General features: G+C 64.9%; 58 protein-coding genes, 1 tRNA gene, 2 pseudogenes and 1 riboswitch (2 of these 62 running past the window's edge). Of the genes and pseudogenes, 20 read left to right on the top strand and 41 right to left on the bottom strand.

The annotated features are described in order from the left end of the window. The 8 genes and pseudogenes from PNO31109_RS14065 to PNO31109_RS14030 form a co-directional block, all read left to right on the top strand. A protein-coding gene (locus PNO31109_RS14065; protein WP_174966390.1) for a SulP family inorganic anion transporter crosses the window boundary here: on the top strand, positions 1-919 show its 3' portion. Its footprint begins 878 nt before the window's first position; the window shows 919 of its 1,797 coding nt (coding positions 879-1,797); its start codon lies beyond the left edge, outside the window; the stop codon is at positions 917-919. A 34-nt stretch (positions 920-953) separates the two neighbouring features. Next, positions 954-2,441, top strand: a complete 1,488-nt coding sequence (locus PNO31109_RS14060) for a caspase family protein (protein WP_145864669.1) — start codon at positions 954-956, stop codon at positions 2,439-2,441. Positions 2,442-2,564: 123 nt separating this feature from the next. Beyond that, positions 2,565-2,681 (top strand): annotated as a pseudogene (locus PNO31109_RS22180) (arsenical resistance protein ArsH); the annotation flags it as partial. Then, complete coding sequence (locus PNO31109_RS22405; protein ID WP_145864670.1) at positions 2,677-2,982, top strand: LysR family transcriptional regulator; 306 nt, start codon at positions 2,677-2,679, stop codon at positions 2,980-2,982. The pseudogene PNO31109_RS22180 and the gene PNO31109_RS22405, both read left to right, overlap by 5 nt. Before the next feature lie 893 nt (positions 2,983-3,875). Then, a complete protein-coding gene (locus PNO31109_RS14045) occupies positions 3,876-4,652 on the top strand; it encodes a hypothetical protein (protein ID WP_150556100.1) in 777 nt (258 codons plus the stop codon). Between the two features lie 66 nt (positions 4,653-4,718). Then, a complete protein-coding gene (locus PNO31109_RS14040; protein WP_150556099.1) occupies positions 4,719-5,525 on the top strand; it encodes a DUF4942 domain-containing protein in 807 nt (268 codons plus the stop codon). A gap of 124 nt (positions 5,526-5,649) precedes the next feature. After that, a complete protein-coding gene (locus PNO31109_RS14035; RefSeq protein WP_150556098.1) occupies positions 5,650-5,946 on the top strand; it encodes a hypothetical protein in 297 nt (98 codons plus the stop codon). A 66-nt stretch (positions 5,947-6,012) separates the two neighbouring features. Continuing rightward, a complete protein-coding gene (locus tag PNO31109_RS14030) occupies positions 6,013-6,261 on the top strand; it encodes a DHCW motif cupin fold protein (protein WP_174966398.1) in 249 nt (82 codons plus the stop codon). 185 nt (positions 6,262-6,446) lie between these two features. On the opposite strand, the gene PNO31109_RS22175 is transcribed toward PNO31109_RS14030, so the two are convergent. The 4 genes from PNO31109_RS22175 to PNO31109_RS14010 all read right to left on the bottom strand — a co-directional run bounded on the left by PNO31109_RS22175 (position 6,447) and on the right by PNO31109_RS14010 (position 12,854). Next, complete coding sequence (locus tag PNO31109_RS22175) at positions 6,447-10,034, bottom strand: autotransporter outer membrane beta-barrel domain-containing protein (RefSeq protein ID WP_280525226.1); 3,588 nt, start codon at positions 10,032-10,034, stop codon at positions 6,447-6,449. A 358-nt stretch (positions 10,035-10,392) separates the two neighbouring features. Beyond that, positions 10,393-11,301 carry a LysR family transcriptional regulator gene (locus PNO31109_RS14020; protein WP_150556096.1) on the bottom strand — a complete coding sequence of 303 codons (909 nt, stop codon included), beginning with the start codon at positions 11,299-11,301 and terminating at the stop codon, positions 10,393-10,395. A 128-nt stretch (positions 11,302-11,429) separates the two neighbouring features. After that, positions 11,430-12,203 (bottom strand): SDR family oxidoreductase, encoded by a 774-nt coding sequence (locus PNO31109_RS14015; protein ID WP_150556095.1) that lies wholly within the window; start codon positions 12,201-12,203, stop codon positions 11,430-11,432. A 159-nt stretch (positions 12,204-12,362) separates the two neighbouring features. Beyond that, the gene (locus tag PNO31109_RS14010) at positions 12,363-12,854 is read right to left on the bottom strand and encodes an Lrp/AsnC family transcriptional regulator (protein ID WP_150556094.1); all 492 of its coding nucleotides are present in this window, start codon (positions 12,852-12,854) and stop codon (positions 12,363-12,365) included. Between the two features lie 123 nt (positions 12,855-12,977). Between PNO31109_RS14010 and PNO31109_RS14005 the strand changes: the two genes are divergently transcribed. The 8 genes and pseudogenes from PNO31109_RS14005 to PNO31109_RS13970 all read left to right on the top strand — a co-directional run bounded on the left by PNO31109_RS14005 (position 12,978) and on the right by PNO31109_RS13970 (position 22,410). Beyond that, the gene (locus PNO31109_RS14005; protein WP_217433185.1) at positions 12,978-14,108 is read left to right on the top strand and encodes a branched-chain amino acid ABC transporter substrate-binding protein; all 1,131 of its coding nucleotides are present in this window, start codon (positions 12,978-12,980) and stop codon (positions 14,106-14,108) included. Beyond that, positions 14,105-14,650 (top strand): peptide deformylase, encoded by a 546-nt coding sequence (locus tag PNO31109_RS22170; protein WP_028730914.1) that lies wholly within the window; start codon positions 14,105-14,107, stop codon positions 14,648-14,650. The genes PNO31109_RS14005 and PNO31109_RS22170 overlap by 4 nt, the downstream gene beginning before the upstream one ends. A gap of 8 nt (positions 14,651-14,658) precedes the next feature. Then, positions 14,659-15,606 carry an aminotransferase class IV gene (locus PNO31109_RS22165; protein WP_150556092.1) on the top strand — a complete coding sequence of 316 codons (948 nt, stop codon included), beginning with the start codon at positions 14,659-14,661 and terminating at the stop codon, positions 15,604-15,606. Then, complete coding sequence (locus tag PNO31109_RS13990; protein WP_174966389.1) at positions 15,596-16,786, top strand: glycine C-acetyltransferase; 1,191 nt, start codon at positions 15,596-15,598, stop codon at positions 16,784-16,786. The genes PNO31109_RS22165 and PNO31109_RS13990 overlap by 11 nt, the downstream gene beginning before the upstream one ends. Positions 16,787-16,925: 139 nt before the next feature. Next, on the top strand, positions 16,926-18,329 hold the full coding sequence (locus tag PNO31109_RS13985; RefSeq protein ID WP_150556090.1) for an MFS transporter: 1,404 nt from the start codon (positions 16,926-16,928) through the stop codon (positions 18,327-18,329). Positions 18,330-18,352: 23 nt separating this feature from the next. Beyond that, the gene (gene argE, locus PNO31109_RS13980) at positions 18,353-19,618 is read left to right on the top strand and encodes an acetylornithine deacetylase (protein ID WP_150556089.1); all 1,266 of its coding nucleotides are present in this window, start codon (positions 18,353-18,355) and stop codon (positions 19,616-19,618) included. Between the two features lie 119 nt (positions 19,619-19,737). Then, a pseudogene (locus PNO31109_RS13975) lies at positions 19,738-20,648 on the top strand (aconitate B); the annotation flags it as partial. Positions 20,649-20,664: 16 nt separating this feature from the next. Then, complete coding sequence (locus tag PNO31109_RS13970; protein WP_370750270.1) at positions 20,665-22,410, top strand: AAA family ATPase; 1,746 nt, start codon at positions 20,665-20,667, stop codon at positions 22,408-22,410. Between the two features lie 434 nt (positions 22,411-22,844). Here PNO31109_RS13970 and PNO31109_RS13960 read toward each other — a convergent pair. From PNO31109_RS13960 to petA, 6 genes are all read right to left on the bottom strand, one after another. Then, positions 22,845-22,920: transfer RNA gene (locus PNO31109_RS13960), tRNA-Thr, on the bottom strand. 120 nt (positions 22,921-23,040) lie between these two features. Continuing rightward, positions 23,041-23,496, bottom strand: a complete 456-nt coding sequence (locus PNO31109_RS13955) for a ClpXP protease specificity-enhancing factor (RefSeq protein WP_150556088.1) — start codon at positions 23,494-23,496, stop codon at positions 23,041-23,043. A 75-nt stretch (positions 23,497-23,571) separates the two neighbouring features. Next, positions 23,572-24,183, bottom strand: a complete 612-nt coding sequence (locus tag PNO31109_RS13950; RefSeq protein WP_039406214.1) for a glutathione S-transferase N-terminal domain-containing protein — start codon at positions 24,181-24,183, stop codon at positions 23,572-23,574. A gap of 83 nt (positions 24,184-24,266) precedes the next feature. Continuing rightward, on the bottom strand, positions 24,267-24,986 hold the full coding sequence (locus PNO31109_RS13945) for a cytochrome c1 (RefSeq protein WP_150556180.1): 720 nt from the start codon (positions 24,984-24,986) through the stop codon (positions 24,267-24,269). 31 nt (positions 24,987-25,017) lie between these two features. Beyond that, entirely contained in the window at positions 25,018-26,403 is a 1,386-nt protein-coding gene (locus PNO31109_RS13940; RefSeq protein WP_150556087.1) for a cytochrome b, read from the bottom strand. A 2-nt stretch (positions 26,404-26,405) separates the two neighbouring features. Next, the gene (gene petA, locus PNO31109_RS13935; RefSeq protein ID WP_150556086.1) at positions 26,406-27,020 is read right to left on the bottom strand and encodes a ubiquinol-cytochrome c reductase iron-sulfur subunit; all 615 of its coding nucleotides are present in this window, start codon (positions 27,018-27,020) and stop codon (positions 26,406-26,408) included. Between the two features lie 418 nt (positions 27,021-27,438). Here petA and mscL point away from each other — a divergent pair, with 418 nt between their 5' ends. After that, entirely contained in the window at positions 27,439-27,885 is a 447-nt protein-coding gene (gene mscL / locus PNO31109_RS13930; protein ID WP_150556179.1) for a large conductance mechanosensitive channel protein MscL, read from the top strand. A 124-nt stretch (positions 27,886-28,009) separates the two neighbouring features. Here the strand turns inward: mscL and PNO31109_RS13925 are convergent, their stop codons facing one another. Then, positions 28,010-28,759 (bottom strand): Nif3-like dinuclear metal center hexameric protein, encoded by a 750-nt coding sequence (locus PNO31109_RS13925; RefSeq protein ID WP_150556085.1) that lies wholly within the window; start codon positions 28,757-28,759, stop codon positions 28,010-28,012. 18 nt (positions 28,760-28,777) lie between these two features. Here PNO31109_RS13925 and PNO31109_RS13920 point away from each other — a divergent pair, with 18 nt between their 5' ends. Beyond that, the gene (locus PNO31109_RS13920; RefSeq protein ID WP_150556084.1) at positions 28,778-29,995 is read left to right on the top strand and encodes a Do family serine endopeptidase; all 1,218 of its coding nucleotides are present in this window, start codon (positions 28,778-28,780) and stop codon (positions 29,993-29,995) included. Positions 29,996-30,201: 206 nt separating this feature from the next. Here PNO31109_RS13920 and tatC read toward each other — a convergent pair whose 3' ends face one another. From tatC to PNO31109_RS13790, 26 genes are all read right to left on the bottom strand, one after another. Next, the gene (tatC, locus tag PNO31109_RS13915; protein ID WP_150556083.1) at positions 30,202-30,990 is read right to left on the bottom strand and encodes a twin-arginine translocase subunit TatC; all 789 of its coding nucleotides are present in this window, start codon (positions 30,988-30,990) and stop codon (positions 30,202-30,204) included. A gap of 78 nt (positions 30,991-31,068) precedes the next feature. Further along, positions 31,069-31,602, bottom strand: coding sequence for a Sec-independent protein translocase protein TatB (tatB, locus tag PNO31109_RS13910; protein ID WP_150556082.1), 534 nt, complete (start codon positions 31,600-31,602; stop codon positions 31,069-31,071). Positions 31,603-31,614: 12 nt separating this feature from the next. Continuing rightward, a complete protein-coding gene (gene tatA / locus PNO31109_RS13905; RefSeq protein ID WP_039406229.1) occupies positions 31,615-31,860 on the bottom strand; it encodes a Sec-independent protein translocase subunit TatA in 246 nt (81 codons plus the stop codon). Positions 31,861-32,246: 386 nt separating this feature from the next. Continuing rightward, positions 32,247-32,621, bottom strand: a complete 375-nt coding sequence (locus PNO31109_RS13900) for a histidine triad nucleotide-binding protein (RefSeq protein ID WP_150556081.1) — start codon at positions 32,619-32,621, stop codon at positions 32,247-32,249. Positions 32,622-32,674: 53 nt separating this feature from the next. Continuing rightward, the gene (locus PNO31109_RS13895; RefSeq protein WP_241014232.1) at positions 32,675-33,079 is read right to left on the bottom strand and encodes a DUF4870 family protein; all 405 of its coding nucleotides are present in this window, start codon (positions 33,077-33,079) and stop codon (positions 32,675-32,677) included. 50 nt (positions 33,080-33,129) lie between these two features. Then, positions 33,130-33,486, bottom strand: coding sequence for a phosphoribosyl-ATP diphosphatase (locus PNO31109_RS13890; RefSeq protein ID WP_150556080.1), 357 nt, complete (start codon positions 33,484-33,486; stop codon positions 33,130-33,132). 5 nt (positions 33,487-33,491) lie between these two features. Continuing rightward, complete coding sequence (gene hisI, locus PNO31109_RS13885) at positions 33,492-33,890, bottom strand: phosphoribosyl-AMP cyclohydrolase (RefSeq protein WP_150556079.1); 399 nt, start codon at positions 33,888-33,890, stop codon at positions 33,492-33,494. A gap of 17 nt (positions 33,891-33,907) precedes the next feature. After that, positions 33,908-34,681: an imidazole glycerol phosphate synthase subunit HisF gene (hisF, locus tag PNO31109_RS13880; protein WP_150556078.1), complete on the bottom strand. Its 774-nt coding sequence runs from the start codon at positions 34,679-34,681 to the stop codon at positions 33,908-33,910. Between the two features lie 38 nt (positions 34,682-34,719). Continuing rightward, positions 34,720-35,469, bottom strand: a complete 750-nt coding sequence (gene hisA / locus PNO31109_RS13875) for a 1-(5-phosphoribosyl)-5-[(5-phosphoribosylamino)methylideneamino]imidazole-4-carboxamide isomerase (RefSeq protein ID WP_150556077.1) — start codon at positions 35,467-35,469, stop codon at positions 34,720-34,722. Between the two features lie 194 nt (positions 35,470-35,663). Further along, positions 35,664-36,302 (bottom strand): imidazole glycerol phosphate synthase subunit HisH, encoded by a 639-nt coding sequence (hisH, locus tag PNO31109_RS13870; RefSeq protein WP_150556076.1) that lies wholly within the window; start codon positions 36,300-36,302, stop codon positions 35,664-35,666. After that, complete coding sequence (locus PNO31109_RS13865) at positions 36,299-36,925, bottom strand: MarC family protein (RefSeq protein WP_150556075.1); 627 nt, start codon at positions 36,923-36,925, stop codon at positions 36,299-36,301. Before PNO31109_RS13865 ends, hisH begins: the two co-directional genes overlap by 4 nt. 181 nt (positions 36,926-37,106) lie before the next feature. Further along, on the bottom strand, positions 37,107-37,694 hold the full coding sequence (hisB, locus tag PNO31109_RS13860) for an imidazoleglycerol-phosphate dehydratase HisB (protein WP_150556074.1): 588 nt from the start codon (positions 37,692-37,694) through the stop codon (positions 37,107-37,109). A 27-nt stretch (positions 37,695-37,721) separates the two neighbouring features. Then, positions 37,722-38,786 (bottom strand): histidinol-phosphate transaminase, encoded by a 1,065-nt coding sequence (hisC, locus tag PNO31109_RS13855; protein WP_150556073.1) that lies wholly within the window; start codon positions 38,784-38,786, stop codon positions 37,722-37,724. A gap of 38 nt (positions 38,787-38,824) precedes the next feature. Next, the gene (locus PNO31109_RS13850) at positions 38,825-39,424 is read right to left on the bottom strand and encodes a hypothetical protein (protein ID WP_150556072.1); all 600 of its coding nucleotides are present in this window, start codon (positions 39,422-39,424) and stop codon (positions 38,825-38,827) included. Position 39,425: 1 nt separating this feature from the next. Then, complete coding sequence (gene hisD / locus PNO31109_RS13845; protein ID WP_150556071.1) at positions 39,426-40,748, bottom strand: histidinol dehydrogenase; 1,323 nt, start codon at positions 40,746-40,748, stop codon at positions 39,426-39,428. Next, positions 40,745-41,449, bottom strand: coding sequence for an ATP phosphoribosyltransferase (hisG, locus tag PNO31109_RS13840; protein ID WP_150556070.1), 705 nt, complete (start codon positions 41,447-41,449; stop codon positions 40,745-40,747). The genes hisD and hisG overlap by 4 nt, the downstream gene beginning before the upstream one ends. Then, positions 41,446-42,786, bottom strand: a complete 1,341-nt coding sequence (gene murA, locus PNO31109_RS13835) for a UDP-N-acetylglucosamine 1-carboxyvinyltransferase (RefSeq protein ID WP_150556069.1) — start codon at positions 42,784-42,786, stop codon at positions 41,446-41,448. The genes hisG and murA overlap by 4 nt, the downstream gene beginning before the upstream one ends. Further along, positions 42,783-43,022, bottom strand: coding sequence for a BolA family protein (locus PNO31109_RS13830; RefSeq protein ID WP_039406252.1), 240 nt, complete (start codon positions 43,020-43,022; stop codon positions 42,783-42,785). The genes murA and PNO31109_RS13830 overlap by 4 nt, the downstream gene beginning before the upstream one ends. Before the next feature lie 19 nt (positions 43,023-43,041). Beyond that, positions 43,042-43,809, bottom strand: a complete 768-nt coding sequence (locus PNO31109_RS13825; RefSeq protein WP_150556068.1) for an ABC transporter permease — start codon at positions 43,807-43,809, stop codon at positions 43,042-43,044. Further along, positions 43,806-44,732, bottom strand: a complete 927-nt coding sequence (locus tag PNO31109_RS13820) for an ABC transporter ATP-binding protein (protein ID WP_150556177.1) — start codon at positions 44,730-44,732, stop codon at positions 43,806-43,808. The genes PNO31109_RS13825 and PNO31109_RS13820 overlap by 4 nt, the downstream gene beginning before the upstream one ends. Before the next feature lie 385 nt (positions 44,733-45,117). After that, on the bottom strand, positions 45,118-45,375 hold the full coding sequence (locus tag PNO31109_RS13815; RefSeq protein WP_150556067.1) for an STAS domain-containing protein: 258 nt from the start codon (positions 45,373-45,375) through the stop codon (positions 45,118-45,120). Between the two features lie 4 nt (positions 45,376-45,379). Beyond that, entirely contained in the window at positions 45,380-46,000 is a 621-nt protein-coding gene (locus tag PNO31109_RS13810; protein WP_150556066.1) for an MlaC/ttg2D family ABC transporter substrate-binding protein, read from the bottom strand. 198 nt (positions 46,001-46,198) lie between these two features. Further along, positions 46,199-47,092, bottom strand: a complete 894-nt coding sequence (locus PNO31109_RS13805) for an MlaA family lipoprotein (RefSeq protein ID WP_150556065.1) — start codon at positions 47,090-47,092, stop codon at positions 46,199-46,201. A gap of 5 nt (positions 47,093-47,097) precedes the next feature. Next, complete coding sequence (mlaD, locus tag PNO31109_RS13800) at positions 47,098-47,622, bottom strand: outer membrane lipid asymmetry maintenance protein MlaD (protein WP_150556064.1); 525 nt, start codon at positions 47,620-47,622, stop codon at positions 47,098-47,100. 54 nt (positions 47,623-47,676) lie between these two features. Beyond that, on the bottom strand, positions 47,677-48,444 hold the full coding sequence (gene mlaE / locus PNO31109_RS13795; RefSeq protein WP_150556063.1) for a lipid asymmetry maintenance ABC transporter permease subunit MlaE: 768 nt from the start codon (positions 48,442-48,444) through the stop codon (positions 47,677-47,679). Next, complete coding sequence (locus PNO31109_RS13790; protein ID WP_150556062.1) at positions 48,441-49,259, bottom strand: ABC transporter ATP-binding protein; 819 nt, start codon at positions 49,257-49,259, stop codon at positions 48,441-48,443. Before PNO31109_RS13790 ends, mlaE begins: the two co-directional genes overlap by 4 nt. A gap of 379 nt (positions 49,260-49,638) precedes the next feature. Between PNO31109_RS13790 and PNO31109_RS13785 the strand changes: the two genes are divergently transcribed. Then, the gene (locus tag PNO31109_RS13785; RefSeq protein WP_174966388.1) at positions 49,639-50,196 is read left to right on the top strand and encodes a GNAT family N-acetyltransferase; all 558 of its coding nucleotides are present in this window, start codon (positions 49,639-49,641) and stop codon (positions 50,194-50,196) included. A gap of 48 nt (positions 50,197-50,244) precedes the next feature. Here PNO31109_RS13785 and PNO31109_RS13780 read toward each other — a convergent pair whose 3' ends face one another. The 4 genes from PNO31109_RS13780 to PNO31109_RS13765 all read right to left on the bottom strand — a co-directional run bounded on the left by PNO31109_RS13780 (position 50,245) and on the right by PNO31109_RS13765 (position 53,691). Continuing rightward, a complete protein-coding gene (locus PNO31109_RS13780) occupies positions 50,245-51,441 on the bottom strand; it encodes a thiamine phosphate synthase (protein ID WP_150556060.1) in 1,197 nt (398 codons plus the stop codon). 64 nt (positions 51,442-51,505) lie between these two features. Next, a complete protein-coding gene (locus PNO31109_RS13775; protein ID WP_150556059.1) occupies positions 51,506-52,351 on the bottom strand; it encodes a thiazole synthase in 846 nt (281 codons plus the stop codon). A 1-nt stretch (position 52,352) separates the two neighbouring features. Then, positions 52,353-52,550, bottom strand: a complete 198-nt coding sequence (gene thiS, locus PNO31109_RS13770) for a sulfur carrier protein ThiS (RefSeq protein ID WP_150556058.1) — start codon at positions 52,548-52,550, stop codon at positions 52,353-52,355. Between the two features lie 16 nt (positions 52,551-52,566). Next, on the bottom strand, positions 52,567-53,691 hold the full coding sequence (locus PNO31109_RS13765) for an FAD-dependent oxidoreductase (RefSeq protein WP_150556057.1): 1,125 nt from the start codon (positions 53,689-53,691) through the stop codon (positions 52,567-52,569). Positions 53,692-53,836: 145 nt separating this feature from the next. Further along, positions 53,837-53,965, bottom strand: a riboswitch (TPP riboswitch). Between the two features lie 358 nt (positions 53,966-54,323). Here PNO31109_RS13765 and PNO31109_RS13760 point away from each other — a divergent pair. Then, positions 54,324-55,430, top strand: the 5' portion of a protein-coding gene (locus PNO31109_RS13760) for an ABC transporter ATP-binding protein/permease (protein WP_150556056.1). It continues 714 nt past the right edge of the window; the window shows 1,107 of its 1,821 coding nt (coding positions 1-1,107); its start codon is at positions 54,324-54,326; its stop codon lies off the right edge, out of view.

Here is a 55,430-nt window from a genome sequence, read left to right as displayed (position 1 = left end):
GTTGAGACGCGGGACCGTCGACCGCGACCTGCTCGCGTTCGGGGCGGTCAACACACTGCTCGGCGCGCTCGCCCTGCTGCCCAACGTCGGTTCGGTCACGCGCTCGAACATGGCGATTGCCAGCGGCGCGCAAACGCGCTGGACCGCCGTCATGCACGCGGTGCTCGTCTGTGTCGCGCTCACGGCCGGTGTGGGGCTCGTGGCCATGCTGCCGAAACTCGCGGTCGCCGTGGTCGTGATCGTGATGTCGCTCGACATGATCGACGAGGGTGCGCGCACCATCACGCGTCACGCATTCTCCGACGCGCGGCCTCGCCGGTTGTTCGGCGCCGCGATGTGGCTGTTCACGCTCGAACTCGTTGCCACACTCGCCTCGGGCCAGCCACTGGTCGGCTTTGGCGTGGGTGCCGTGTTCGGAGCCCTCGTCGCGTGGCCCACGCCGCGTCGCCTGACCATCACCGTCGCCACGAGCGACGAACGTGACAACAGCCTCATCGCCACGCTGAGCGGTGCCCTGCTCGCCTACAACGTCGACAGCGCCGTCGTCGAACCGCTGCTCGCTCAGGTGGACGACGCCAACGCGGCGCGCGAGCGCAATCACCCCGGGGTTGCGCTGAGCGCGCTGCCGCCGTTGCCTGTCGTACTCGATCTCTCGGGCATCGTCCGCACAGATCTCACAGCCTGCCGCTCACTCGCCCAATTCGCCCAGTTCTGCGCTGCGCGTCATGCGGATGTGCGATTCCGCGTCCCGGCCGAGCGCGACGCGACATCGCATCCCAAGCATCCATTTGCGTCGGCGCACCCGATGACGCAGGCACTCCCCCACTTCGTCGATCCCTCGCGCCTGATCGTCGTGCCGAGGCCCGACGCGCACGCGGTGGCCGACGGGGTTATCGCCCCGCAGCCGCTCACGCCCTGACGGCGTTGTCTCCATCGAACGCGTTCAAGTCACCATGCCCATGACCTCCTTGCTGCTGCGCGGCCTGACCCTCGTCCTGCTGTGCGCGTCGTGCCTGTCGCCTACCCTGAGCCAGGCCGCCCCGGCGCCACAGCCCGCGCGCAAGGTCGCGCTCGTCGTAGGCAACAGCAGCTACGATGGCGCCGACCGGCTCATCGCCCCGGCGAACGACGTCAAGCTCATTAGCGATACGCTGCGCCAGCTCGGCTTCGAAACACGCGTGGCGACCGATGTATCGCAGGAAGAATTCAGGACCGCAGTGGCGTGGCTGGCGCAGGCGTCCAAGGGGGCGCAAGTGTCGCTCTTCTACTTCGCGGGTCACGGTTTCGAGTCGGGGGGCGACAACTTCCTCGTGCCGGTGCATGCCGGGGTGCCCATTCGCGCGATGACGCGCCCCATTCTGCTCGAACGCGCCCTTCGGCTGGGCTATGTGCGCAGCAAGGTCATGCCGTCGGCCCCCACGTCGTTCATTGCGGTGATCGACGCCTGCCGCGTTCCCTCGCGCGGCAATGCCGGTCCGGGACTCAAGCCCGAAAAAGTGGGCCAAGGTGAATTGATCGCCTTCTCTACGGCAGATCAGGCGCCTGCTTACGATTCCATGCGTAACTTCGGAAGCTTCGGCAGCGCGGCCGACAACAGTCCATTCGCCTACTACCTGGCGATGAACATGAAGACGCCCGGCGCCACGATCAAGCACACGCTCGACCTCGTGCAGCAGCAGGTGGCGGAGCTCACGGGCGGACAGCAGCGCCCGTGGATTTCGAGCGGCCTGATCGGCGACGTGCCGCTTGGCGCACAGTACCTTGTCGCGTCCAACGTGCCTGCGGGCAAGCCGGCCGATGCGACACGCGGCGGTGCAACACGCGGCACCACCCCCGCCCCCGCCGCTCCGCCGGGCAGCACGGTCTCCGTCCCCCACGTGCCACCGTATCTGGTCGATCAGTTGGCGAAGGTTCGAGAGAACGCGAATGCGCAACCGGCGGCACCGCAGCAAACTCAGGAGACACCGCAGACACAGCGCGCCAACGCCTGGGACGACGCCGAATTACGTATCACGCAGGCCGCGCAGCGCGCCGACCGCAACGACATTGCCTCGCTGCGCAAGCGCGGCAATGACGCGGCAGCACTCACCACGCTCGGCATGATCTACGAGAACGGCTACGGCGTGCCGCGCGACGGCAAATCCGCCGTCAACTTCTACAAGCGCGCGGCGAGCACCGGCTATCCGATTGCGCAGACACTGCTCGGCGAGATCTACTTCGAAGGCAAGCTCGCACAACGTGACTATGCCGAGAGCGAGAAGTGGCTGGCGCGTGCGGCGTCGCAAGACTACACGCGCGCCCGTCTCGATCTTGCGCAAGTGCGTGCAACACGCGGTCAGGGTGGCGCAAACGGCATGCAAAACTGGGCCGATGCCGCATCGATCATGATCGACTCGCTTCGCCGCCAACAGCAACAGACACAGCGGCAATACGGCCATTGAAGCGTCCCATTAGAAACGAATTACAAATGCCATTCGCCATTCGTTTCTATGTTCAGCGTGTTAGCGCTGGGTGCAGGGGTGGTTGCTTGCCATTGAAACCTGCCACGCATCCTTATGTTCTAAGGCTCGTCGCGCGAGCGTTCGTTGAGCCACCTGATGAGCGAAGAAGCCACCCGGCTGCTCACCACGATGGGCGCCGAGGTGCCGTTCAACCCCAGCGGCCTGCCGCTGCCCGATGACGACACCCCCGGAGGCGGCCAAGCTGCGCGGGCGGGAAATGGTGCTAACGGAGAGAGCCGTCAAGCTGATGCCCTCAGTCGAACAACTCATCGAATATGTTAGCTTGTTGGTCAACGAAGAACAGTTCGATCCGAGCACATCGACACACCGCTTTCGCATAGTCACCGCCGACTACGTTTCGGCCCTCATGATCGGTGAGCTCGGCAGGGTTCTTGCAGAACTCGCTCCTGGCATCAGTCTGCATGTCTCACAAGGTACCGGCGCCACTGCTAGGGAAATTCAAATGGGGTTTGTCGACTAGCTAATCGCCCCCCAAGCATTGATCGCGACGGAATTTTCGAACTTGGTCGGTGCCGATTCCGACTTTCAGCAAGAAGTGTGTCTTGAAGATAGGTTGGTCGCCATCGAATCAGCACTCCGCCCGGAGAGTCCGACACCGATCACATTGGATGAGTATCTTGCCCGGCCGCATGCGACGTTCAATCTCTATCACACAAAACTCTGGATGAATTGGGACTCACGCAAAACGACAAATTCATCGTCCCCTATTTCACACTTCTCCCAGAACTAGTCGCCTCGATGAAAGACGCGGTAGCGATCGTTCGTCGTCCCTCGTATGTCAATGCAACAGAAATCTTCCCATCCGATCGTTCCCGCCTCCCATTGATTTTCCGCCGCATAATCTCATCATGCTCTGAGCCCGACACCGCGATCGAAGTCCGGAATTGAGCTGGTTGCGCAGCGTCATACAGCAGGCGGCGCAGCGCATTGTCACGCGGTAGGGTGTCGTCCGGCCTTGCTTCATTTATAGACCCAGAAATTATGGCAATTTCGAGTTGGACGTATCGATCTTTAGTGAGGAAACGCATTCGTTCGTATGTCTCGCGCCGTGCGTTAGCGCCAGCATCAACAGCACCAAATGTGTGCCAAGACAAATGACGATTCTCAGTCGCTCTTGAAAAGTCGACTGATGACAACCGATGGTGGCACGACAGCCTCTCCCGGGAAGATTCACACGTGTTTCAAAGCCTTCTTAAGTCGCGGCCATCCAACCTTGCCGCGAGGCTAAGTTATCCCTAGCCGAAGAACAGTGGATCTTCAATTCGCTCGCTCACACTTCCGAATGATGGTCTGGCAGCAAGACTGGAACGGTTCCAAGCTGGTGAGGTAGGCTACTGGCTGTGGGCCGCATGCATGCTCGCGACCATCAACAGTCACGCCTACTTCTTCCTGTTCGCTCAGCAGCACGCCTCGGAGCGCCGGGCCGAAGCTGCGCCTATCGTCCTGAGTGTGCCACCCCAACGCAGTCTTACCGTCGTTATGCAAGAAAGGGCGGAAGTCTCGGCGCGACTCGCGACGGCTAATGTTCAATCGTGTTCCGGCAAGTGCACTGGGCTGGAGGCACGACGCATTACGCTGGCTGCCAAGCTCGAGGCGTTGAACGCGGAGGCCAGCGACATTCGTCGCGCACAGGACTGGGACGACCGGGCCATGACTCAGCGTGACGTGCTGACGACTGATCCCGTGACTGCACGACTCGCCGCGGTATTTGGCACGACGGGAGCGCGTGTCGACCTGCTGACCGGACTGGCATTTGCCTCAGTCCTAGAAGGCGTCGCGTGCGTGCTCTGGAGCATCGCAATTCAGTGTCGAGTAGCACCGCCAGTCGCGGCAGCAGTCACGCCCTCGGTCATGGAAAGTCACGACTGCGACGACGGTGACTGTGACAGTCACGCCATACCAGACCAGCCCGTCGCGCCGTTGACGATACCGTCACCAACGCCGATGCAGACGCCTGAGGCCATCGATCACGACACAACGCAACTCGTTCGGGACATTGCTGCCGGACGACTACGCCCCACCGTCGCCGACATTCGCCGTCACCTCGGTTGCTCCCAAGCTCGTGCTACCACCCTGCGCCGACAACTGGCAGAAAGGTCCCGAGTCGCCGAACGCAACGTCTCGGCATAGAAGCCAGGGCTTCCCCCTGCGACTATGCCCTCTCTCTTCCCTTACTTTTATCCCCTGTCATGACACATGGACACCACCGATCTCGTCAAAAGCATCAGCATCGCCAACCTCGCCAATCAACGCACCGCCGTCGTCGAACGCATCCACGCCGCACTCGACCTGCTCGGCGAAGCTCAACAGCTCGCCACCGCAGCGCATCTACGATTTCCACGGCTTGTCCTCGACGAGAGTTATGGCTGCCGCGGCCGTCCCAGCGTCACCGGTGACTATGCCAAACGCGACGAAGCCCAAACCGCCATGGTGCGTCTCATCGATGCCCACGGCTGGAACTACCTGCTGACGGAATCCGGTATGCGTACGTTCATGGACGCAAAGGCGCGCGAGCAGTGGAACCGGCAGATCGCAGAGGGCGACGTACCAGAACTCACCGTCGCCAATATCGAATCCACGTTCGCCCAGCTCTACGGCGCACGCGGCGACATGTTCGAGCGCGGCGTGCTCCAGTGCTTTCGCCGACTGTCGTGGGACTATAAATCCAATTCGCCGTTCAGGTTCGGCAAGCGCATCATCGTGCGCTATCTCCTTTCGCAAGGGTGCTCTAGTTATCACGTCACCAACGAACTGGACGATCTAACGCGAGTGTTCAGCGTGCTCGATGGCAAGCCCGAGCCGGATCATCGGCATGGCATATCGTCGCTCATTTCGCACGCCCAGCGTCTACACAAGACGGAGGCTGAGAACGTTTATTTCCAGTTACGTTGGTTCAAGAATGGAAATGGTCATTTGACGTTCCTGCGCGCCGACCTCGTCGACCGAATGAACAAGATTCTCGCTAAGCACTACCCCAACGCGCTCGCCTCCGAAGTGCGCTAGTTACTGCAACAACCATCACATACGGACGCGTTCTGCGTCTGGCATTTCGCCCATTCGTTCCATGCAACGGCGCATCCGATTCGTTCGGAGGCCACCATTCGCCCCTATCTAGGAGGATATTTCGATGAATTCCACTTTACCCATCCGACGCGCACGTCTGCCACTCGGCCGCTTGTTGGCAACGCCTGCCGCGGTCGATGCCATCCAATCGGCCGGGGCCTCGATCTTTGCTTTGGTCAACCGACATGCTTGCGGTGACTGGGGAGAATTACCCGAAGCCGATCGGGAGCAAAACGACCTGTCGGTCGTGGCAGGGCGACGTGTGCTGTCCTGCTACCCGCTTGGCGGCGAACAGACGCTTTGGATCATCACCGAAGCTGATCGGTCGACCACCACCCTCCTGTTGCCCGATGAGTATTGATCATGGTGACTCACAAATTTCACGCGGCCATCCGGCTCGGTCAGCAACCGGTCGTCGCTCAAACCGATAATCCGTGTACCGCGCAGCATCCATCTACTCAGAAATGCCAGTGCTCTGTACTCGCCCGGCTATCTGGCGGATCATTGGTGCCACAAGGGTCACATTCTCTTTTGCCTCGAGGGCGAACTGGAAACCACACTCGAAGACGGACGCAAGTTCGTCCTGACGCCGGGCATGAGCTACCAGGTAGGAGACGAGGCGGAAGCGCATCAGTCGTATACGAAAACAGGCGCAAGGCTATTCATCGTCGATTGAACCTGCGCTTCCTGCGCTTCCTGCGATTCCGGCGATTCCTGCGATTCGCATGATTCGGGCGGTGCGCGTCGTGAGAACGACGTTGCCCGATCTTCCCGCCGACGCTGGAGAGTCTGTCGCTCCGGGCGGCGACAGCGTGGCGACACCGGCCGTGGGTTCGCCGCCCCCTGATCGACCGCCTGCAATCAGAACCGGTAGGTCACCTTCAGGCTTCCCGCCTGCGCTGACGCCCGTGCGGTGTTGACGAGGGCCTCGTACGCGAGCGAGACGTCCAGGTGCCTGGCGAGCGTTACACCGAAGCTGGCGCCGAGCGTCAGATAGCCGCGCGCCAGATGCGTGCCCGGTGCGACGAAGATCGTGCCGTCCTGCGACGCCACGGTAATCGCCCGACCGGCATCGAGCAACTCATGTGCATACGCCGCGCGAACCTGCACGTGCATCGGCCGCAGCGCATCTCCGAACGCCTTGTCGAGCGTCACGCCCACGAACGGCTGAAGGCTGCGGGTATTGTCCGTGCCCACGCGCAGATTCTGCCCGCCCGCATCGCTTTCGTCGAAACCGTTCGCATGAAAATAGGCGTAGCGCAGGCCGGCGCGCGGCGTGACGACCATCCCGGCAATCGACATCGGCGCGCTCACCTGCGCCGCCGCCGTGAACTCCTGTCCGACATGATCCCCTTGCGCGGTTCCAATGCCTGCGAAGGGGCGCTTTTGCGACAGGAAATCGAGCCCGTAGCCTACCGTTGCCGCAACGTCGATCGGCCCCATTTCGCGACTGGCGTACGCGGCCAGCCGTAGCGTGTCGATCGTGCCCGAGTTCGCCGTGCCGGTCTCCGAGAGATCGGCGTGAGAATAGCCGCCAGCCAGCCCGAACGTGTTGCGCTCCACGCGCTTGTGCGCGCCCGCAAGGAAGCCGTAACGGTTCTCCTGAAAACCGGGCTGACCGTCGGAACCCGACAGACGGCCGTGAAGTCCTGTCGCGTTCGCCCAGACCGAAGGGCCGCCAGAGGCTGCGTCGCCGGTAGCCAATCCCGTCTCCACAGTGCGTCGCGTGGCCTGGTCGAGGACCGCCGCCGTCGCCGACTGGGCGTTCATCAGCGAAGCAGTCCCCAAGGCCGTGAAAATGCTGGTGTTCTTCGGCGCGATGACAACGCCGCCGGACGGATCGATGGCCCCGGGGTCCGCTGTACCCGGCGCATTGAGCGCGAGCGTCACGTCGTTCGCGCCGTAGCTCAGGGCGGAACGCAGATTGCCGAGGTCGGCACCGGCGGACAACGCTTCGGTTACCGAAGAGAAGCGTCCGCTCACACCGTTCGCGGCGCTCAGCACGGTGTAGCGCGTCGACCGGTAGGTTCCCGGATCGTACGTGATGGCGAGCACGCCATTCAACGTCGCGCTGCCCGACACCTTGAGCAGCGACGCCGCCGTCGGACTGACCTCGATGGCCAGCGTCGCGCTCGACGCCTGCGTGTAGTTGCCGCCAACACTCAGCGTACCGATGGAACCGCCCGGCGCCACGATCCCGCCGTTGGTCACGCTGCCCAGAATCGTGCCGTGACCGCGCAGTGTGCCCTGCGAACCGACTGCCACGTTGCCGCCCAGTACCGCGCTCTCGTGAGCGGCATCACCGACCTCGAGCGTGCCCGCACCCACGGTGGTCGCCCCGGTGAATCCATTGCTCGCGCCATTGAGCACTAGCATGCCTGCGCCCTGTTTGACGAAGGCGCCGCTGCCGGTGAGTGCGCCGGCATACGTTGTGTTGGTGACCGTATCGAGCGTCAGGGTGCTCGTGCCAATGGCAATGCTTGTGCCTGCCCCTCCGGACAGGCCGGAGAGCGTCTGCGCGCCCGCGCCGGACGCGTCGAACGTCGCACCGCTGCCGACCAGGGAGAGGGTCGTGGCCGACGACAACTGTCCGCCCGCCGCCAGTGCCAGCGTGCCGCCGTTGATCGTGGTCGCGCCGGTGTAGCTGTTGACGCCGGCCAGCGTCTGCGTGCCGCCGTTCAGCGTCAATCCGCCCGTGCCGCCGATCGCGCCGGAGAATACACCCGACGCATTCGTGAGCGTCAGCGTGCGCGCCCCGAGCGCGACCGAGCCAGGCCCGGTCAGGGCCGTCAGCGTGGCGCCATTCGTCGTGGCGGAAATATCGAGCGTGCCATTGTTCGCCACACCGCTCGACGACGCGATGCTCGCGCCACCGCTCAGTGCCAGCACCGCCCCGTTGTTGATCGTGGTGGCACCCGAGTAGGTGTTCACGCCAGTGAGCGTCTGTGTGCCGCCGGCAAGACGTATGCCACCGGTGCCGCCGATGACACCGTCGAAGGTTCCAGCCGCGTTGGTAAGCGATAGCGTCTGGCTGCCGAGCTGCACGGCGCCACCCCCGGAAAGCGCCTGGATCGACGCACCGGCGCTCACGCCCGAAATATCGAACACGCCACCCACGCCGCCCACGCCGACGACGGTGACCCCGGACGAAGCGGCGACACTGCCGCCGCCCGACAGGGCCAGCGTGCCGCTGTTGATCGTGGTGGCGCCGGTGTAAGTGTTGGCCGACGTGAGCGTCAATGTCGTCGAGGCGATCCCCCCGAGCGTCAGCGCGCCCGCGCCGGAGACCACGCCCGACATCGTCAGGCTGTTCGTCGCGGTGGAGAAGATCACATTCGACGCCGCGTCGCTGAGCACGACGGCATTGTTCAACGTCAGCCCCGCGTTTCTGGCGCTGATGGTCGCGCTCGCACCCGCATCGAACAGCAGGTCGCCGAGAATCGCCGAGCCGGTAAGCAGATTCAGGCCGTTGTTCAGGCCGCCGAACTCGATCGCCGCGGCTCGCGGCGCGCCGCCGGTGGAGGCCCCACCGGTGATCAGGCCGGCGTTGGTGATGAAGTCCATGCCGCGCGTGCGCACGCCAACGCCGCCCACCAGACCCGCACCGCCCGAGATCGTCCCGACGTTGGCGACCGAGTTGTGTGTTCCTGCGAGATTGACGCCGATGCCACCGCCGCCAGCCGTGCCACCAGCGAGAGTCGCGCTACCGGCCGCACCTCCGGCACCGCCCGAGATCGTGCCGATGTTGACAATGTTGGCGTATCCCCCAAGCGACAATATCCCATCCCCGCCAGCGCCACCGCCGCCGCTGAAGCCGCCCGAGCCTCCGGTACCGCCATCGCCGCCCGAAATCGTCCCCGAATTGCTGATCGATGCCACGACGCCGGCAGAGATCAACCCGGCCCCGCCACCGCCGCCGCCGCCGCCGTTGCCGACGCCTGCCGAGGCGTTACCGCCCTGCCCACCCGCGCCTCCGGAGATCCCGCCGCCCGACGAGACGGTGATGTTATCGCCGGTGTAATAGAGTCCTGCGGTGCCGCCGTTCCCGCCAGACGCAAAATTGATGCCGTCCGCCCCGGCGCCGCCGGCAGGGCCGAGAAGCGGCACGTTGATCCCCAGGCCGCCGGCGGACTCGGTCTGCGCAGGTGCTCCGCCCGATGACGCGCCGCTGTCGCCGGCCGCCCCGGTGCCGCCGGTACCCTGTGTCGCCCACCCCCCGGGGACCTGCACCGTCACGCTGCTCGAATCAAGCGTACTTGAACCGCCTCCCTGGCCATTGCCGGCGCCGCCCGGGCCGCCGCGCCCCGAGGCACCGTCGCCGCCCGCCGCACCACAGCCGCTGATGTCGCTGACGGTACAAGTCCCGGCGGCCCATAGGGACGGCGCGGTGCCCGCGAGCGCCAGTGCGACCGCCGTACTGGTTGCAGTGCGAACAATTCGTGCCCCCATGGCATGCCGCGTCGGCCGCGACAATGGATGGCGAACGTCGTGCAGCGCGGGCGTCGCGGACGGAGGCTGGGCGGATTTGACACGGCGCGATACGCGCCTGGGTTTGCGTGAGACCACGGATATCCTCTCGTTTTGCGCCGTGCATGGCGACCGGCGACCGAGAAGATTTGGCCTTTCCCCCGCAGTACGGCAGTTCTCGAACACCAGTGCTCTGAGATGCCGTTCGAATTGAAATTGTCGAGCGCTGGGACGACGCGACCGCGTAGACAGGCGCATCGGACACCGAATGTAATACAAAGGAAGGTAATTCGCCACCCTCGCTCGCCCGGGTTCGCCGCCCCCTTGACGGGCGCGAAGGTCACGCCTCCAGATGCGGCTGCATCAGCGCCTCGAACCAGTCGAGAAAGACGGTCAGGCGCCGCGAGCGTTGGCGGCGGTGCGGGTAAAGCAACGAGACCGGCATGGGCGCCGCGCGAGCTTCGGGCATGACCTCGACAAGTTCGCCGGAATCAAGCAGATATTGCACATCGAAACGCGGAATCTGGATCAGCCCCAGGCCCGCGCGACAACATGCGATGTAGTTTTCGGCATTGTTGGTCACCACCTGACTGGGAACGTCGAGGGCACGCGCCACGCCGCCTTCGTCGCGATACTCCCACGGCAACTCGCGCCCGGTTGTCGGCGACGCGTACCCGACGGCGCAATGCCCGGCGAGCAGGTCCTCCGGGCGACGGGGGGTGCCGAATTCCTCGAGATAGCCGGGACTTGCACAGTTGATCAGCGAAATCGCGCCCAGCGCCCGCACGACCAGACTGCTGTCGCGCAACAGGCCCACGCGTACCACACAGTCCACGCCCTCCTGGACCAGATCGACGGCACGATCGCTCGATTGCAGCATCAGGCGCAGGCGCGGATGCCGGCGCAGCAGCGTCGGCAGCGCCGGCGCGATGAGCCGACGCGCGATCCGGCTGGGAACGTCGATCTGCAACCGGCCGGATACCTGGCGCTGGCTGGCGTGAAACAACAGGTCGATTTCCTCGGCGTCGGCCAGCAATCCCCGTACGCGCTCGAGCAGTTGCGTGCCGTCGGCGGTGAGCGTGACCCGCCGAGTGGTTCGATGCAGCACGCGTGTGCCGACCTGCGCCTCCAACTGCGCAATCGCGGCGGACACGGACGCGCGCGGCACCTCCAATGCGTGCGCCGCCTTGATGAAGCTGCCCATCTCCGCCACTTTCACGAAGATCCGGTATCGATCGAATCTATCCATGTCCGCCTTTTATCACGCCCCAATCGATCCGCCCCGGCCCCGAATGAGCGCCGGCACGACGGCCCGTGCCCGAACGTCAGTTCGCGCCGCCGTCGTGTGGGTCCCGCGATCACGGACCGGGCGCGCACTCACTTGGTCGTGTAGCCGCCATTGATGAGGATCGTCTGACCGGTGATCCACCATCCATCGCTCACCAGGTGGCGGATGAACGGCACGACGTCCTCGATGTCGGTCAGTCCTGTCTTGCTGAACGGTGACAACGCGGCCGCCGTCTTGTGATACGCCACGGCATCCTCGCCCTCGGCGGGGTAGAAGAACGGCGTGTCCATCGGCCCCGGTCCCACGGCAGTCACCGAGATGCCGCGCGCACCGAACTCCTTGGCCGCCGCGCGGGTGAAATGCTCCACCGGCGCCTTGGTTCCGGCGTACGACGCATAGAACGGCGTGAATGCGCCGAGCAGCGAGGTCACCAACGTGACGATCTTGCCATGATCGTTTACATGCTTGCCCGCTTCCTTCAGGAAGAAAAAGGCGGCCTTCGCGTTGACCGCGCTCATCTCGTCGTATTCCGCTTCGGTGATCTCGACGAGGGGCTTCTTGAGCACCTTGCCCACCGTGTTGATGGCGATATCCGGCCGTCCGACCGCATCGGTGGCATCGCGAAACAGGGTCTCGACGGCCGACGCCGCACTCAAATCCGCCTGAAACGCCACCGCCCTGGCCCCCAGGGCCTGGACCGCGGCAACCGTCTCCTGTGCCGACGCCGCGCTCGCCGCGCTGTTGTAATGGATCGCAATGGCCCTCGCGCCGTGCCGTGCCAGATCGCGGGCGATCAGCCCGCCTAGATTCTTCGCGCCGCCGGCAATCAATACCACCTTGCCCTGAATTGCGTGGTCTGCCATGAAATGCTCCTTGCTGAAGGGGAGACTCCAATGTAGACACTCGGCGCACTTGCATAAACAACTTGAGTCTGGATGGATCATCCAGAAAATCGTACTAATCCACGCCTACCCCACGCCGGCCGCGATCGGCACACGTTCGGTTACGGCCCAACGTGCCGCTCACTCGCGCGCCTCGTCAAGCGGCAGCGACATGCCGAACTTCACGCGTGACATCACCACCATTGTCTCGAAGTGCCGAATATTCGGATTCTGACGAAAGACGCGCGTCGCAAACGCTTCGTAATGGTCGATGTCGCGCACGGCGATCATCATCGCGAAATCCGCGCGTCCCGTGACGACATAACACTGCATCACTTCCGGCACGGACTGAAGGAACCGCTTGAACTCGTCGAGCAGGTCGAGCCGCTCGCGCTCGACCTGGACCAACACCCACATAATGATAGGCAGCCCCACCTTGTTGGGATCCACGACCGAAATGTCCTTCTGGATGTACTTCTCTTCGCGCAGCCGTCTCACCCGCCTCAGGCAGGCTGGCGGACTCAGATTCACCTCGGCGGCCAGCGCCTGGTTGCTGATCTGGTTATCGACTTGCAGCAGAGAAAGAATACGCAGGTCGTATTCGTCGAGTGGCGTGGCGGGGTTCTGACTCATATTTCGCAAACACCCTAAAAAAAGAAATCCGGTTAAGCAAACATGGTCCGCGCGAATATTGAATTTCGCGACCGGTCCCTAGAATCGTAGCATCGCCACCCGATCGATTCCATGGAGAAAATCATGTTCCCGAAAGCCCTTGCCGCCGCCGCCGCGGCCATGCTTTGCACCCTGAGCGTGCACGCGCAAACGGTGGTGACCATCGGCTATGCCGGCGCACTCACAGGCGCTCAGGCGCACTTCGGCAAGGACAGCGAGCGCGGCATTCGCCTGGCAATGGATGAGATCAATGCCACGCATCCCGTCATCGGCGGCAAGGCAGTACAGTTCGCGCTCGACGCGCAGGACGACGGCGCCGACCCGCGCATCGCCACCACCGTGGCGCAGCGCTTCGCCGACAACCGCGTGAGTGCCGTGATCGGCCATCAGAACTCCGGCACCTCCATCGCCGTGGCGCGTATCTACGCCCAACAGCACATCGCCGAACTCACGCCGTCGGCCACCAACCCAGAGTTCACGCGCCTCGGTTTCGACACCACGTTCCGCATGCTGGCCAACGACGATTACCTCGGGCAGGCCCTCTCGCAATACGTCGCCACGCAGTTGCGTGCGCGGCGCATCGCCGTCATCGACGACCGTACCGCCTACGGACAGGGCATCGCCGAAGTCTTTGCCCGCGAGGCCGAGAAGGCCGGGGCGAAGATCGTGGCGCGCGAGTATTCCACCGACAAGGCATTCGACTTCTCGGCCGTGCTGACCCGCGTCAAACGTGAAAATCCGGACGCCATTTTCTTCGGCGGCATGGATGCCCAGGGCGGGCCGATGCTCAAGCAGATGCGTCAATATTCGATTGCCGCGCCACTGGTCGGCGGCGACGGACTTTGCACCGCTGAAATGATCCGGCTGGCGGGCGCCGCGCTCGACGGCAATCTCTTCTGTGCCGACGGGGGACGCAGCCTCGCCAAGATGCCGGGCGGCGCGGCGTTCGCCGCGAAGTTCCGCCAGAAGTACGGCGAGCCGGTCCAGCTCTATGCCCCCTATGCCTACGACGCCATGACCGCAATTTATCGCGCCGCCGTCGCCGCGCAATCCACGGACCCCGACAAGATCGTGCAAGCGCTACATCACGTTTCGTTCAGCGGTGTCACAGGGCAGATCGCATTTGACGAGCGCGGCGATCTGCGCCAGCCGGCCGCCACCATCTCCACCTACAAGGAAGGCAAGAAAATGGCTTTGACCGAGGTATCGAAATGAGTCTCGACATTCTCCGGGTCGGATCGCCCGGCCTGCGCGAAGTGGCCGCCGAGGTCACGCGTCTGGACGACCCCGTCGTCGTGCGTGAAGCCAACGCGCTGGGCGAGGCGATCCGGGCGTTCCGGGCGGAACACGGTTTCGGACGCGCCATCGCCGCGCCGCAAATCGGCATTCGCAAACGCATGATCGGACTGGCCATGCCGGGATGGCCCGACGTCATCGTCAATCCGCAGATCGTGTGGACCAGCAGCGAACGCATGACGCTCTGGGACGACTGCATGTGCTTTCCGGACATGCTCGTGCGGGTGGCGCGCTTCGCGTCGATCTCCGTGGACTTTCTGGACATGCGCGGCGAGCGGCATCTCCGGCAGGCGCTCGGCCGCCCGGAATCCGAACTGCTGCAACACGAGATCGACCATCTCGACGGCAAGCTCTCGTTCGATCGCGCCGTCGGCGAAAACGCCGTCGTGCACCGCACGGTCTTCGAGGCGCACCGCGCGGCCTTCGCCGCACAAGTCGACTACTTTCCTCAACCTCTGTGAGAGACGTGATGACCCGCCCCGACGTTGGCCGCATCGACGGTCTGACCTACCCCCCGGGCACGGCCTTCATGGCCGGCCAATACCTTCCCATGTCCGAGGCCCGCATCTCCGTGCTCGACTGGGGGTTGCTGCACTCCGACGTGACCTACGACACCGTGCACGTCTGGAATGGCAGGTTCTTCCGGCTGGATTTGCATATCGCGAGATTCCGCCGCTCGCTCGAGAAGTTGCGCTTGCGAGTAGCGTACGACGACGACGCGCTGCGCGACATCCTCATCGAGTGCGTCCGACGCTCAGGGCTGCGCAACGCCTACGTCGAGATGCTGTGCACGCGCGGCCTCTCGCCGACATTCAGCCGCGACCCGCGCGACGCCGCGAACCAGTTCGTCGCGTTCGCCGTGCCCTACGGTTCGGTGGCCAACGCCCGGCAACTCAAGGAAGGGTTGCATCTGCACCTGATCGATACCGTACGTCGGATCCCGCCGGAGTCGGTGGACCCGCAGATCAAGAACTACCACTGGCTCGATCTGGTCACCGCCCAATTCCAGGGGTTCGACGCCGGGGCGGAGACCGTCGTCATCAAGGACATGGACGGCAACGTTGCCGAAGGCCCGGGCTTCAACATCTTCGCAGTCAAGGAAGGCGCCCTGTACACGCCCGAGCGCGGTGTGCTGCATGGCATCACCCGCCGTACGGTGTTCGACATTGCCGAACGACTCGGCATCGAAGTGCACGCGGGCAACGTGAGCGAAGCACAACTGCGTCACGCCGACGAGATCTTCATCACGTCGACGGCAGGCGGCATCATGCCGGTCACGCGCCTGAACGACGTCGTCGTCGGCAATGGCATGCCGGGCGAGCTGACCCGGACGATCTTTCGCACCTACTGGGATTGGCACGACGATCCGGCCTGGACGCTGGCGGTCGACTACGACGGGGCGGATCGTGTTCGCTGAAGCGCTGCGCTCCCGTCTCGAAGCCCGGCGGCAAGCGCTCGTCGAGCGGCACGCCCTCAAGCGCGAGATCGCGATCGGCTCGCCGCAGGGCGGCCGCATCACCGCGCACACGAGCGCCGCCGAGGCGCCACGCGGGTATCTCAATCTGTGCGCCAACAATTACCTCGGGTTGGCTGGCGACGCCCGCATCGTCGAGGCGGCGACGGAAGCCATTTCGCGCTTCGGCCTGGGCATGGCCTCGGTTCGCTTCATCAGCGGCACGCATGCGCTGCATTGGGAACTGGAGCAACGGCTGGCCGACTTTCTCGGCACCGAGGCATGCGCGCTGTTCCCTTCGGCTTTCGACGCCAACGGCGCGCTCTTCGAGGCGCTGTTGAGCGATGAGGACGCCGTGTTCTCCGACGCGCTCAATCATGCGAGCATCATCGACGGCATACGCCTGAGCCGGGCCGCCCGCTTTCGTTACGCGCATCGCGATGTCGACAGCGCCGCGCGGGCCTTCGACGAAGCGAACGACGCCCGCGCACGTCTGCTGGTGAGCGACGGCGTGTTCTCCATGGATGGCACGCAGGCACCGCTCCAGGCCCTGGCCGCGCTGTGTCGAGAGCGCCAGGCACTCTTCGTCGTGGATGACTCGCATGGCATTGGGGTCATCGGCGAGACGGGGCGCGGAACCGCCCAGGCGCAGGCGCAGTCCGCCGCGGTCGACGTTTTCGTCGGCACGCTCGGCAAGGCACTGGGTGGCGCGGCAGGCGGATTCGTGGCGGGGCCGCAGGCCGTGGTCGATACGCTGCGCCAGTTCGGACGCCCCTATCTGTTCTCCAATGCCCTGATGCCCGCGATCGCCGCCGCCGCGCTTCGCGCCCTGGACCTGATCGAACAAGGTCAGATCGACTTCGCGCGCCTGCGAGCGATGAGCATCTATTTGCGCGAGCGCCTGACAGCGGCAGGCTTCGATGTCATCCCTGGCGACCATCCGATCGTGCCGGTCCGCTTCGGAACGTCGGCACGTGCTCAGGCCGCCGCGTCGGCGCTCGCGCAGCACGGCATTCTGGCGCAAGCGTTCTCGTACCCGGTCGTTCCCGAGGGGCAGGCCCGTTTGCGGCTGCAGGCGTCACTCGCGCTGTCCGACGACGACCTCGACCGGGTCGTGGAAGCATTCCGCTCGATGCGCCACTAGCACCGCGGAAGCGTTCGCGCACCAGCGGCCACAAGGCCGGCCGCATTCCCCCTCCCGTCGTCGCCAGCGCCGGTCCGAGCCTCGGACGCGGCCTGTCCCTTCACGGGCGTACTTCCCTGTCCACTCATCAGGTTGCCTCATGAACTCGAACCCTTCGCAAGCGCATGACAACTGGCCACACGCCGCCGCGCCGGCCGACACCCATCTTCCTGCCGCCGTCACCGACATCCCGGGTAGCGCCGCCGATAGGCCATGTCCGACAGGCACCCGCCGCACGACACAGACACAGGCCAGACGCGCAGTCGTGGCCGCCTCGCTCGGCAACATCCTCGAGTGGTACGACTTTGTGCTCTACGCCTACTTCTCGCCACAAATCGCCCATCACTTTTTCCCGGCGGCCAGCGAATCGACGTCATTTCTCGTCGCGATCGCCACGTTCGGCGTGGGTTTCGTCGCGCGCCCGGTGGGTGCCGCCGTTCTCGGGGCGTACGGCGACCGTGCGGGACGCAAGGCCGCCCTGCTGGTCGTGATCCTGCTCATGGCGATCGGCACGGCGATGATCGGCCTCACGCCCGCGTTCGACACGGCGGGCGTGTATGCCTCGATATCGATCGTGATCGCGCGCGTATTGCAGGGCTTCGCGTCCGGCGGCGAATGGGGCGGCGCCACGAGCTTCATCGTCGAATACGCACCTGCGCACCGTCGCGGCCTGTACGGCAGTTGGCAGCAGGCCAGCCTTGCCGTCGCGCTGCTGCTGGGCTCGCTCACCGCTGGCGTCATGACCTGGTTCATGTCGACACAGGCCCTGAATGACTGGGGATGGCGCGTGCCGTTCGTGCTGGGCGCGGTCGTCATCGGCACCTTCGGCTTCTGGCTGCGGCGCAACGTCGACGAGCCGCCGCGCGGCGGCGCGCAAGCCGGGACGTCTCCGTCATCGCCCATTCGCACCGCACTGCGCGAGCAGCGCCGCGCCCTTGGCATCGGCAGCCTCTTCACGATCGGCTGGACCGTCACCAACTATCTCTACCTGTTGTACATGCCCATCTACCTGACGCGCACGCTGGGACTGCCCGCGAGCGAGGCGCTGGCCGCCGTGAGCCTGCAGATCGCCTGCTTCATGGTCCTGTCACCGGTGATGGGGCGACTATCCGATCGGTGGGGCCGTCGTCCGCTCATGAGCGCCGGCGCACTGTGCGTTCTCGTCGGCACATACCCGCTGTTCGCCTTCATGTCGGCCCATCCGCACACGCTGCCGGTGCTCGGTGCGCTGTGCCTGCTCGCCACCTTCATGGCGATGATGACGGGACCCGCCCCGGCCTGGCAGGTCGAGTTGTATCCGGCCGCGGTGCGCACCACCTCCATCTCGCTGAGTTACAACATTTCCGTCACGATCTTCGGCGGCTTCGCCCCGTTCGTCGCGACATGGCTCATCGGGACCACGGGCAATGTGCTCTCGCTCACCTGGTACATCGCCGCCGGGGCGCTCGCAAGCCTCGTCGCATCGCGGCTCTCGCGCGAGACGGCGCACTCGGCATTGATCTGACGCCCGCGACAGGAACTCCCCCCATGGCATCGTCCAAACCCATCCCCCCGTCCACCGACAACGACAACGACACCGTCACCGCCTCACGTCGCGACGACCCCGGGCAACCGGCGTCGAGCGCCGCCATCGAATGGATCTCGCGCCTGATCGCGATCGATACGACAAGCCGCCAGTCCAATCTCGGCCTGATCGAAGCGGTTCGCGACGACCTCCGATCCCACGGGGTGCATGCCTGGCTCGACTACGACGCGAGCGGCGCCAAGGCCAACCTCTTCGCCACCCTGCCGGCGAGCGACGGCCGCACGCAAGGCGGCATCGTGCTGTCCGGGCATACCGACGTGGTGCCGGTCGACGGCCAGGACTGGCACAGCCCGCCGTTCGCGCCGACGGTGCGAAACGGTCGCCTTTACGGGCGCGGGGCGTGCGACATGAAGGGCTTCATCGGCACCGTCATGAGTCGGGTGCCGGCGTGGTGCGCAACGCCACCCGGGGTGCCGGTCCATCTCGCCTTCTCGTACGACGAGGAGGTCGGGTGCCTCGGCGTCTCGCCCATGCTCGCCGCCATGGCGCGCCGCAATATCCGGCCGCAGGGCTGCGTGGTGGGCGAGCCGACCGGCATGCGCGTGATCGTCGCGCACAAGGGCATCAATATCTACCGTTGCTGCGTTCACGGGCATGCGGCGCACTCCTCGCTCACGCCGCGCGGGGTCAATGCCATCGAGTATGCGGCGCGCCTGATTTGCCACATTCGCGATGTTGCGGACGCCTTTGCGGCCAACGGCCCCTACGACGACGGTTTCGACGTCCCGTTCAGCACGGCGCAGACCGGCACGATCTCAGGGGGGATCGCCCTGAACACGATTCCCGCCGCGTGCGAATTTGTCTTCGAATACCGGAATCTGCCCGGTGTCGACGCCGACGCCGTGTTCGCCCGGATCGAGGCGTTCGCCGCGCAGACCCTCATTCCGGAGATGGCACGGGTGCATCCGAACGCCACCATCCGGTTCACGAAGATCGCCGCCCCGCCGTCGATGAAGGCGCCCGCGTCGGCGCCCTTCGTGCAGTTGATGCACGCCCTCACGCGCGACACCGCCGCCCGCAAGGTCTCCTACGGCACGGAGGCCGGCTTCTTCCAGCGCGCCGGCATCCCGACGGTGGTCTGCGGACCCGGCAGCATCGAACAGGCCCATCAGCCCGACGAATTCGTGGCGCTGGCCGAGATCGCCCGATGCGAACGGTTTCTGTCGAAGCTCATCGCGCCTTCCACCAGAGCCTCAACTCTTATATAAGACATAAGACATTTGACCGCACCTGGCATAGGGACTAAAATCTCGGGCAAAAGCAGTATTGGAAAAAGCCTTGGAGGTCTGACACCCTCCCCCGAAACGCACCACCAGCAGGTCTTCTCATGCTCGAAAACTATCGTGCTCACGTGGCCGCCCGCGCCGCGCTTGGTATTCCCCGTTGCCGCTGACGGCGCAGCAGACCGCTGAACTGGTCGAGCTGCTGACCAATCCGCCTGCCGGCGAAGCGCAAACGCTGCTTGATCTCATCACCCATCGCGTGCCCGCCGGCGTGGACGAAGCCGCCCGCGTGAAGGCCGGTTTCCTGGCCGCCGTGGCCAAGGGCGAAACCGCATGCTCGCTCATCTCGCGCGCCCGCGCCACTGAACTGCTCGGCACCATGCTGGGCGGCTACAACATCCAGCCGCTGATCGAACTGCTGTCCGATGCCGAAGTCGGCACGGTCGCGGCCGACGCGCTGAAGAACACCCTGCTGATGTTCGATCAGTTCCATGACGTGAAGGAGCTGGCCGACAAGGGCAATGCCAACGCCCGCGCCGTGCTGCAAAGCTGGGCCGACGCCGAGTGGTTCACGAGCCGCCCGGAAGTGCCGCAAAGCCTGACCATCACCGTGTTCAAGGTGCCGGGCGAAACCAACACCGACGACCTCTCGCCGGCCCCGGACGCCACGACCCGCCCGGACATCCCGCTGCACGCGCTCGCCATGCTCAAGAACGCGCGTCCGGGCATCACCCCGGAAGAAGACGGCAAGCGCGGCCCGGTCAAGTTCATCGAATCGCTCAAGGAAAAGGGCCATCTCGTCGCCTATGTGGGTGATGTGGTGGGCACGGGTTCCTCGCGCAAGTCCGCCACCAACTCGGTGCTGTGGTTCACGGGCCAGGACATCCCGTTCATTCCGAACAAGCGCTTTGGCGGCGTGTGCCTGGGCAGCAAGATCGCTCCGATCTTCTACAACACCATGGAAGACGCCGGCGCGCTGCCGATCGAGCTCGACGTGTCGCAGATGGAAATGGGTGGAGCAGGCAAGCGGCATGGCTGGCCAAGGAAAGACAGTCGCCCAGTTCTTGAATGGACTGGACCGGTATGACGGTAAGACCGGGCGGTACTTCGTAAATGAGCATGCCGACCGCTCGGCCGTGCATGCCACAGTCATCATTGATGAATGCTCCATGCTGACTGAGGAGCAACTCGCGGCACTTTTGGACGCGGTCGAAAGCGTAGACAGGCTGGTTCTGGTGGGCGACCCAAAGCAGCTACCGCCGATCGGTGCAGGCCGGCCCTACGTGGACATCGTCAATTTCTTGAAGCCCGCCAATATCGAGAGCCTGCGAACTCGCGTTGCCGGGTGCTTCGCGGAACTGACCGTTACCATGCGCCAAAGCGCTGGGGAGGGGGATGTTCGCGACGACGTGCTGCTTGCTCAGTCTTTTAGCGGCCGACCACTAGATGCTGGTGCCGATGAGATCTGGCAGACGGTGGCGTCCGGGAAGTCCAACTTCGTGAAACTGGTTCGTTGGAATAAGCCAGATCAGCTTCAACAGCTGCTGCTCGACGAACTGAAGACTGAGTTGAATCTCAAGTCGATCACGGATGAAGTAACTTTCGAAGAGTCTCTGGGGGGCGTCTATTCGGAGTTCGACGGCGGCTCAACCGTGTTCTTCAATACCCAGTACAACGATCGGGCCGGAGCATCGAAGAAGGCCGAAGCTTGGCAAATCCTCTCACCCGTCAAGCAGTATCAAGCGGGTGTCACGGCTATCAACCGGGCGCTGCAGCAGCAGTTTAGAAAGTCCTTCCTCAAGATGGCTGCTCAAACGGGGTGGAACAAGAAGATCCCAAGCCCCGCGGGCCCAGAGGGAATTATCTACGGCGACAAAGTTATCAACGTCATCAACAAGAGCGGGCGCGACACCTACCCGGAAACGGATGATGCCTACGTTGCCAACGGCGACATCGGCATTGTCACCGGGCACCGCAAGACCAAGGCGAGAAATTGGGCGCCTTACGAAGTCGAAGTTGAGTTGGCCTCGCAGCCCGGGATTTCCTACAAGTACAAGCCGTGGGAATTCGATTCGCAGGAGAGTACGCCACCGCTTGAACTGGCCTATGCGCTGACCGTGCATAAGACGCAGGGAAGTGAGTTCGGCAAAACCTTTGTTGTGGTCCCTAACCCCTGCCGCAACTTGACACGTGAAATGCTGTACACCGCCCTGACACGCCAGAGGGACAAGATCATCATTCTTCACCAAGGGGACTTCCGGGATCTGCAGCACTTCAGCCAAGAAGCAGCATCGGAGATCAACCGACGGATGACAAATCTCTTCGTACCGTCGGCGCCGGTAGAAATCAAGGTCCGGAACAAGTCGGTATTCCTGGATGAGAAGCTGATCTACTTGACGGAAAACGGCGATTTGGTCAGATCAAAATCCGAATGGATCATCGCCGACAAGCTGAAGGCCGCCGGCATCAAGTACCAGTACGAGCAGCCACTCGTTTTGGACGGCATTGAGCGTTTGCCTGATTTCACAATTCGTGACGAGGATGCCGGCACGGTCTGGTACTGGGAGCACAACGGCATGCTCTCCGACGACGAGTACAGGAAACGTTGGGAACGCAAAGAGGCTGCCTACCGTAAAGCCGGGATTCTTCGTTTGCCGATACCTGAAACGGATGATGGAAGGGCGGGGACTCTGTTAGTAACCGAGGAACACGAAGGTATAGGACTTGACCTGAACACGATTCTCGCCAACGTCAAAGTCATACTCGGGCGAGACTGATTAACTTGCGTGGCCTCCGGTCCCGGAACTTCCCTCCCAAATGTCGTTGGACCATGACCCGAAGTCAAAAGGTGCGAAAATCCGATCTTTGAATCCGCACTGCAGAGCGGCCGGCGGGCACAACGTGCCCAAGGTCGGCAACGGGTCTTTGTCGTTGACATTAGTGCAAAAAAGGCGGGCCCCCACCCCGACGCTGGCGTCGTGCCAGCGTCGGTTGCCGATGACCAGCGAGGATTACTCTGGCGTCGATGTCGGCGGCAACCCATACGGCACGCAGCTCGACTCGCGCCAACCCTGGTCAGCTCCCTTTGGGGATGTCATGTAACCGAAACGACGTTGACCGGGATTGAGGAAATCGGGTTACACACCGGTTACATGAGCAGCAAAAATGAACAAGGGGTTACAAGAAAAATCTCGTAACCCCTTGTTGTATATGGTGCCGGCTGCAGGACTCGAACCCGCCACCTGATGATTACAAATCAACTGCTCTACCAGATGAGCTAAGCCGGCGAAGTCGCACATTGTAACCGATTCGTCGGTCACTGCGGCGATCCGGGAGTGCAAAATCGTCCATCCCGGCAGGCCGTCGAAATCGCGATCGCTCGCCCTTCCACTGGCCCCCGTCGCGGATTACTTCACCACCTTCAGACGAGCACGTCCGGCATTGCCGCCAGCCGCACCGCCACCTGGGCGCGTAGGATCCGAATCGTCATCGTCGGACGTCTGCACCGGCGGTGCCGCTTCCAGCACGGCACCGTCGTCCGCAGACGCCTGCTTGTCGACCGGGAACGCCATGCCCTGGCCATTCTCGCGGGCGTAAATCGCCAGCACGTTCGACACCTGCACTTCCACCTTCTGTGAAATGCCGCCGAAACGAGCGCTGAACTCAATCCAGTCGTTGCCCATCTGCAGCCCGCTCGTGGCATCGAAGCTGATGTTCAGCACGATCTCGCCATCTTTCACAAACTCGCGCGGCACACGCGTCTTGGCATCGACATGCACGGCCAGATACGGCGTGTATCCGTTGTCGGTACACCACTCGTACAGCGCGCGCAAAAGGTAAGGCTTGGTAGACGTTTCAGGCATATGACCAACTCGCCCCGCCGCGAGCCCCGTCCATCACCATCGACGGACCGGCCCCGCCAGCGGGCAATCAACGCATTAGCGACGCATGACCTTCTCGGACGGCGTCAGCGCTTCAATGTACGCCGGACGGCTGAAAATCCGCTCGGCATACTTCATCAACGGCGCGGCATTCTTCGACAACTCGATGCCATAGTGATCCAGACGCCACAGCAACGGCGCGATCGCCACGTCGAGCATCGAGAACTCCTCGCCCAACATGTATTTGTTCTTCATGAAAATCGGCGCGAGCTGCGTCAGGCGATCACGAATCGACAAACGTGCCTTCTCGTGCAGTTTCTCGGCCGCCTTGCCCTTGTCGTTCTCCAGCGTGCTTACATGCACGAACAACTCTTTTTCGAAGTTGAACAGGAACAGGCGCGCACGAGCACGTTGCACCGGATCGGCCGGCATCAGTTGCGGATGCGGGAATCGCTCGTCAATGTACTCGTTGATGATGTTCGATTCGTACAGAATCAGATCGCGCTCGACGAGGATCGGCACCTGACCGTACGGGTTCATCACCGCAATGTCTTCCGGCTTGTTGAACAGGTCGACGTCACGGATTTCGAAATCCATGCCTTTTTCGAACAAAACCAGCCGGCAACGCTGGGAGAAGGGGCACGTCGTGCCCGAGTACAAAACCATCATAGCGCGTCTTCCTTAAAAACCAACGGGGCCGGGGCGGGAAATCGACGCTTCCCATACCCTGGCCCCGTCGTACAGACGTTATTTTACTTCACGTCCTTCCAATAGGCCGCATTCAGGCGCCAGGCAAGTACCGTAAAGAGTCCCAAGAACAACAAAACCCAGACGCCCAACTGCCGGCGCGTGCGCTGCGCCGGTTCCGACATCCAATCCAGATAAGATACCAGATCGGCCACGGCAGAATCGAATTCCACCGGTTTCATCGTCCCCTGCGTAATCTGCACGAATTGGACCGGGCCATGCTGCGCGCCCTCCGCATGCTTCAATCCACGCTGCCCCTGCAACTGCCAGAACGGGTTCGGCATGCCCACATTCGGAAACGCCAGGTTGTTCCAGCCGGTCGGGCGTGTATCGTCCCGATAGAAGGTCCGCAGGTACGTATAAAGCCAGTCCGTGCCGCGCGCCCGCGCCTCCACCGACAAGTCCGGCGGGGCCGAGCCGAACCACGCCTTGGCGTCCGCCGCGCGCATGGCCACGGTCATCGTCTCGCCCACCTTGTCGGTCGTGAAAAGCAGATTGTTCTTGATGTCGGCTTCCGACAATCCCAGGTCCTTGAGCCGCGAATACCGCATCGAGGCCGCCGAATGGCAGTTCAGGCAGTAGTTCACGAACAGTTTCGCGCCCCGCTGCAGCGATGCCAGATCGTCGATCCGGTTCGGCGCCGTGTCCAGCGCCGCCCCCTCTTCAGCCATGGCCGGCGCCGCGAAACCACTGAGGAGCGCCAGGATGAGCAACAGTTTTTTCATCTTGATATCCCTAGTCGTCGATTCAGTGCGCTCAATGCGCCGCAAACGTCACGCGATCCGGCACCGGCTTGAACGCGCCCCGCTTGCTCCAGAGCGGCATCAGCCAGAAGAACCCGAAGTAATACAGCGCGCCGACCTGCGAGATCGCGGTCTTCACCGGGGTCGGTTCCTGAATCCCCAGATAGCCCAGCACCGCGAAAACGACGACGAGAATACCCAACAGCACCTTGTGGAAGCCCGGACGGTAACGAATGGACTTCACCGGGCTCTTGTCGAGCCACGGCAGGAAGAAGAGCGTCACTACCGCGCCGCCCATCACGACCACGCCCCAGAACTTGGCTTCGGTCAGATACATCGCGAGCAACAGCAGCACCACGCCGCCGGAGGCCGCCACCTTGGTGGTCGCGGCCGCCTTGCCCTTGATCCACCACACCGCCGTGACGATCACCGCCAGCGCCATCAGCACATGCTTGAAGTCGTCGGTCGTCGCGCGCAGCATCGAGTAGAACGGCGTGAAATACCAGACCGGCGCGATGTGCGGCGGCGTCTTCAGGGGATCGGACGGCACGAAGTTGTTCGCCTCGAGGAAGTAGCCGCCCATCGTCGGCGCGAAGAAGACGATCGCCGAGAACACCATCAGGAATACGCCCACGCCCATGATGTCGTGCACGGTGTAGTACGGATGGAACGGAATTCCGTCGAGCGGCCGGCCGTTGGCGTCCTTCTTGTCCTTGATCTCCACGCCGTCGGGGTTGTTGGAGCCGACTTCGTGCAATGCAATGATGTGCGCGACGATCAGCCCGATCAGCACCAGCGGGATGGCGATCACATGGAACGCGAAGAAGCGGTTGAGCGTGGCGTCGGACACCACGTAGTCGCCGCGAATCCACAGCGACAGGTCGGGGCCGATGAACGGAATCGCGGAGAACAGGTTCACGATCACCTGCGCGCCCCAGTACGACATTTGCCCCCAGGGCAGCAGATAGCCCATGAAAGCTTCGGCCATCAGGCACAGGAAGATCAGGCAGCCGAACACCCAGACCAGCTCGCGCGGCTTGCGGTACGAACCGTAGAGCAGCCCGCGGAACATGTGCAGATACACCACGACGAAGAACATCGAGGCGCCCGTCGAGTGCATGTAGCGAATGAGCCAGCCCCACGGCACTTCGCGCATGATGTACTCGACCGAGGCGAACGCGAGGTTGGCGTCGGGCTTGTAGTTCATCACCAGGAAAATGCCGGTGAGAATCTGGATCACCAGCACCAGCATGGCCAGCGATCCGAAGAAATACCAGAAGTTGAAGTTCTTGGGCGCGTAATACTCGGCGGCGTGATCCTTCCAAAGCTGCGTCAGCGGAAACCGACGATCGATCCAGCCCAGCAAGCCCGTCGTGTCGACCTGTTTGTCGGCGGCCATGATTACGCTTCTCCTTTTTCGTCTTTACCGATCACGATCTTGGTGTCGTTCACGAACATGAAACGGGGAACGTCGAGATTCAGGGGCGCCGGCTTGTTCTTGAACACGCGGCCCGACATATCGTAGGTGGAACCGTGGCACGGGCACAGGAAGCCCGGGTCCTTGCCCAGCGCCGGAATGGCATTCGCCTGGTAAGGGCCGGAAGGAATGCAGCCGAGGTGGGTGCAGATGCCGACCACCACGAGCACGTCCTTGTGCTCGGCACGCGCACGATACGCGTTCTTGCAATACTCGGGCATCGGGTAGGAAAACGTTCCCTTGGAGTCCGGATCGGCCAGCTCGGACGTCACTTTGGACAGCGAAGCCATCTCCTCGGGGGTGCGGCGCACGATCCACACGGGCAGGCCGCGCCACGCCACGGTCATCTTCTCACCGGGCTTGAGGTTGCTGATGTCGGCCTCGACTGGCGCCCCGCCTGCCTTGGCGCGCTCCGAGGGTTCGAGGGAACTGACGAAAGGAACCAGAGTTGCAACGCCGCCCACGCCTCCAGCTACGGACGTTGCAATCAGCAGATTCCGGCGGCTACTGTCGACGGCCTTTTCTTGATTGTCACTCATCACAAGCCCCACACGGTTGAATTTGTATTTCCGTCAACCTTAAATCATACGCGAGCGCAAATGCCTGAAACAACGGCAAAACGCCCCAGCCTCCTAGTGGTTTTCGCGTATTTTCAAAGGATTGACGCACCCTGCGGGTGGCCGGCGGCCACCCGGGGTTTCGCTTCTGGGATGCTGCACGAGAACCGCTATGATCGCCGCTTTCGTTGACGCGTGCACGACATTTAGTCATCATTTTCCCTGTCTCGCCCCGGCGACATCGGGCCAGACCTATGGCAAACGCGTGACATCGACCGATGCCGCCGATGCCGTTGCCTTTCAGCCCCCCGGCCACTGCCGGTAACAATCAATGCCAATTCATGAGGGCTGGCGCAGCAGTGCTGTCCCCGGCGACTCATCAAAACAGCGGAGGAATGGCATGAGCTTCATGTCGGAATTCAAGGAATTTGCCGTCAAAGGCAATGTGATCGACCTGGCCGTCGGTGTCATTATCGGCGGCGCCTTCGGCAAGATCGTCGATTCGGTCGTCAAAGACCTCATCATGCCGGTCGTCGGCGCCATCTTCGGCGGGCTCGACTTCTCCAGCAAATTCATTCTTCTCGGATCGATCCCTCCCGACTTCAAGGGCAACCCGGCGTCCTATGCCGACCTGACCAAGGCCGGCGTGGCAGTCTTCGGCTACGGCAACTTCATCACCGTCGCGCTGAACTTCCTGATCCTGGCCTTCATCATTTTCGTGATGGTCAAGCAGATCAACCGCCTCAAGCGCCCGGCCCCGGCAGCGCCCGAAGCCCCGGCGCCCACGCCGGAGGACATCGTTTTGCTGCGCGAAATTCGCGACAGCCTCAAGAGGCAGAACGGCTGATCCCGGCGTTCCCGCCCTTTTCCTTTATTCCCTTTTATTCCCTTTTCTTCCCTTCCGGCCCCTTTGCCTCCGCCCGCCGGGGTGCCTCGCGCCCCGGCTGCGCCCGGCCCTGACCCGCGGACGGTCAGACCGGATTCGGGATGTCGAAAAACCGATGCTCGAGCCCGAAGCGTGCGGCGACATGTTCGCCCAGCGCCCTTGCGCCCCCGCGCTCGGTCGCGTGATGCCCCGCCGCCAGATACCCCACGCCGCTCTCGCGCGCCAGATGGGTGGTCGGTTCGGACACTTCGCCGCTGATGTAGACGTCGGCCCCGGCCGCGATGGCCGCTTCGAAAAAGCCCTGCGCTCCGCCGGTGCACCACGCCACGCGTCGCACTTCGCGCCCGGGCTCGCCTAGCATCAGCGGCGTGCGGCCCAGACGGGCCTCGACATGGGACGCCAGCGCGGCCAAGGTCATCGGCTGCTCGGGTGCGCCCAGCCAGCCGAGCTGATCCGGGCCGAAACGGCCGCCATCGTCGGCGAAACCGAGCGATTTGCCCAGTTGTGCGTTATTGCCGAACTCGGGATGGGCGTCCAGCGGCAGATGAAAGGCAAACAGGCTGATGTCGTTGTCGATCAGCACGCCCAGACGACGCCGCTTCATGCCGGTAATGCGGGCATCCTCGTTCTTCCAGAAATAGCCGTGGTGAACGAGGACGGCGTCGGCGCCCCAGTCCCGGGCGGCTTCGAGAAATGCCAGGCTCGCGCTCACGCCGCTGGCGATTTTCCTGATCTCGCCGCGGCCTTCGACCTGCAGGCCATTCGGGCAGTAATCGCGAAATTGCCCGATTTGCAGGGTATCGTTCAGATACAATTCCAGTTCAACACGATTCATATAAGGCCTCGCTCTTTCATGCTCAGACGCTTCTGGCTACTGTTCGCGCAAGCGGTCACCGTGCTGCTTGCGTTGCTTTTCATCATCGCCACCCTCAAGCCGCAGTGGCTGCAACGCCAGGGTTCGTTCGGCAAGCAACTCGCCAATCCGATCATCGCCTTGCAGGAAGTCGCCCCGAGCCTGTCGGACAAGCCGGCAGCCGGCTCATACGCCGATGGCGCGCAAAAAGCCATGCCCGCGGTCGTCAGCATTTTTTCCAGCAAGGAGCAAAAGCAGAACCGCGACCCGCGCCTCGATGATCCGCTGTTCCGCTACTTCTTCGGCGACGGCGGTGGCACGGTGCGGCAAGACCCGGTGTCGAGCCTCGGCTCGGGCGTGATCGTGAGCAGCGAAGGCTATATTCTCACGAATCATCACGTGGTGGACGGCGCCGACGAGATCGAAGTCGCCCTCGCCGACGGTCGCAAGGCCCGCGCCAAGCTCGTCGGCAGCGACCCCGAAACGGATCTGGCCGTCCTCAAGATCACGCTGGACAACCTGCCCGCCATCACGCTCGGCCGCATGGACCAGGTGCGCGTGGGCGACGTGGTGCTGGCCATCGGCAACCCGTTCGGCGTGGGCCAGACGGTCACCATGGGCATTATCAGCGCGCTCGGGCGCAACCACCTCGACATCAGCACGTTCGAGAACTTCATTCAGACGGATGCGGCCATCAATCCCGGCAACTCGGGCGGCGCGCTGGTCGACGTGAACGGCAACCTGCTCGGCATCAACACGGCGATCTACTCGCGCAGCGGCGGCAACATGGGTATCGGCTTCGCGATTCCGGTGTCGACGGCGCGCTCGGTGCTCGAGAGCATCATTACCACGGGAACCGTCACGCGCGGCTGGGTCGGCGTCGAGCCGCAGGACATCACCTCGGACATCGCCGAGTCGTTCGGCCTGCAACAGGACTCCGGCGTGATCATCGCCGGCGTGGTCCAGGGCGGGCCGGCCGACAAGGCTGGCGTGCAGCCGGGCGACATCCTGACGAAAGTCGACGGCGACGCGATCCGCGACACCACCGAACTGCTCAACGTCATCGCGCAGATCAAGCCGGGCACGCAAGCCAAGCTGCACGTCACGCGCAAGAAGAAGGAGCTCGACCTGATGGTGACGATCGGCAAGCGCCCGCCACCGCCCAAGCGGCCGGTGCAGGACGAGGACGACGGCAGCGACGAGAACAGCAGCGACTGACCTGACCGTCGATCCCCCCACCGTGCCTCGGATCGGCAAGAACGAACGGCTGCGCTTCGGCGCGGCCGTTCCGTTTTTGAGCGATGGCGCACCGCGCGCGGCGGCTGACGGACGGCAGGCCAGGGCCTCTCCCGGCGCCCATTGCCGCTCCATTCGCCGCCGGTTCTTCGAGCCGTGCCCTCGACGCCGGCAAGGCCCGCGCTTGCCTACGGCGTGGCCTCGCCGTTCTGCTCGCTCTCGTCCGTCGCCTTGCCTTGCTTGACGAACAAACGCGCCGCGATCAGCCCCAGTTCGTACAGGATGCAGAGCGGAACGGCCAGCATCAATTGCGAAAGGATGTCAGGCGGCGTCACCACGGCGGCCAGCACGAAGGCGCCCACCACCACGTAGGGGCGCACCTGCTTGAGTTTGTCGATGCTCACCACGCCCATGCGCGCGAGCACGACCACCACGACCGGCACCTCAAACGTCACCCCGAAACATAGGAACATGGTCAGGACGAAACTCAGGTAATTGTCGATATCGGTGTTCATCTCCGCGCCAAGTGGCGCGTTGTAGTGCGCGATGAAGTGGAAAACCGTCGGAAAGACGAGGAAGTACGCGAACGCCATGCCGACCAGAAAGAGCGTGTAGCTGCTCACGACCAGCGGCATGACGAGCTTCTTCTCGTGCTGGTACAGCCCCGGCGCGACGAACGCCCATGCCTGATAGAGCACGATGGGCAGCGCAATCACGAAGGCCACCATCAGCGTGACCTTCATCGGTACGAAGAACGAGCCGGTGATGTCGGTAACGATGAGCTTGCCGTCGGCCGGCAGCGACTGCATCAGCGGGCGGGCCAGCAACCGGAAGATGTCCGGCGCCCAGTAGACGAGCGAAAGGAACACTACGATCACCGAGGCGCCCGCGCGAATGATGCGGTTGCGCAACTCGATCAGGTGCGAGATGAAAGTCTCTTCGGTACCCCCTGCGGGGATTTGCTTCTCGTCGCTCACGTCGACTTATCCAGGAATGATGCCACTTACCGTACCCGTGGGTGTGCCCGATGGCGTGCAGTGCGGTGCGCGGCAACCTCAGAAGAACTTGATCGGCCGGCGCAGCTTGGCCGGCGTGTGACGCGCCACGCGCGCCGCCCCGGACTGCACTCGCGTGCGCGTCGCGCTGGCCTGCTTGAACCACACGGGCGTTGCCGCGCGCCGCACGCGCCAGTTGCGGCGCCTGGCGGACGCACGATAACCGGAGGTCACCACCGGCTCGGCGAGGTAACTGTCGGAACCGGTTGCCGCATCGCTGCCGCTGCCGTCCGACGTCGACGTGCCCGTGGCGCTCGCCCAGGCCTCGTTCAAGGACGCTTCCTGCTCATGCAGCTGCTTTTGAATGGTGTTCTGCGCGCTGCGGGCGGCGTCCTCGAACTCGTGGCGCATGTTGCGCAGCTCGTCGAGCTCCATCTCGCGGCTGACCTCGGCCTTCACGTCGTTGATGTAACGCTGTGCGCGGCCGAAGAGCGCGCCCGCCGTGCGAGCCACCTTCGGCAAGCGCTCGGGACCGATCACGACCAGCGCCACGACGCCGATCAACATCAGTTTGGAAAGGCCGAGATCGATCATGTCGACGCGAACTCAGCCTTGCTTGTGATTGCTGGCGTCCTTGGCCTGCACGTCGATGGTGGTCGAATCGCGCAGTTCCTTGGCGCTCGCCGGATCTTCCTTAGCGCCGGGAGCGCCTTCGCCCTCCTTCATGCCGTCCTTGAAGCCCTTGACCGCACCGCCCAGATCGCTGCCGATGTTGCGCAGCTTCTTGGTGCCGAAAACCATCATCACGATCACCAGCACGATCAGCCAGTGCCAAATACTCAACGAACCCATGACCACTCTCCTTGCGTTTCCCACCCCGGTCGCCTCGCGCCGGGATCTTGTCGAGCCCACATGCCCGCGGAACGGCTGTGCGCCATAACGGCTATGCGCCATTTCTGCCCCCGTGTCCGCAGCAACATGCCCCATTGTGGCACATCGTGCGTCACGTCCAGCATCGTAACCGGGCCGGACACCGGGTAGAAATAAATGTTTCGTGAAACGATTCGCCATGCGCGGCCGATGCGCCTCGCGCGAGGCCGGTGCGGCGATTCGGCGATTCGGCGATTCGGCACCCCGCCCGCCCCCGTGCCGCCGTGGCGGTCGCCGTCACTGCTACTGTCGCGCCTCGCGGGCCCGCCACATCCGCCACACCCGCCACATCCGGCCGTCTCCCGCCGTTACATGCGCTTCCACGGGCGCGGCCCGGCCAGAATGTGCATGTGCAAATGATAAACCTCCTGCCCGCCGCCCGGCCCGGTGTTGGTCACCACGCGAAAGCCGTTGCCGTCGATGTTGCCGGTGTTGCCATCGAAACGATAGCCCTGCTCGGCGGCCAGCTTCGGCGCGAGCAGCATCATCTTGCCGAGCAGCGCCTGGTCCTGCGCCTGGCAGTCCTGCAGCGTGGCGATGTGCTTGCGCGGCACCATGAGCAGATGGAGATCGGCAGCCGGGTTGATGTCCTTGAACACCACCACGTCCTCGTCGGCATAGACCTGTGCGCTCGGAATCTGCCCGGCGACGATCTTGCAGAAGATACAGTTCTCGTGCGTCATGCGTGTGTCTTCCTCTCGAATTCCCGAATGAATCTGCGCGGCGGAGGGCGTCCTCAGGCGCGCGCGGCGTACATGGGCTTGCTGTCGTTCAGATAGAGCCAGCCCTTGACGATGCGATACAGCGTCCAGATGCCTAGCACCCAGAGTATGGCGAAGCCGACCATCACCACGGCCAGCGCCACGCCCAGCACGCCCCAGACCACCGACCACCAGAACGTGCGGATCTGCCACGTGAAGTGCGAAGCGTAGAGCGTGCCAACGGTGTCGTCGCGCTTGACGTAATTGACGATGATCGCAACGATGGCGGTCACGCCGCCCGTGAGCCAGAACAGCGCATAGAGCGCGTAGAGCACGTGCGTGAGCTTGCGCAGCGCGCGCTCCTGCTCGGCGCTGGGCACCGTCGCGACGTAGGGGTTGTCGGTGCTGCCCGGCGAGCCGGGAATGTGCGGGTCGTTCATGCAACGTCTCCTCGCGCAAGCCTGCGCGACATATCGGCCTGGGGTCGGCGTCAGTCCGCGTGCTCGCCGCGCGTGCCCCGCTGGGCCTTCTCCACGAGGCCGGAGAGCCCCTCGCGGCGCGCCAGCTCGGCGAGCACTTCGTTCGGGCTCAGGTCGTGGTGGGCGAGCAACACCATGCAGTGAAACCACAGATCGGCGGTTTCGTTGACGAGCTTCTGGCGCGGGTCGGCCGCGCCGCCAATGCGGATGTCCTTCGCCGCGAGCACCACCTCGGTGGCCTCTTCGCCGATCTTCTTGCAGATGGCGTCATCGCCCTTGTGAAACAGGCGGGCGACGTAGGATTTGTCGGGATCGCCGCCCTTGCGCGAGGCGATCACTTCGGCAACACGCGCGAGCGTATCGTTCATGGCGGTCACTTGTAGATCTTGTGCGGGTCCTTGAGCACCGGCTCGACGGTGACCCAACGGCCATCCCCGGCGCTGCCCTCGAACTTCTGGAAGAAACAGGAATGGCGGCCGGTGTGGCACGCAATGCCGTCGATCTGCTCGACCTTGAGCAGCACCACGTCCTCGTCGCAGTCCAGCCGGATCTCGTGCACCTTCTGCACGTGCCCCGATTCCTCGCCCTTGTGCCACAGGCGCTTGCGCGAGCGCGAGTAGTAGACGGCTTCGCCCGTCTCGACCGTGCGCGCGAGCGCCTCGCGATTCATCCAGGCGAACATCAGCACGTCGTTGCTGCCGACTTCCTGCGCGATCACGGGCACGAGCCCCTGTGCGTCCCAACTTACCTTGTCCAGCCAGTCTTGCGTCATGATGCTTCGATTCCCGTTCAGAGCCGCACCGAAATACCCTTGTCGGCCATGAAGCGCTTGGCCTCGCCGACGGTGTGCTCGCCGTAGTGGAAGATGCTCGCGGCGAGAACGGCGTCGGCATGCCCTTCGGTCACGCCGTTGGCCAGATCGGCCAGCGAGCCCACGCCGCCCGAGGCGATGACGGGAATGCTCACGGCGTCCGACACGGCGCGCGTGAGCGCCAGGTCGAAGCCGCTCTTCGTGCCGTCGCGGTCCATGCTGGTGAGCAGGATCTCGCCCGCGCCCAGGGCTTCGACGCGGCGTGCCCACTCCACGGCGTCCAGGCCCGTGCCCTTGCGCCCGCCGTGGGTAAAGACTTCCCAGCGCGGCGCTTCGCCGTCGGCCGAGACGCGCTTGGCGTCGATTGCCACGACGATGCACTGCGAGCCGTACTTGGACGCCGCGTCGGCGACCAGTTGCGGATTCGCCACGGCCGACGAGTTCATGCTGACCTTGTCCGCGCCGGCGTTGAGCAGGCGACGCACGTCGGCCACTTCGCGAACCCCGCCGCCCACGGTGAGCGGGATGAAGACCTGCGCGGCCACCGCCTCGATAATGGGCAGGATGAGGTCGCGGCCGTCGGAGGTCGCCGTAATATCGAGGAACGTCAGTTCGTCGGCGCCCTGCTCGTCATAACGGCGAGCGATCTCCACGGGGTCGCCCGCGTCGCGAAGTTCGACGAAGTTGACGCCCTTGACCACGCGGCCGGCCGTCACGTCCAGACACGGGATGATGCGTTTAGCGAGAGCCATGATGTTGGCACGCGAGACGGCCGCAGCCGGCGCCCCGCTTATGCCGCTCCTTCGGAAAGCTCGTCCGCACGCGTTTGCGCCGACGAGAAGTTCAGGTCGCCCGAGTAAATCGCGCGGCCGCAGATGACGCCTTCGATGCCCTCGCTCTCGACCTTGCACAGGGCGTCGATGTCTTCGAGGTTCGACAGGCCGCCGCTGGCGATCACCGGCACGCTCACCGACTGCGCAAGGCGCACGGTCGCGTCGATGTTGATGCCCTGGAGCATGCCGTCGCGGCCGATGTCGGTGTAGATGATCGACTCGATGCCGTAGTCTTCGAACTTGCGCGCCAGATCCACGACTTCGTGGCCGCTCAGCTTGCTCCAGCCGTCGGTGGCGACCTTGCCGTCCTTGGCGTCGAGCCCCACGATGATGTGGCCGCCGAACGCGCTGCAGGCGTCCTTCAGGAAGCCCGGATCCTTCACCGCCGCCGTGCCGATGATCACATACGACAGCCCGTCGTCCAGATAGCGTTCGATGGTATTCAGGTCGCGAATGCCGCCGCCCAGTTGCACCGGGATATCGGCGCCGACTTCCTGGATGATCGAGCGGATGGCCGCCTCGTTGCGCGGCTTGCCGACGAATGCGCCGTTCAAGTCCACCAGATGGAGGCGGCGCGCGCCTTGCTCGACCCAGTGTCGGGCCATTGCAGCGGGGTCCTCCGAGAATACGGTGGCTTGATCCATGTCGCCTTGTTTGAGGCGAACACATTGACCGTCTTTAAGGTCGATGGCCGGGATGAGCAGCATAGGCAATCGTGAAACGTCGCTAGTGGGAAGAAAAAGATATTCGCAATTTACGCGGACAACACGAAACCGACCCCTGCCCTGCCGGGGGCCGGCACGTCGGGATCGGTTTCATCAACATGACACACAGTATAAGCGGTGACAGGGAGTACGCTCTGGAAGGCACCCCGGGCGCCGGTGCGCCGCACGGGTGACGCTCAGGGCTTCCACTGCGCAAAATTGCGATAAAGGGCAAGACCCACCTGGGCGCTCTTTTCCGGGTGAAACTGGGTGGCGAAGATATTATCTTTAGCCACTGCACAGGTAAAGGGCACGCCGTAGACCGTCTCGCCGGCCGTCAGTTCGGGCTTTGCCGGCACAACGTAATAGCTGTGCACGAAGTAGAAGTAGCTGTCGTCGGCCACACCCGCCCAGATCGGGTGGGACTGGGTCTGGCGCACGCGGTTCCAGCCCATTTGCGGCACCTTGAAGCGCGAGCCGTCGTCCTGCACCCGCCCGTCGAGCTCGAAGCGCACCACGCGCCCCGGCAACAGGCCGAGCGCCGGCGTGTTGCCCTCTTCCGAGACGTCGAAGAGCATCTGCTCGCCCACGCACACGCCGAACATTGGCTTCGTGGCGGCCGCCTCGAGCACCGCTTCGCGCAGCCCCGATTCGTTCAGACAGCCCATGCAGTCGCGCATCGCGCCCTGTCCCGGCAGCACCACGCGGTCGGCGGCGCGAATCTCGGCGGCGTCGCTGCTGATGCTCACGTCGGCCTGCGGCGCGGCGGCACGCAGCGCCTGGTAGACCGAGCGCAGGTTGCCCATCCCGTAGTCGACAATCGCAATCTTGTTCATCTCAAACCCGGCAGCAGTATTTTCAAACCATCGATAATGAATTCCACGGCCAGCGCCGAGAGGATCAACCCCATCAGGCGCGTGCCGATATTGATGCCCGTGCGACCGAGCCAGCCCTCGATGCGCCCGGCGCTGCGCAGCGCCACCCAGCACACCGCGCCCACCCCTGCCCCGATCGCGACGAGCGCCAGGATCTGCGCCCAGCCATGCGCGCGGCCCGAGTAGATGATCACGGTGCTGATCGTGCCCGGCCCGGTGAGCAGCGGAATCGCCAGCGGCACCACGGCGATGTTCGGCCGCTCCTCCGCCTCGTGGCGCTCCTCGGCGGTCGCGCGCGTGTTGCCGGTCTGCGCGTTGATCATGTTGACCGCCATGAGCAGCATGATCACCCCGCCGCCGACTTCGAGCGACGCGATCGAAATGCCGAAGAACCGGATGATCGACTCGCCGAACAGGCCCGATCCCGCCACGACCAGCGCCACGGCAATGGCCGCAATGTCGATCGTATGCCGCTTCTCTTCGCGCGTCTGCGTGGACGTCAGGCTGATGAACAGCGGGATCGCACCCAGCGGGTTGATCAGCGCCAGCAGCGAGATGAAGAACTTGAAGGCATCAAGCGTCATAGGGGCGTCGTCAGGACGTCGTAAAGCCAGATGGCGGCGGCATCCGGCCGGTCGATGATGCGTCTTGCAGGGTGTCGCGCCCGGCGGGCTGCCCAGCAACGGCAGGCACCGCCCGCTCTGCCCGGCTCACTGGCCCCCACTGGCCGCATTGGCCCCATTGGCCTCATTGGCCCCACTGGCGTTACAGGCTGCCCTTCGTGGACGGCACCACACCCGCCGCACGCGGATCGATCTCCACCGCCATGCGCAGCGCACGGCCGAACGCCTTGAACACTGTCTCGCACTGGTGGTGGGCGTTGATACCGCGCAGGTTGTCGACGTGCAGCGTCACGCCCGCATGGTTGACGAACCCGCGGAAGAATTCGATGGTCAGGTCGACGTCGAAGTTGCCCACGCGAGCGCGCGTGAACGGCACATGAAATTCGAGGCCCGGACGCCCTGAGAAGTCGATCACCACGCGCGAGAGCGCCTCGTCGAGCGGCACATAGCTGTGGCCATAGCGCACGATGCCCTTCTTGTCGCCGATCGCCTTGGCAACGGCCATGCCCAGCGTGATGCCGACGTCTTCCACCGTGTGATGATCGTCGATGAAGGTATCGCCCTTGGCTTCGACTTCCATGTCGATGAGGCCGTGGCGCGCGATCTGGTCGAGCATGTGGTCCAGAAACGGCACGCCGGTATCGAGCGTCTTCCGGCCGGTGCCGTCCAGGTCGATCTTGACGCGTATTTGCGTTTCGCTGGTATCGCGAACGACTTCCGCAATGCGCATGATGGTGAGTTCTCGTCGTATGGCTTGTTAGAGTGATGCGGCCAGGGCGTGGACCATCGCCGCATTCTCCGTGGGGGTGCCGACCGTCAGCCGCAGGCAATTGGCCAGCAACACGTGCATTTTACCCACGTTTTTGATCAGCACCTTGTGCGCGAGCAGGCCCGCGTGGGTTTTGTCGGCGTCCGGCACGCGCACGAGCAGGAAATTCGCGTCGCTCGGGAACACCGTCACCCCAGGCAACGCCGCCACGGCGGCCGCCAGCCGGCTGCGCTCGGCCCGCAGCTCGGCCGCCTGCGCGTCGAGCACGTCCAGATGATCGAGCATGAAGTCGGCGCAGGCCTGCGTGAGCACGTTCACGTTGTAGGGCGGGCGCACCTTGTCGAGCTGTTCGAGCCAGGCCGCGCTGCCCGCCACGTAGCCCAGGCGGATGCCGGCCAGGCCGAGCTTCGACACCGTGCGCATGACCAGCAGGTTCGCAAATTCCGGCAATCGGGGCATCCAGGTCTTGCCCGCGAACGGCTGGTACGCCTCGTCGATGACCACCAGGCCGCGGCCGGCCGCCCGCACGAGGGTTTCGATGTCGGCGTCGTCGAACAGGTTGCCGGTCGGGTTGTTCGGGTAGGCCAGGTACACCACCGCACCCGGATGCGCCGCAATGGCGTTGAGCATGGCCGGCATGTCCAGCGAGAAATCCGGGCGCAGCGGCACGCCCACGAACGCCATGCCGGCCAGACGCGAGGACACCTCGTACATCACGAAGCCGGGCGTCGGCGCGATCACGGCGGCCCCCGGGCGCGCCGTGGCCGTCGCGATCATGCTGATGATCTCGTCCGAACCGTTGCCCAGCAGCAGGCTCGCGCCGGCCGGCACGCCCATGGTGCGCGCGAGCTTGCCGAGCAGCGCCGCCGGACGCGGCGCCGGATAGCGATTGAGCGCCACGTCGGCGAGCCGCTGGCCCAGGGCGGTGCGAAGCGCATCGGGCAGGCCGTATGGGTTCTCCATCGCGTCGAGCTTCAGGAAGCCGCTGGCATCGGGCACGGGATAGGTGCTCATGGCGAGCACGTCGGGGCGAATCACTTGGTCGACGGACATGGGGCGCGGGCTCGGGGGCAAGGTCTTGAGAGATGACATCAGTCGAAGGCGAACGTCAGCATGCCGGCGTCGGCGCCGTCGATCTTCACGCTGCAGCGGCGGCCGGTCTCGACGCTGCCCAGCGCGTCGGTGATGCGCTGCACGCGCACTCCCGTCTGCCAGGAAAGCGCCTGCGCGACCGCCGGGCTCACGCGCGCGGGAGCGGCCTCGGCCTCGCAACGCATGGCGACGAGCCGGTTGCCGACACGGCCGAACACGCCGTGCGCGACTTCCTCGTCGGTGCCGCGCAACGCGGTCTTGCCGTCGAGCCGCAACACGTAGACGTCGTTGTCGAACGCCTGCCGGTGTACGCAAACGGTCATGCGCTCAGCCGAGGCGTTGCCAAACGCGGCGTGTTGGCAATAGTTACCGGCCGCATGCGCTGGCGTGCCGGCAACCGCGCCCACGCCGAACAAGGCGAATGCGCCGAGCGCGGCCGCCGCGCGCCGTGCGCGGCGCCCCGGCGAGACCGGGAAAGCCAATAAAGTCGGGAAATCCGGGAAAGCGCAAAAGAGTGAAGCCGCGATGGTGCGGGAGCGACGCCGGGCGGTCACCGGCGTCGTCTGGCAATACGCGGGCCGCTGGGCGTCGTCGCGCATGTCAGGACTCGTGATGCAGACGGTACTCGGCGCTGCGTGCATGCGCCTGCAGCCCTTCACCGTATGCCAGTTCGGCCGCGATCTCGCCGAGCATGCGGGCGCCGCCCTCGCTCACCTCGATGAGACTCGAGCGCTTGATGAAGTCGTATACGCCCAGCGGCGACGAGAAGCGCGCCGTGCGCGAGGTCGGCAGCACGTGGTTGGGCCCCGCGCAATAGTCGCCAAGGCTCTCGCTCGTGAACTTGCCGAGGAAGATGGCGCCGGCGTGGCGAATCCGGTCGCCCCACTGCTGCGGGTCTTCAGCCGAGATCTCCAGGTGCTCCGGCGCGATCACGTTGGCAATCTCGCAGGCCTCGTTCATGTCGCGCACCTTGATGAGCGCGCCGCGCCCTTGCAGGGACGCGGCGATCACGTCGCGGCGCGGCATGTCGTCGATCTGGCGCTCCAGCGACGCCTGCACGCGCGCGATGTACTCCGCATCCGGGCACAGCAGGATCGATTGCGCCAGCTCGTCGTGCTCGGCCTGCGAGAACAGGTCCATCGCCACCCAGTCGGGATCGGTCGTGCCGTCGCAGATCACGAGGATTTCCGACGGACCGGCAATCATGTCGATGCCGACCGTGCCGAACACGCGGCGCTTGGCCGCCGCCACGAAGGCGTTGCCCGGGCCGACGATCTTGTCGACGGCCGGCACCGTTTCGGTGCCATACGCGAGCGCGCCGACCGCCTGCGCGCCGCCGATCGTCAATACGCGGTCCACCCCGGCAATGTGCGCCGCGGCCAGCACCAGCGGGTTTTGCACGCCGTCCGGCGTGGGCACCACCATGATGATGTCCTTCACGCCGGCCACTCGTGCGGGAATGGCGTTCATCAGCACGGACGACGGATACGCCGCCTTGCCGCCCGGTACGTAGATGCCCACGCGATCGAGCGGCGTGACCTTCTGGCCGAGCACCGTGCCGTCCGACTCGGTGTACTGCCAGCTGTGGCTGCCGCATTCGATGCGCTGCTTCTCGTGATAGGCGCGCACGCGCGCGGCCGCGGCCTCGAGCGCGGCGCGGCGCTTCGGCTCGAGACTCTCGAGCGCCGCCGCCAGCGCCTCGGCGGGCAGCTCCAGCGCGGCCATGTCGGGCGCGTTCAGGCGATCGAACTTGTTGGTGTATTCGATGACGGCCGCGTCGCCGCGTGTCTTTACGTCGGCAAGAATTTCGGCGGCCGCGCGATCGATAGCGGCGTCTTCACTCGCCTCGAACGCTAGGACTTCGCGCAACTGCGCGTCGAAGCCTTCAGCGCCGGAGTCGAGATTGCGAATATCGAGTTTCATGCTTTTTGACGGGAGGCCCGTTCGAAGGCATCCAGAATGGGCTGCAACGACTCGCGCTTGAGCTTGAGCGCAGCCTGATTGATCACGAGGCGCGACGAGATGTCCATGATCTCCTCCACCTCCACCAGATTGTTGGCCCGCAGCGTGCCGCCGGTGCTCACCAGGTCGACGATCGCGTCGGCCAGTCCCACGAGCGGGCCCAGTTCCATCGAGCCGTACAGCTTGATCAGGTCGACGTGCACGCCCTTGGCCGCGAAGTGCTCGCGCGCGGTCTGCACGTACTTGGTCGCCACCCGCAGGCGCGCCCCTTGGCGCACGGCGTTCGCGTAGTCGAAGCCCTTCGGTACAGCCACAGACATGCGGCAACGCGCAATGTTCAAATCGATCGGCTGGTACAGTCCGCCGCCGCCATGCTCGATGAGCACGTCCTTGCCGGCCACGCCGAAGTCGGCGGCACCATATTGCACATAGGTCGGCACATCGGTCGCGCGCACGATGATCACGCGCAGGTTCGGATCCGTCGTCGGCAGAATCAGCTTGCGCGAGGTCTCCGGGTCTTCCGTGACTTCGATGCCCGCGGCCGCGAGCAACGGCAGCGTTTCCGTAAAGATACGCCCTTTCGAGAGCGCCAGTGTGAGCGGCTGACTGAGCGGCTGACTGAGTGGCTGACTGAGCGGCTGGGCCGGCTTGGCGGAACTCATGCAATGTCTCCCTGGCGCGCTTCGACACGCCGGATTCGCGCGCCCACGGCGCGCAACTTTGCCTCGATACGATGATAGCCGCGATCGAGGTGGTGAATGCGGTCGACGAGGGTGCGGCCCTCGGCCGTCAGGCCCGCCACGATCAGGCTGGCCGACGCGCGCAGGTCGGTCGCCATGACGTGCGCGCCGGACAGGCGATCGACGCCGCAAATGCGCGCCGTATTGCCCTCGATGCCGATATTCGCGCCCAGGCGCTGCAATTCCTGCACATGCATGAAGCGGTTCTCGAAGATTGTCTCCACGACCTGCGACGCCCCCTGCGCAATGCAATTGAGCGCCATGAACTGCGCCTGCATGTCGGTCGGGAAGGCCGGATATTCCGACGTCCGGAAACTCACGGCCTGCGCGCGCCGGTTCATCGTCACGCGCAGCCAATCCGCACCGGCGCTCACCGTGGCGCCGGTTTCGCGCAGCTTGTCGAGCACGGCGTCGAGCGTGCCCGGCACCACGCGGCGCAGCGTGATGTCGCCGCGCGTGGCCACCGCCGCGCACAGGAACGTGCCGGCCTCGATGCGATCGGGCACCACGTCGTGCGTGGCGCCGTGCAGGCGCGGCACGCCGGTCACCACCAGGCGGTCCGTACCGATGCCTTCGATCTTCGCGCCCATCTTCACGAGCAGGTGCGCGAGGTCGGTCACTTCAGGCTCGCGCGCGGCGTTGGCCAGCACCGTCACGCCGTCGGCCAGCGTGGCCGCCATCAGCAGGTTTTCGGTGCCGGTGACGGTGATCATGTCGGTCACGAGCGTCTCGCCGCGCAGACGCGTGGCGCGTGCGAGGATGTCGCCGTGCGCAAGCGAGATCTGCGCGCCCATTTTCTGCAGGCCCTTGATGTGCTGGTCCACGGGACGCGCCCCGATCGCGCAGCCGCCCGGCAGCGAGACCCGCGCTTCGCCGCAACGCGCGAGCAGCGGGCCGAGCACGAGGATCGACGCCCGCATGGTCTTGACCAGCTCGTATGGCGCGGCGGGCTCGGTGATCTGCGACGCGTCGAGCGTCACCGATTCGCCGTGGCGCTCGACCTTCACGCCCATGCGCGCGAGCAGCGCGAGCATGGTGCGCACGTCGTGCAGGTCGGGCACGTTGCCCAGCACCAGCGGCTCGGCCGTCAGCAGGCTCGCGCACAGGATTGGCAGCGCCGCGTTCTTGGCGCCCGACACGGTAATCTCTCCGTCCAGCCGCTCGCCACCCTCGATTTCCAGGTGGTCCGCGGCCACACGCTCGCCGGCGCAGACCTCGCCGTTGCCGGCTACGCCAGCGCTTTCTTGCGTAATCCTCATTGCGCGCGATACTCCGCCGGCGTGAGCGTCTTCATCGACAACGCGTGGATTTCCGCTTTCATCCGGTCGCCGAGCGCGGCGTACACGAGCTGGTGACGGGCGATGAGGCGCTTGCCTTCGAACTGCGCGCTCACGATCGTCGCGAAGAAATGCTGGCCGTCGCCTTCGACGTCCACGTGTTCGCAAGCCAGACCGGCTTCGATGTATTGTTTGATTTGTTCAGGGGTGGGCAGCATTTGCCGATCCTAGGAAAGTTCAGTGACGCAATTTGTAGCCGCGGCGCAGCAGATGGAGCGCCACGGTTGCGAGAATCAGAAAAGTCGCGCCGACGACCGCGAGGCTCGTCTGCGGAGCCACGTCGGACACGCCGAAGAAGCCATAACGGAACCCGTCGATCATGTAGAAAAACGGGTTGAAATGCGACACAGCCTGCCACAGCGGCGGCAGCGAGTGAATCGAGTAAAACACGCCCGCCAGGAACGTTGCCGGCATGATCAGGAAGTTCTGAAATGCGGCGAGTTGGTCGAACTTCTCCGCCCAGATGCCGGCAATCAGCCCCAGCGTGCCGAGAATGGCCGCGCCGAGGAACGCAAAGCCGAGAATCCACAGCGGTGCGGCGAACGTGAGATGCGTGAAGGCCACGGTCACGGCAAACACGCCCAGCCCGACGCACAGGCCGCGCACCACGGCCGCGAGCACGTAAGCGCCGTACATCTCCCAGTGCGAGAGCGGCGGCAGCAGCACGAACACGAGATTGCCCGTGATCTTCGACTGGATCAGCGACGACGAACTATTCGCGAACGCGTTCTGCAGCACGCTCATCATCACGAGTCCTGGCACGAGAAACGACGTGTACGTGATCTGGTCGTACACTTTCACGCGATCTTCGAGCACGTGGCCGAAGATCATGAGGTACAGCAGCGCGGTGAGCACCGGCGCGGCCACCGTCTGGAAACTCACCTTCCAGAAGCGCAGCACTTCCTTGTAGAACAGCGTGCGAAATCCGACGAAGCCGCCCATCATGCCGCCACCTCCTGCGCGCGCGAACCCGACATGATCTGCACGAACACGTCCTCCAGATCGGCCTTCTGAATGTCGATGTCCTCGACGATGCCGCCTGCCGCGCGGCAGGTGGCGAGAATCGACTCCACTTCGTCGCAGCCGGCCAGTCGCAGCGCGAACTGGTGGCCGTTCACGTCGGAGCCGTCGACCAGCAGCGGGCGCAGTTCGGCCGGCAGCGTGCCCTGCTTGAAGCGCAGCACCAGACGCGTGCCGGCAAAGCGCTGCAGCAGCGACGCCGTGCGCTCGAGCGCCACGACTTCGCCGCGCTTGAGCATGGCGATGCGATCGCACAGCGTTTCCGCTTCTTCGAGGTAGTGCGTGGTGAGCACGATGGTGTGGCCTTCGCGGTTCAGACGAGAGATGAATTTCCACAGCGTCTGACGCAGTTCCACGTCGACGCCGGCGGTCGGCTCGTCGAGCACGATCACCGGCGGGCGGTGCACGAGCGCCTGCGCCACGAGCACGCGGCGCTTCATGCCGCCCGAGAGCTGGCGCATGTTGGCGTCGGCCTTGTCGGTAAGATCGAGATTGGCCATGACCTCGTCGATCCAGTCGTCGTTGCGCGTGAGCCCGAAGTAGCCGGACTGGATGCGCAGCGTCTCGCGCACGGAGAAGAACGGATCGAAGACGAGTTCCTGCGGCACCACGCCGAGCTTGCGCCGGGCGCTGCGGTAGTCGCGCACGACGTCGTGGCCGAGCACGCTGATGTTGCCGGCGTCGGCGCGCGCGAGGCCCGCGAGAATGCTGATCAGCGTGGTCTTGCCCGCGCCGTTCGGGCCGAGCAGACCGAAGAATTCACCTTCTTCGATCGAGAAGCTGACGCCCTTGAGCGCCTGCAACGCCTGATAGCGTTTTTTGACGTTACGGATTTCGATGGCGGCCATGGACTGCACGCACCCGTGTGGCGGGCGCGCCATTTTTATTCTCCGGCCACGGCCGACCGTGTGCGCGAACCGCGGCAATCGCGGCGGCGCCGGTGTCGGTGCCCGGATGGGGGTAACTGCCCAAAAGTCGGCAGAAAACCCCTGATTATAAAGGAAGCCGCCGGCGGCCGTGCTGGTGGTGACCGCCGTGATCCTGCCGCCGCCTTGCCGCCCTGGCGCCGCCCGTGGCCCCCACGGGCGCGACCGATCTGCCGCCGCCGGCGTCGGGCGCCCCGTCCACCGCCCGTCGCCCCTCTCCCGCTCTCCCGCTCTCCCGCCGGGTTCGCCGCGGCATAAAAAAAGCGCCGTCCGAAGACGGCGCCTGGCAGCGGTCCGACCCGACCGATCAACTCGAGAGCAGGTGATCGACGCCGTACACCAGCGCGAGGCTGGCCAGCCCGGTCGGCAAGTTAGTGAACGCCAACGTCTTGCCCCGCTGTGCCGCATGCCGGCGCAAGGCCAGCAGCACGGCAATTGCCGACGAGTCGAAGTGCTTGAGGCCGGCGCAGTCGACGTGGGTCTCGCCCGCATCGATGCGATCGATGGCCTGCGCGAGCACGTCGCCGGCGGTGTCGTGAGTGAGGTCGGTCTGCAACGCGAGCATGCGCTTACTTGCCGCCTGCGAGTTGCTGATTGCGCTCGGTCAGGAACTTGATCAGACCGTCGACGCCCGACTGGTTGACCTTCTCCGCGAACTGGTTGCGGTACGTCTGGATCAGCCAGGCGCCCAGCACGTTCAGATCGTAGAGCTTCCATTCGCCACTGGCCGTCTTGTACAGCCGGTAGTCGAGCTCGATGGGCTGGCCGTTGTTGATGACGTCGGTATACACCACGGCGTCGGTGTCGCTCGGCTGACCGCGGAACGGCTTGTAATTCACCTGCTGGTCGCGGATTTGCGCGATGGCGCCCGCGTATGTACGCAGCAGCAGCGTCTTGAACTGTTCGGTGAGCTGTTGGCGCTGTTGCGGCGTGGCGTTGCGCCAGGCAGCGCCGGTGGCGAGCTGCGTGGTCTTCGAGAAGTCGGCGTGCGGCATGATCTTCTGCTCGACCAGTCGCGTGATGCTGTTCAGATCGCCCTTCTGGATGTTCGGGTCGCTCTTGGCGGCGGCCATCACGTCGGTCACGGTCTGCTTGACCAGCGCGTCCGGGGTCTGCGCCTGCGCCATGGCAGCGCCGGCGGCGGTGTACGTCATGAATGCCATGACGGGAATGAGCCAGAACTTCTTCATTGTGGACTTCCTCTTTCGAGTGACGAGTGTTGCGGGGTTGGATACCCGCGTCGCGTCGGGAGTTCTCCGATCGACGACAGCGTCGTGTAACAAACTGTTGCCCGGCGAGCCCGCCGGTGCCGTGCCGCCCGACGGGTCGCGCACGGCAAAGGCATGGCGCGGATCGCACCGGTCCGGCGAACCACGCGCAGCGCGCAATCAGCGGCGCAACGGCAGTCCGCCCGGGACCATCTTGCCCGGCACCGGCGAGCCTTGCGGCGCTTCCGGTTCGGCCTTGGCGCCCGACGCGGGTGCTGGCGCGCCGGCCGGCATCGGCTGCCCGCCCGCACCGGCGGCCGCAGCGCCTGCGCCGGCACCCGCCGCGGCGGCGCCGCCCTCGTCTTCGTAGTTCGGCAGCGCGGCGTTACCCGAGGCCCCGCCGTTGATCAGATACTTGCGACGCGCCAGATAGGCGTCGCGCGTGAACGAGTACGGATCAAGTGCCGCGGCTTCGAGCAGGTTCGACGCGTCGAGCAGGTTGGCGCGGGTGTTGACCAGACGCACGCCGTAGATCGTGTAGCTCACCCAATCCGGCTTGATGTACGACGTCGGGTCGATGAACATGTTGCCCGCCAGGCCGACCGTGTCGCGCACCGTGCTCGGGCCGAGCAGCGGCAGCACCAGGTACGGGCCATCGGGCAGCCCCCACTTGCCGAGCGTCACGCCGAAATCCTGGCTGTGCTTGGGCAGACCGGCCGGGGATGCGAAGTCGACCAGACCGCCGACACCGAACACGGTATTGATGGTCAGGCGCATCAGATCCTGCACGGCCGCCGTGACTTCGAGCTGCAGCAGGTTATTGGCAAAGTTGTAGACGTCGCCGATGTTCGAGAAGAAGTTCGTGACCATGTCGCGCGCCGGCTCCGGCACGACGAAGCGATAACCCTTGGCCACGGGCGTCATGACAGCCTTGTCGAGCTTGTCATTGAACGTGTACATCGAACGGTTGAACCCTTCGATGGGGTCCGCGGGGTTCGGATTCGTGACAGTGGCGCAACCGGCCAGCGCCATCGCGCCGGCGGCCAGCACTGCCGAAGTACGGAAGCTGGTCATTTCTCTTATTTTCCTTGGGTTACCGTCGCTGCCGGTGCAGAGGCCGACGCTGCGCCGCCCGCCTGGGCGCCGCCGGCGTCTGCCGCCTTGTTGTACAGGAACTGGCCGATCAGGTTTTCCAGCACGATCGCCGATTGCGTGAGCGTGATCGTATCACCGGCCTTGAGCATCTGGTCGTCGCCGCCGGGCTCCAACCCGATGTACTGCTCGCCGAGCAGCCCCGAAGTCAGGATCTTGGCCGACGAGTCCTTCGGGAATTGATACTGCGAATCGATGTTGAGCGTGACGTCGGCCAGATAGCGCTTGTCGTCGAATTTGATCGACGCCACGCGCCCGACCACCACGCCCGCGCTCTTGACCGCGGCGCGCGGCTTGAGGCCGCCGATATTGTCGAAGCGCACCGTCACGGGGTACGAGCTCGAGAACGACAGCGAGCTCATGTTGCCGGCCTTGAGCGCGAGAAAAAGCAGCGCCGCGAAGCCGAGAACCACGAACAGGCCGACCCAGAAGTCGAGGGGGTGTTTTTTCATTGTGTCAGTGTGCGCAAACGGTCTGTCGATAAGGTTGGCAGGCAAGCCGGCCCGTTAGCTGAACATCAGGGCCGTGAGCAGGAAGTCGAGACCGAGCACGGCAAGCGACGCTTGCACGACCGTGCGTGTGGTCGCACGCGAGACGCCCTCCGGCGTCGGCTGTGCCTCGAATCCCTGATACAGCGCGATATACGTGACGGCGATACCGAACACGAGGCTCTTGACCACGCCGTTGGCGACGTCCGACCAGACGTCCACGCCGCCTTGCATCTGCGACCAGAACGCGCCGGAATCCACGCCGATGAGTTGCACGCCCACGAGATAACCGCCGAAGATGCCCACCGCCGAGAAGATCGCCGCGAGGATCGGCATGGCGATCACGCCCGCCCAGAAGCGCGGCGCCACGACGCGCGCGATCGGGTCGATGGCCATCATCTCCATCGCGGTCAGTTGCTCGCCGGCCTTCATCAGGCCGATCTCCGCGGTAAGCGACGTACCCGCGCGGCCGGCAAACAGCAGCGCCGTGACCACCGGTCCGAGCTCGCGCACGAGCGAGAGTGCCACCAGCAGGCCGAGCGCCTGTTCCGAGCCGTACTTGTTGAGCGTGTAATAGCCTTGCAGCCCCAGCACGAAGCCGACGAACAGCCCCGAGACCGCAATGATGACGAACGAATAGTTGCCGACGAAATGAATCTGGTCGGTCACGAGCCGCGGACGGCGCAGCAGCGCCGCGCTCGACGCGAGCATGCGCAGGAACATGCGGGCGCCGTATCCCAGGCGCTCCACGTGGCCGCGAACGAAACTGCCGATAGTGGTGATCATGCACGCGCTCCGATGCCGAAGTCTTCCGCGAGCGGCGGCGCGGGATACTGGAATTTCACGGGCCCGTCCGGCTGCGCCTCGATGAACTGGCGCACCGTGGGGTCGGTCGAGGCGCGCAGCGCGTCGGGCGTACCCTCGGCGGCGATGCGGCCTTCACTGATGAAATAGATGTAGTCGGCGATGGCGAAGGTCTCCGCCACGTCGTGCGAGACGATGATCGAGGTAGCGCCGAGCGCGTCGTTGAGCTTGCGGATCAGGTTCGCGGTGATGCCCATCGAGATCGGATCCAACCCGGTAAACGGCTCGTCGTACATGACGAGATCGGGATCGAGCGCGATCGTGCGCGCAAGCGCTACGCGACGCGCCATGCCGCCCGAAATCTCGGCCGGCTTCATGTCGCGCGCCCCCCGCAGACCCACGGCGTTGAGCTTCATGAGCACCAGATCGCGTATGAGCGACTCATCCAGTCGGGTGTGCTCGCGCAGCGGAAACGCCACGTTGTCGAACACCGTCATGTCGGTAAACAGCGCGCCGAACTGGAACAGCATGCCCATGCGACGGCGCAACCGGAACCAGCCGTCGCGATCGAGCGTGGACACGTCCGTGCCGTCGAAATCGACCGTGCCGCGGCTCGCATGCACGAGTCCGCCGATCAGACGCAGCACGGTCGTCTTGCCGCAGCCGGAGCCGCCCATGACCGCAATCACCTTGCCGCGGGGAAACCGCATATTCAACCCGGAGAGCACGAGTCGTTCGCCATAACCGAAGCTGACGTCGCGCAATTCGAGCAGATTTTCCGGGTTCGGGGTAGGCACGTTTCGGGTCTTATAGTGCGGCGCAAAACGCCAATTATAGGGGGGAATGCCGATCGATGCCGCGCACGGGCGGCTCGCCGGCGCGAGTATGGGCAACGTCCGGCGGCATTTTACAGGGCCTTCGCGGATCGACGGCGCCGCGTTCCGGTCAATGCAACGGACAAAATGCCAGCCGCGGCAAGGACTTACCGGCGGTGGCGGCAGCGGTGTTGCGCCGTTGCTACAATATTCCGCTTGACGCAACAACCTGTCGAGCCGGATGTCCGCCGCCAAACGCTTCCCTCCCTTGCCCTTGCGGCCCCTTCCATCCGTTCGGCCCTTGCCGGGCGACGGCCGGCGTCCTCCCGCTGACGAAGCCCGGACGTTTCAGATCCGTCCGATGCGGCCCGACGATCTTCCCGAGGTGCTGTCCGTGCAGGCGCAGGCCTACGGGAGCGCCATGCTCGAATCGGAAGCGGCGCTTGCCTCCCGCCTGCATCTCTCTCCCGCAACGTGCTGGGTCACTACAGACGCCATGGACGTCATGGCGTTGGCGAACGTCGACGCGAGGCACGCGCCAGCCCGCGCGGCAACCTCAAACGCCGAACGCTCGCGTGTGGCCGGCTATCTATTCACACATCCATGGCAGATCGCAGCGCCGCCGCCGCTCGATACCGTGCTCGACACGCTGCCCGACGCGCCCGACTGCTGGTACGTGCACGACATGGCGCTCGCGCCGCGCACGCGCGCCGCCGGCGTCGCCAGCCGCCTCTATGCGGCCGCGCTCGAATCGGCGCGGGGATTGGGCCTGCAGGTGTCCGCACTCGTTGCGGTGCAGCAATCGCAGGGTTTCTGGGCGCGCTTCGGCTATGCCGTGGCGACGGACGTCTCCCCACTCATCGCCGCCAAGCTCGCCGGTTATGGCGACGGCGCGGTCTTCATGACGCGTCGCCTGTAAGGCTCCACCGCCACCCCCGCCCCCCCGCGCGCCCTGCGCAAGTCTTCCTCAGGCGCGCATCGCGAACTCGCGTTGCATGCCCTGCACCGCGGCGGCCACGTCCGCGGCCTGCGTCACGGCGCGCACGACGGCGGCAGATCCCACCCCGGTATCGAGCACGCGAGGCAGGTTGCCGGCATCGATGCCGCCGATGGCAACGAGCGGGTAATGGGGCGCCACCAGCTTCACATAGCGCGCGAGCTTCGCCAGCCCCTGCGGCGCGGTGGCAATCACCTTGGTCGTGGTCGGAAACACAGCCCCGACGGCGAGATAGCTTGGCCGGAAATGGTGCGCCGCGAGAATTTCATAATAGCCGTGCGTGCTGATGCCAAGCCGCATGCCGCTCGCGTGCAATGCCGCGACTTCATCGGCCGAGAGCGCGGCCATGTCCTCTTGCCCCAGATGCACGCCGTAGGCCCCGGCCTGCGCGGCTTCGCGCCAGTGGTCGTTGATGAACCAGGCGCCGTCGCGCGAAACGCGCTCGGCGGCCCTCACCACCCGCGCGATCTGCTCGCGCAGTCCCGGATGCGCGGGATCCTTGATCCGCAACTGCACCGTGCCGACCTGCAGGTCGGCCATGCGCTCGCACCACCCGGCATCCGGCAGTACGGGATACAGCCCGAGACGCGGCGGGCACGCCGGGAAGCGTCCGGGTGACGGCGCCTGACCGAGGACCGTGGGGAACGTCTCCAAGACCGTCGGCCATTCGCCGAGCGCGGCCGCGTCCTCGGCGCGGGCGTGGCTGCCGTCGCTGCGCCAGGCGCGTCCCAGCACCAGGGCGTCGTGCGGCGCGAAGCCGCAGTCGAGAAACGCCGCGAAGGCCGGGAAGAACGCCGGATCGTCGACACCGGCGATGCGATAGACAGCGTCCGGCGTGTACAGGGCATCTTCGGCGTGCCCCGGCACCGTCGCGCGGGTGACGAGCACCACGGCACCCGCGGCGCGCCACGCGTCGATCTGCAACGACGCGGCGCCCGCCTCGTGTGTCGACGCCGCCGACAGCCGGACCACATCTCCCTGGCCGGCGTGCGCGGGCGGCTCGACATGCAGGCGCCACGACGGTGCGCCATCGTCCGCGGTGGCCGGCCACGGGGCAAGGCGCGCCCGAATCGCGCCGGCGGCTTGCTGCCACGCCGTTGCGGCTGGCGCGCCGGCCGGCAGCCATTGCACATGCGAAAGCCTGGCGGCGCGGGCGGGCGTCGTCATTGAAAATCCTCGTTCGACGGATGGAAGGGTGTCGGGTGGGCTGCGGGCAAGCCCGCAGCCGGCGTCATGCGCTCGTCTGGTGCCAGAATGGCACGCCGACGACCGGCGTGCTCGCTTGCGCGCTCTCGCGCTCGGCCATCGGCCCGGCGAGCCACGCCGCGCGCCCGGCCCTGATCGCGGCGGCAAACGCGCCGGCCATCTCCACCGGCTGCGCGGCGAGCGCCACGGCGGTATTGAGCAGCACGCCGTCGAAGCCCCATTCCATGACCTGGCAGGCGTGCGACGGCAAGCCCAGGCCGGCGTCGACGATGAGCGGGGTGTCCGGCAGACGGTCACGCAGCAGGCGTAGTCCGTAGGGATTGATCACGCCCTTGCCCGTGCCGATCGGCGCGCCCCACGGCATGAGCGCCTGGCAGCCCACGTCGAGCAGCCGGCGGCACAACACCAGATCCTCCGTGCAGTACGGCAGCACCTTGAAGCCGTCGCGGATCAGTTGCTCGGCGGCCGTCACCAAACCGAACGGGTCAGGCTGCAACGTGTAGTCGTCGCCGATCAGCTCGAGCTTGATCCAGTCGGTCTCGAAGACTTCGCGCGCCATCTGCGCGGTCGTCACCGCCTCCTGCACCGAGTGGCAGCCGGCGGTATTGGGCAGCACCGGCACGGCCAGGCGCCGCAGCGTCTCCCAGAAATGGCCTTCCGAGGCCTGCGCGCCGGCGCCCGAGAGCTGGCGACGCAGCGCCACCGTCACCATGCCCGGCCGGGCGGCGTCGATCGAGTCGTTGAGCGCCTGCAGCGACGGGTAGCGCGCCGTGCCGAGCAAAAAGCGGCTGCCAAAGCGAGTGTCGTACAGCGTGAGAGCGTCGCGCACGCTGCCCGCGGCCACGTTGGCCGATTCCGTGAATGCGTTCATCTCAGCCTCCGGCCACCGGTTGCACGACATCGATCCTGTCGCCGTGCGCGAGCGCGTGCGCGGCGTATTGCGTCTTGGGCACGAATTGCCCGTTGACCGCCGCGGCGAACGGCGGCCTGGCGCCGTAGGCGGCCAGCGCCTCGGCCAGCGTCGCCGTCTCGGCCACGCTCAGTGTCTGTTGATTGATGTGGATGTCCATCGTGTACCGCTCCCTCTCATGCCCGGCGGAACAGATCCGGCCACGGCCGGCTCGCTCGCCACGTCTCCCAGTCGAACGCGTGCCCCGTTCCCGTTGGCGCGTCCGTCGTTTGCATCAATGCCTGCGCGAGCGCGCACGCCTCGCCCGTCACCGCCGGCGCGAGCAGATAGCCGTGGCGATACAGGCCGTTCACACGCAGCAGCCGCTTGCCGTCCCATTGCACGCGCGGCAGATGATCGGGCAGCGCCGGCCGGCAATTGACGTTCAGCTCCACAATGCGCGCCTCGCCGAACGCCGGGTTCAGCGAGTGCGCCGCCGACAGCAGCTCGAGCGCCGAGCGCACCGTCATTGGCGACATGTCCTCCGACTCGAGTTCGGTCGCACCGATCACGTACAGATCGTTTTCCTTCGGCGCGATGTAGATCGGATAGCGCGGGTGCAGCAGGCGCACCGGGCGGCGCAGACCGATACCCGGCGCGTGGATGCGCACGACTTCGCCGCGCACGCCGCGCAATTGCGGGAGCGCGCCACGCGCGCCCAGGCCGCGACAGTCGATGACGAGACCGGCCTCCGGATAGGCGCCCTCTCCGATTTCGGTGTGCCAGTGCAGCACGGCGCCCGCCTTCGCCAAGCCGGCCGCCAGCGCGCGCAACAATTGACGGTTGTCGAGCTGCCCCTCGTTGGGCAGCAGCCAGCCTTCCTGAAAACGCCCCGCGAGCGCCGGCTCCACCTCGCCCAATTGCGCGCCCGACACCCGCTCCACCCCGCCGCGCAGCAGCTCGGGCGGCGCGTTGGCGCGCATGCGTCGATCGAACATCACCGCTTCCGCGCGGTCGGGCTGATGCCAGACGACAAGCGTGCCGTTGCGCTGGAAGAACACCGGTTCGGGCAGGCCGTCCATCAGCGAGGGCCAGCGCCCGAGGCCCGCGGCGCCCATCGCGACGATGCTCGGTTCGGCCACGGCGGCTTCGGCCAGCGGCGCGAGCATGGCGGCGGCCACCCAGCCGGCGGCCGAAGCCCCGTCCGCGCCGCCTCGCTCGTAGAGCGCCACGCGCGCGCCCGTGCGAACCAGTTGCCAGGCGAGCAGACGGCCGGCCAGGCCGCCGCCGAGCACCGCGACGTCGGGAGTCGAAGCGCTCATACGCGCACCGCCGCGCGAGCCGTCACGGCGCACACGCACTCAGGACAATCCGAAGGAAAAATCGCAGGGACTTGCGAAAGGCAGCGCATGGGGTCCTTTCCTCATGAAAGCAAAAGGACGAAACGGTGTTGGACACCTTACCCCACTGGAGGAGTCGGAAACTTCCCACGCCGGTATTACCCGGGTCGGGTGCAAAGGGTCTCTCTCAGCCCCGTGCCACTCGTCACGCATGGTTCACACCCGCGTTCGGTACGGAGCACCCCTGTTTCGCCCGCAGTCATTACAACATAGATGCCGACGCCCGTGCAAGCTGGCCTCCCGGGCGGTTGCACGCTCGTCGCGTCTCGTTTTTTGACGAATCCCCGGACCGTTGTAACAGTGCGTAAACTGAATTTCGACGACACGCGGGTTTCGGGCCGGAATTCGTGCAACGCATCATCTAACGCGCCGGTCAAACCGACCGTCGGACAGCGGCGCACGCGCAGGCGTTTGCCCCACGCCCGCGCGATCGCCGCCGCGTGCCCGCCATAGCACGACCGCATGGCACGACCGCATGGCACCACCCCATAACACAACCCCATAACACCGCCCCATAACACGTTGCATCACAGCGGCCGCGCCGCCAGACGATCATGGCCCACACGCCCGAGTCCCCCACACCTGCCGGCACGCCGCCGGCCGCTCACCCCGCCCGCGCTGCCGCGTCACTGCCGAAGGCTCCGGGCGCCTGGCAATTGATCCGGCCCTATTGGGTCTCGGAAAAGCGCTGGGAGGGGCGGCGTCTGCTGGCGCTCGTCATCGCGCTGAACCTCGCGGTCGTGTTCATCAACGTGCGGCTCAACGCCTGGAACACGGGCTTCTACGACGCTCTGGACAAGCGCGACTGGCCAGTCTTCAAGTCGTCGCTCGCCGAATTCGCGGTGCTTGCGTTCAGCTTCATCATCATCGCGACGTTTCGCACCTACTTCCGGCAAATGCTGGAAATCAAGTGGCGGCAGTGGGTCACCGACGCCAATCTGACGAAATGGTTTGCGCAGCAGGCTTACTACCGCATCGAGCGCGATCATCTCGCGGACAACCCCGACCAGCGTATTTCGGAAGACATCCGCACGCTCGTCAGCTCGTCGCTCTCGCTGGACCTGCTCACCACGCTCGTCTCGCTGTTCTCGTTCGTCACCATTCTCTGGACGATTTCCGGCGCCGTGTCGTTCGCGCTGGGCGGCATGAACATCACGATTCCCGGCTACATGGTCTGGGTCGCGGCGCTATACGCGATCGTGGGCTCGTTCTTCATCTTCAAGGTGGGCCGCCCGCTGGTGGGCCTGAGCTATCGTCAGCAACAGGTCGAAGCCGACTTCCGTTTCCTGCTCGTGCGTCTTCGCGAATCGGCCGAGCAGGTCGCGCTCTATCGCGGCGAGGGCGCCGAGCTCTCGCGTCTGAAGGCCGCCTTCGGCGCCGTGCGCGAGAACTGGTGGCAAATCATGGTGGTGACCAAGCGCCTGATTTTCGCGAACTCGATCTACGGGCAGATCGCCATCGTGTTCCCGATCATGGCCGCGGCCCCCCGCTACTTCGCCGGCGCATTTACGCTCGGCGTGCTCATGCGGATCATCGACGCGTTCGGACAGGTGAGCGACGGCTTCTCCTGGTTCGTGAACAGCTTCGCAACGCTGGCCGAGTGGAAGGCCACCGTCAACCGTCTGCGCGAATTCACGCGCGTGGTGGACGCGCCGCCGCGC

Source organism: Pandoraea nosoerga (assembly GCF_902459585.1).
GTDB lineage: Bacteria > Pseudomonadota > Gammaproteobacteria > Burkholderiales > Burkholderiaceae > Pandoraea > Pandoraea nosoerga.
Note: the sequence above shows the minus strand (reverse complement) of the source record. Positions and strands in the feature narration are given on the sequence as shown.

What these genes read in the sequence shown, in the direction of transcription:
- PNO31109_RS13895 (WP_241014232.1), bottom strand. Translation starts at nt 33,079, where the DNA reads ATGAACGACCCGCACATTCCCGGCTCGCCGGGCAGCACCGACAACCCC.
- hisH (WP_150556076.1), bottom strand. Translation starts at nt 36,302, where the DNA reads ATGAACAAGATTGCGATTGTCGACTACGGGATGGGCAACCTGCGCTCG.
- PNO31109_RS14020 (WP_150556096.1), bottom strand. Translation starts at nt 11,301, where the DNA reads ATGGATAGATTCGATCGATACCGGATCTTCGTGAAAGTGGCGGAGATG.
- PNO31109_RS13920 (WP_150556084.1), top strand. Translation starts at nt 28,778, where the DNA reads ATGCTCAGACGCTTCTGGCTACTGTTCGCGCAAGCGGTCACCGTGCTG.
- PNO31109_RS13985 (WP_150556090.1), top strand. Translation starts at nt 16,926, where the DNA reads ATGAACTCGAACCCTTCGCAAGCGCATGACAACTGGCCACACGCCGCC.
- argE (WP_150556089.1), top strand. Translation starts at nt 18,353, where the DNA reads ATGGCATCGTCCAAACCCATCCCCCCGTCCACCGACAACGACAACGAC.
- PNO31109_RS13925 (WP_150556085.1), bottom strand. Translation starts at nt 28,759, where the DNA reads ATGAATCGTGTTGAACTGGAATTGTATCTGAACGATACCCTGCAAATC.
- PNO31109_RS14010 (WP_150556094.1), bottom strand. Translation starts at nt 12,854, where the DNA reads ATGAGTCAGAACCCCGCCACGCCACTCGACGAATACGACCTGCGTATT.
- PNO31109_RS14060 (WP_145864669.1), top strand. Translation starts at nt 954, where the DNA reads ATGCCCATGACCTCCTTGCTGCTGCGCGGCCTGACCCTCGTCCTGCTG.
- PNO31109_RS22175 (WP_280525226.1), bottom strand. Translation starts at nt 10,034, where the DNA reads ATGGGGGCACGAATTGTTCGCACTGCAACCAGTACGGCGGTCGCACTG.
- PNO31109_RS14035 (WP_150556098.1), top strand. Translation starts at nt 5,650, where the DNA reads ATGAATTCCACTTTACCCATCCGACGCGCACGTCTGCCACTCGGCCGC.
- PNO31109_RS13945 (WP_150556180.1), bottom strand. Translation starts at nt 24,986, where the DNA reads ATGAAAAAACTGTTGCTCATCCTGGCGCTCCTCAGTGGTTTCGCGGCG.
- PNO31109_RS13815 (WP_150556067.1), bottom strand. Translation starts at nt 45,375, where the DNA reads ATGCTCGCGTTGCAGACCGACCTCACTCACGACACCGCCGGCGACGTG.
- murA (WP_150556069.1), bottom strand. Translation starts at nt 42,786, where the DNA reads ATGAGGATTACGCAAGAAAGCGCTGGCGTAGCCGGCAACGGCGAGGTC.
- PNO31109_RS13780 (WP_150556060.1), bottom strand. Translation starts at nt 51,441, where the DNA reads ATGACGACGCCCGCCCGCGCCGCCAGGCTTTCGCATGTGCAATGGCTG.
- PNO31109_RS13820 (WP_150556177.1), bottom strand. Translation starts at nt 44,732, where the DNA reads ATGGCCGCCATCGAAATCCGTAACGTCAAAAAACGCTATCAGGCGTTG.
- PNO31109_RS13765 (WP_150556057.1), bottom strand. Translation starts at nt 53,691, where the DNA reads ATGAGCGCTTCGACTCCCGACGTCGCGGTGCTCGGCGGCGGCCTGGCC.
- PNO31109_RS13865 (WP_150556075.1), bottom strand. Translation starts at nt 36,925, where the DNA reads ATGACGCTTGATGCCTTCAAGTTCTTCATCTCGCTGCTGGCGCTGATC.
- PNO31109_RS13810 (WP_150556066.1), bottom strand. Translation starts at nt 46,000, where the DNA reads ATGAAGAAGTTCTGGCTCATTCCCGTCATGGCATTCATGACGTACACC.
- PNO31109_RS13785 (WP_174966388.1), top strand. Translation starts at nt 49,639, where the DNA reads ATGCGGCCCGACGATCTTCCCGAGGTGCTGTCCGTGCAGGCGCAGGCC.
- thiS (WP_150556058.1), bottom strand. Translation starts at nt 52,550, where the DNA reads ATGGACATCCACATCAATCAACAGACACTGAGCGTGGCCGAGACGGCG.
- tatB (WP_150556082.1), bottom strand. Translation starts at nt 31,602, where the DNA reads ATGATCGATCTCGGCCTTTCCAAACTGATGTTGATCGGCGTCGTGGCG.
- PNO31109_RS13830 (WP_039406252.1), bottom strand. Translation starts at nt 43,022, where the DNA reads ATGCTGCCCACCCCTGAACAAATCAAACAATACATCGAAGCCGGTCTG.
- PNO31109_RS13805 (WP_150556065.1), bottom strand. Translation starts at nt 47,092, where the DNA reads ATGACCAGCTTCCGTACTTCGGCAGTGCTGGCCGCCGGCGCGATGGCG.
- tatA (WP_039406229.1), bottom strand. Translation starts at nt 31,860, where the DNA reads ATGGGTTCGTTGAGTATTTGGCACTGGCTGATCGTGCTGGTGATCGTG.
- mlaE (WP_150556063.1), bottom strand. Translation starts at nt 48,444, where the DNA reads ATGATCACCACTATCGGCAGTTTCGTTCGCGGCCACGTGGAGCGCCTG.
- PNO31109_RS14040 (WP_150556099.1), top strand. Translation starts at nt 4,719, where the DNA reads ATGGACACCACCGATCTCGTCAAAAGCATCAGCATCGCCAACCTCGCC.
- PNO31109_RS14015 (WP_150556095.1), bottom strand. Translation starts at nt 12,203, where the DNA reads ATGGCAGACCACGCAATTCAGGGCAAGGTGGTATTGATTGCCGGCGGC.
- mlaD (WP_150556064.1), bottom strand. Translation starts at nt 47,622, where the DNA reads ATGAAAAAACACCCCCTCGACTTCTGGGTCGGCCTGTTCGTGGTTCTC.
- hisF (WP_150556078.1), bottom strand. Translation starts at nt 34,681, where the DNA reads ATGGCTCTCGCTAAACGCATCATCCCGTGTCTGGACGTGACGGCCGGC.
- hisD (WP_150556071.1), bottom strand. Translation starts at nt 40,748, where the DNA reads ATGAAACTCGATATTCGCAATCTCGACTCCGGCGCTGAAGGCTTCGAC.
- PNO31109_RS13940 (WP_150556087.1), bottom strand. Translation starts at nt 26,403, where the DNA reads ATGGCCGCCGACAAACAGGTCGACACGACGGGCTTGCTGGGCTGGATC.
- hisI (WP_150556079.1), bottom strand. Translation starts at nt 33,890, where the DNA reads ATGACGCAAGACTGGCTGGACAAGGTAAGTTGGGACGCACAGGGGCTC.
- PNO31109_RS13955 (WP_150556088.1), bottom strand. Translation starts at nt 23,496, where the DNA reads ATGCCTGAAACGTCTACCAAGCCTTACCTTTTGCGCGCGCTGTACGAG.
- PNO31109_RS22170 (WP_028730914.1), top strand. Translation starts at nt 14,105, where the DNA reads ATGAGTCTCGACATTCTCCGGGTCGGATCGCCCGGCCTGCGCGAAGTG.
- PNO31109_RS13775 (WP_150556059.1), bottom strand. Translation starts at nt 52,351, where the DNA reads ATGAACGCATTCACGGAATCGGCCAACGTGGCCGCGGGCAGCGTGCGC.
- mscL (WP_150556179.1), top strand. Translation starts at nt 27,439, where the DNA reads ATGAGCTTCATGTCGGAATTCAAGGAATTTGCCGTCAAAGGCAATGTG.
- PNO31109_RS13900 (WP_150556081.1), bottom strand. Translation starts at nt 32,621, where the DNA reads ATGACGCACGAGAACTGTATCTTCTGCAAGATCGTCGCCGGGCAGATT.
- PNO31109_RS14005 (WP_217433185.1), top strand. Translation starts at nt 12,978, where the DNA reads ATGTTCCCGAAAGCCCTTGCCGCCGCCGCCGCGGCCATGCTTTGCACC.
- hisB (WP_150556074.1), bottom strand. Translation starts at nt 37,694, where the DNA reads ATGCGCATTGCGGAAGTCGTTCGCGATACCAGCGAAACGCAAATACGC.
- PNO31109_RS13970 (WP_370750270.1), top strand. Translation starts at nt 20,665, where the DNA reads ATGGCTGGCCAAGGAAAGACAGTCGCCCAGTTCTTGAATGGACTGGAC.
- PNO31109_RS13890 (WP_150556080.1), bottom strand. Translation starts at nt 33,486, where the DNA reads ATGAACGATACGCTCGCGCGTGTTGCCGAAGTGATCGCCTCGCGCAAG.
- hisG (WP_150556070.1), bottom strand. Translation starts at nt 41,449, where the DNA reads ATGAGTTCCGCCAAGCCGGCCCAGCCGCTCAGTCAGCCACTCAGTCAG.
- PNO31109_RS14045 (WP_150556100.1), top strand. Translation starts at nt 3,876, where the DNA reads ATGCTCGCGACCATCAACAGTCACGCCTACTTCTTCCTGTTCGCTCAG.
- PNO31109_RS22165 (WP_150556092.1), top strand. Translation starts at nt 14,659, where the DNA reads ATGACCCGCCCCGACGTTGGCCGCATCGACGGTCTGACCTACCCCCCG.
- PNO31109_RS13825 (WP_150556068.1), bottom strand. Translation starts at nt 43,809, where the DNA reads ATGATGGGCGGCTTCGTCGGATTTCGCACGCTGTTCTACAAGGAAGTG.
- hisA (WP_150556077.1), bottom strand. Translation starts at nt 35,469, where the DNA reads ATGCTGCTCATCCCGGCCATCGACCTTAAAGACGGTCAATGTGTTCGC.
- PNO31109_RS13850 (WP_150556072.1), bottom strand. Translation starts at nt 39,424, where the DNA reads ATGCGCGACGACGCCCAGCGGCCCGCGTATTGCCAGACGACGCCGGTG.
- PNO31109_RS13950 (WP_039406214.1), bottom strand. Translation starts at nt 24,183, where the DNA reads ATGATGGTTTTGTACTCGGGCACGACGTGCCCCTTCTCCCAGCGTTGC.
- petA (WP_150556086.1), bottom strand. Translation starts at nt 27,020, where the DNA reads ATGAGTGACAATCAAGAAAAGGCCGTCGACAGTAGCCGCCGGAATCTG.
- PNO31109_RS22405 (WP_145864670.1), top strand. Translation starts at nt 2,677, where the DNA reads ATGACGACACCCCCGGAGGCGGCCAAGCTGCGCGGGCGGGAAATGGTG.
- hisC (WP_150556073.1), bottom strand. Translation starts at nt 38,786, where the DNA reads ATGTCCGTCGACCAAGTGATTCGCCCCGACGTGCTCGCCATGAGCACC.